Annotated in this window: 44 protein-coding genes and 1 pseudogene (2 of these 45 running past the window's edge); 6 read left to right on the top strand and 39 right to left on the bottom strand. The window is 59.5% G+C overall.

Features of this window, described 5'->3' with window-relative positions:
* From BJL95_RS11700 to BJL95_RS11680, 5 genes are all read right to left on the bottom strand, one after another.
* Positions 1-578 carry the 5' portion of an NADH:ubiquinone oxidoreductase gene (locus BJL95_RS11700; RefSeq protein WP_071158435.1) on the bottom strand. It extends 364 nt beyond the left edge of the window, so 578 of the gene's 942 nt are visible here — the first part of the coding sequence; the start codon lies at positions 576-578; the stop codon falls past the left edge of the window.
* Positions 579-816: 238 nt separating this feature from the next.
* A complete protein-coding gene (locus BJL95_RS11695) occupies positions 817-2,523 on the bottom strand; it encodes a PKD domain-containing protein (RefSeq protein ID WP_071158140.1) in 1,707 nt (568 codons plus the stop codon).
* 18 nt (positions 2,524-2,541) lie between these two features.
* Entirely contained in the window at positions 2,542-5,052 is a 2,511-nt protein-coding gene (locus BJL95_RS11690) for a TonB-dependent receptor (protein ID WP_071158138.1), read from the bottom strand.
* A gap of 68 nt (positions 5,053-5,120) precedes the next feature.
* Positions 5,121-5,957 carry a VPLPA-CTERM sorting domain-containing protein gene (locus BJL95_RS24635; RefSeq protein ID WP_071158136.1) on the bottom strand — a complete coding sequence of 279 codons (837 nt, stop codon included), beginning with the start codon at positions 5,955-5,957 and terminating at the stop codon, positions 5,121-5,123.
* A 105-nt stretch (positions 5,958-6,062) separates the two neighbouring features.
* Entirely contained in the window at positions 6,063-6,842 is a 780-nt protein-coding gene (locus tag BJL95_RS11680) for a VPLPA-CTERM sorting domain-containing protein (protein ID WP_071158134.1), read from the bottom strand.
* A gap of 487 nt (positions 6,843-7,329) precedes the next feature.
* On the opposite strand from BJL95_RS11680, the gene BJL95_RS11675 reads away from it, so the two are divergent.
* From BJL95_RS11675 to BJL95_RS11660, 4 genes and pseudogenes are all read left to right on the top strand, one after another.
* Positions 7,330-7,887 (top strand): hypothetical protein, encoded by a 558-nt coding sequence (locus tag BJL95_RS11675; RefSeq protein WP_071158132.1) that lies wholly within the window; start codon positions 7,330-7,332, stop codon positions 7,885-7,887.
* A 160-nt stretch (positions 7,888-8,047) separates the two neighbouring features.
* Positions 8,048-8,270, top strand: a pseudogene (locus BJL95_RS11670) (type II toxin-antitoxin system ParD family antitoxin).
* Between the two features lie 228 nt (positions 8,271-8,498).
* A complete protein-coding gene (locus tag BJL95_RS11665) occupies positions 8,499-9,014 on the top strand; it encodes a hypothetical protein (RefSeq protein ID WP_254786781.1) in 516 nt (171 codons plus the stop codon).
* A complete protein-coding gene (locus BJL95_RS11660; protein ID WP_071158128.1) occupies positions 9,007-10,344 on the top strand; it encodes an ImmA/IrrE family metallo-endopeptidase in 1,338 nt (445 codons plus the stop codon). The genes BJL95_RS11665 and BJL95_RS11660 overlap by 8 nt, the downstream gene beginning before the upstream one ends.
* Before the next feature lie 657 nt (positions 10,345-11,001).
* Here BJL95_RS11660 and BJL95_RS11655 read toward each other — a convergent pair.
* The 27 genes from BJL95_RS11655 to BJL95_RS11535 all read right to left on the bottom strand — a co-directional run bounded on the left by BJL95_RS11655 (position 11,002) and on the right by BJL95_RS11535 (position 41,812).
* On the bottom strand, positions 11,002-12,372 hold the full coding sequence (locus tag BJL95_RS11655; RefSeq protein WP_071158126.1) for a DUF6519 domain-containing protein: 1,371 nt from the start codon (positions 12,370-12,372) through the stop codon (positions 11,002-11,004).
* 26 nt (positions 12,373-12,398) lie between these two features.
* Positions 12,399-14,546, bottom strand: coding sequence for a hypothetical protein (locus tag BJL95_RS11650; protein WP_071158124.1), 2,148 nt, complete (start codon positions 14,544-14,546; stop codon positions 12,399-12,401).
* Between the two features lie 7 nt (positions 14,547-14,553).
* Complete coding sequence (locus BJL95_RS11645; protein ID WP_071158122.1) at positions 14,554-17,892, bottom strand: putative baseplate assembly protein; 3,339 nt, start codon at positions 17,890-17,892, stop codon at positions 14,554-14,556.
* The gene (locus tag BJL95_RS11640; protein WP_071158120.1) at positions 17,889-20,426 is read right to left on the bottom strand and encodes a putative baseplate assembly protein; all 2,538 of its coding nucleotides are present in this window, start codon (positions 20,424-20,426) and stop codon (positions 17,889-17,891) included. Before BJL95_RS11640 ends, BJL95_RS11645 begins: the two co-directional genes overlap by 4 nt.
* Positions 20,423-20,785, bottom strand: coding sequence for a GPW/gp25 family protein (locus BJL95_RS11635; RefSeq protein WP_071158118.1), 363 nt, complete (start codon positions 20,783-20,785; stop codon positions 20,423-20,425). Before BJL95_RS11635 ends, BJL95_RS11640 begins: the two co-directional genes overlap by 4 nt.
* A gap of 7 nt (positions 20,786-20,792) precedes the next feature.
* The gene (locus tag BJL95_RS11630; RefSeq protein WP_071158116.1) at positions 20,793-21,116 is read right to left on the bottom strand and encodes a hypothetical protein; all 324 of its coding nucleotides are present in this window, start codon (positions 21,114-21,116) and stop codon (positions 20,793-20,795) included.
* A 1-nt stretch (position 21,117) separates the two neighbouring features.
* Positions 21,118-21,675 (bottom strand): phage baseplate assembly protein V, encoded by a 558-nt coding sequence (locus BJL95_RS11625; protein ID WP_071158114.1) that lies wholly within the window; start codon positions 21,673-21,675, stop codon positions 21,118-21,120.
* A complete protein-coding gene (locus tag BJL95_RS11620) occupies positions 21,672-22,799 on the bottom strand; it encodes a hypothetical protein (RefSeq protein ID WP_071158112.1) in 1,128 nt (375 codons plus the stop codon). Before BJL95_RS11620 ends, BJL95_RS11625 begins: the two co-directional genes overlap by 4 nt.
* A complete protein-coding gene (locus BJL95_RS11615; RefSeq protein ID WP_071158110.1) occupies positions 22,792-23,157 on the bottom strand; it encodes a hypothetical protein in 366 nt (121 codons plus the stop codon). Before BJL95_RS11615 ends, BJL95_RS11620 begins: the two co-directional genes overlap by 8 nt.
* 9 nt (positions 23,158-23,166) lie before the next feature.
* Positions 23,167-23,817, bottom strand: a complete 651-nt coding sequence (locus BJL95_RS11610) for a hypothetical protein (RefSeq protein WP_071158108.1) — start codon at positions 23,815-23,817, stop codon at positions 23,167-23,169.
* Complete coding sequence (locus BJL95_RS24630) at positions 23,814-24,035, bottom strand: hypothetical protein (RefSeq protein WP_139306231.1); 222 nt, start codon at positions 24,033-24,035, stop codon at positions 23,814-23,816. Before BJL95_RS24630 ends, BJL95_RS11610 begins: the two co-directional genes overlap by 4 nt.
* Positions 24,036-24,109: 74 nt before the next feature.
* Positions 24,110-27,268 (bottom strand): DUF4157 domain-containing protein, encoded by a 3,159-nt coding sequence (locus BJL95_RS11605; protein WP_071158105.1) that lies wholly within the window; start codon positions 27,266-27,268, stop codon positions 24,110-24,112.
* Positions 27,261-29,150, bottom strand: a complete 1,890-nt coding sequence (locus BJL95_RS23890) for a DUF4157 domain-containing protein (protein WP_083385934.1) — start codon at positions 29,148-29,150, stop codon at positions 27,261-27,263. The genes BJL95_RS11605 and BJL95_RS23890 overlap by 8 nt, the downstream gene beginning before the upstream one ends.
* Positions 29,143-29,400: a hypothetical protein gene (locus BJL95_RS11595; RefSeq protein WP_071158104.1), complete on the bottom strand. Its 258-nt coding sequence runs from the start codon at positions 29,398-29,400 to the stop codon at positions 29,143-29,145. The genes BJL95_RS23890 and BJL95_RS11595 overlap by 8 nt, the downstream gene beginning before the upstream one ends.
* Positions 29,397-29,594, bottom strand: a complete 198-nt coding sequence (locus tag BJL95_RS25455; protein ID WP_217631683.1) for a hypothetical protein — start codon at positions 29,592-29,594, stop codon at positions 29,397-29,399. Before BJL95_RS25455 ends, BJL95_RS11595 begins: the two co-directional genes overlap by 4 nt.
* A 30-nt stretch (positions 29,595-29,624) precedes the next feature.
* Positions 29,625-31,451 (bottom strand): ATP-binding protein, encoded by a 1,827-nt coding sequence (locus BJL95_RS11590; RefSeq protein WP_217631682.1) that lies wholly within the window; start codon positions 31,449-31,451, stop codon positions 29,625-29,627.
* The gene (locus BJL95_RS11585; RefSeq protein WP_071158101.1) at positions 31,448-32,719 is read right to left on the bottom strand and encodes a DUF4255 domain-containing protein; all 1,272 of its coding nucleotides are present in this window, start codon (positions 32,717-32,719) and stop codon (positions 31,448-31,450) included. Before BJL95_RS11585 ends, BJL95_RS11590 begins: the two co-directional genes overlap by 4 nt.
* Positions 32,716-33,507: a hypothetical protein gene (locus tag BJL95_RS11580; protein ID WP_071158099.1), complete on the bottom strand. Its 792-nt coding sequence runs from the start codon at positions 33,505-33,507 to the stop codon at positions 32,716-32,718. Before BJL95_RS11580 ends, BJL95_RS11585 begins: the two co-directional genes overlap by 4 nt.
* Positions 33,504-34,232, bottom strand: coding sequence for a hypothetical protein (locus tag BJL95_RS11575; protein WP_071158097.1), 729 nt, complete (start codon positions 34,230-34,232; stop codon positions 33,504-33,506). The genes BJL95_RS11580 and BJL95_RS11575 overlap by 4 nt, the downstream gene beginning before the upstream one ends.
* A gap of 2 nt (positions 34,233-34,234) precedes the next feature.
* Positions 34,235-34,759: a phage tail protein gene (locus BJL95_RS11570; RefSeq protein WP_064027807.1), complete on the bottom strand. Its 525-nt coding sequence runs from the start codon at positions 34,757-34,759 to the stop codon at positions 34,235-34,237.
* Positions 34,760-34,771: 12 nt separating this feature from the next.
* A complete protein-coding gene (locus BJL95_RS11565; RefSeq protein WP_071158095.1) occupies positions 34,772-36,370 on the bottom strand; it encodes a phage tail sheath subtilisin-like domain-containing protein in 1,599 nt (532 codons plus the stop codon).
* Positions 36,371-36,630: 260 nt separating this feature from the next.
* Positions 36,631-36,822, bottom strand: a complete 192-nt coding sequence (locus BJL95_RS11560) for a YbdD/YjiX family protein (RefSeq protein WP_071158093.1) — start codon at positions 36,820-36,822, stop codon at positions 36,631-36,633.
* Positions 36,823-36,824: 2 nt separating this feature from the next.
* A complete protein-coding gene (locus BJL95_RS11555; protein ID WP_071158091.1) occupies positions 36,825-37,193 on the bottom strand; it encodes a PilZ domain-containing protein in 369 nt (122 codons plus the stop codon).
* Positions 37,194-37,252: 59 nt separating this feature from the next.
* Positions 37,253-39,550 (bottom strand): DNA internalization-related competence protein ComEC/Rec2, encoded by a 2,298-nt coding sequence (locus BJL95_RS11550; protein WP_071158089.1) that lies wholly within the window; start codon positions 39,548-39,550, stop codon positions 37,253-37,255.
* Positions 39,551-39,596: 46 nt separating this feature from the next.
* Complete coding sequence (locus BJL95_RS11545) at positions 39,597-39,962, bottom strand: YciI family protein (protein WP_071158087.1); 366 nt, start codon at positions 39,960-39,962, stop codon at positions 39,597-39,599.
* A gap of 157 nt (positions 39,963-40,119) precedes the next feature.
* Positions 40,120-40,494, bottom strand: coding sequence for a YciI family protein (locus BJL95_RS11540; RefSeq protein WP_071158085.1), 375 nt, complete (start codon positions 40,492-40,494; stop codon positions 40,120-40,122).
* A gap of 79 nt (positions 40,495-40,573) precedes the next feature.
* On the bottom strand, positions 40,574-41,812 hold the full coding sequence (locus tag BJL95_RS11535) for an RNA polymerase sigma factor (RefSeq protein ID WP_071158083.1): 1,239 nt from the start codon (positions 41,810-41,812) through the stop codon (positions 40,574-40,576).
* Between the two features lie 267 nt (positions 41,813-42,079).
* Between BJL95_RS11535 and BJL95_RS11530 the strand changes: the two genes are divergently transcribed.
* Positions 42,080-43,372: a PepSY domain-containing protein gene (locus BJL95_RS11530; RefSeq protein WP_071158081.1), complete on the top strand. Its 1,293-nt coding sequence runs from the start codon at positions 42,080-42,082 to the stop codon at positions 43,370-43,372.
* Between the two features lie 63 nt (positions 43,373-43,435).
* Here BJL95_RS11530 and BJL95_RS11525 read toward each other — a convergent pair whose 3' ends face one another.
* From BJL95_RS11525 to BJL95_RS11495, 7 genes are all read right to left on the bottom strand, one after another.
* The gene (locus BJL95_RS11525; RefSeq protein WP_071158079.1) at positions 43,436-44,281 is read right to left on the bottom strand and encodes an HDOD domain-containing protein; all 846 of its coding nucleotides are present in this window, start codon (positions 44,279-44,281) and stop codon (positions 43,436-43,438) included.
* The gene (locus BJL95_RS11520; RefSeq protein ID WP_071158077.1) at positions 44,271-49,337 is read right to left on the bottom strand and encodes an EAL domain-containing protein; all 5,067 of its coding nucleotides are present in this window, start codon (positions 49,335-49,337) and stop codon (positions 44,271-44,273) included. Before BJL95_RS11520 ends, BJL95_RS11525 begins: the two co-directional genes overlap by 11 nt.
* A gap of 13 nt (positions 49,338-49,350) precedes the next feature.
* The gene (locus BJL95_RS11515; RefSeq protein WP_139306230.1) at positions 49,351-49,890 is read right to left on the bottom strand and encodes a YfiR family protein; all 540 of its coding nucleotides are present in this window, start codon (positions 49,888-49,890) and stop codon (positions 49,351-49,353) included.
* A 74-nt stretch (positions 49,891-49,964) separates the two neighbouring features.
* Entirely contained in the window at positions 49,965-51,950 is a 1,986-nt protein-coding gene (locus BJL95_RS11510; RefSeq protein ID WP_071158075.1) for a TonB-dependent siderophore receptor, read from the bottom strand.
* 428 nt (positions 51,951-52,378) lie between these two features.
* Positions 52,379-53,419, bottom strand: a complete 1,041-nt coding sequence (locus tag BJL95_RS11505; RefSeq protein WP_071158072.1) for a hypothetical protein — start codon at positions 53,417-53,419, stop codon at positions 52,379-52,381.
* Positions 53,420-53,468: 49 nt separating this feature from the next.
* The gene (locus BJL95_RS11500; RefSeq protein ID WP_071158070.1) at positions 53,469-56,270 is read right to left on the bottom strand and encodes a class I adenylate cyclase; all 2,802 of its coding nucleotides are present in this window, start codon (positions 56,268-56,270) and stop codon (positions 53,469-53,471) included.
* A 41-nt stretch (positions 56,271-56,311) separates the two neighbouring features.
* Positions 56,312-56,911: a histidine phosphatase family protein gene (locus BJL95_RS11495; RefSeq protein WP_175463703.1), complete on the bottom strand. Its 600-nt coding sequence runs from the start codon at positions 56,909-56,911 to the stop codon at positions 56,312-56,314.
* Positions 56,912-57,231: 320 nt separating this feature from the next.
* On the opposite strand from BJL95_RS11495, the gene BJL95_RS11490 reads away from it, so the two are divergent.
* Positions 57,232-57,671, top strand: the beginning of a protein-coding gene (locus BJL95_RS11490) for a hydrogenase small subunit (RefSeq protein ID WP_269454754.1). Its footprint extends 646 nt past the window's final position; only the first 440 of its 1,086 coding nucleotides appear in the window; it begins with the start codon at positions 57,232-57,234; its stop codon lies beyond the right edge, outside the window.

Here is a 57,671-nt window from a genome sequence, read left to right as displayed (position 1 = left end):
AAGAAGGCGAGCGGCCGATTCAGCTCGTCCAGCGGCAACGGCATGCCGGCCGCCAGCCAGGCCAGGGTTTGCGTCATGGTATGCGGATGGGCCGGACAGCCGGCCAGATTGACGACCGGCCAGCCGCGCCGCGAGCGCCATTCCGCCGGTAGCAAACCGCTCGGCAAGTCGCGGTCGAATTGCAAGCCGATGCAGTCGCTGGGATTCGGCGCGGCGGCATGCACGCCGCCGAACGCCGCGCAAGTCCCCATCGCCACCACGACGCCGGCGCGCTGGGCCAGCTCGCGGACAATCTCCATCCGTGCCCGCCCGCGATAACTGTCGTACAAGCCGGTGCCGCGCGGCGCGGTGACAATGCTGCCTTCGACGCAAAGTATATCCAGCGTCCGCTCTCCGGCGCCTATGGCTTCGATCAGACGGTCGTGCTCGCGCATCGACGCGCTGGATAAGGATGGATGCCAGAGCAGCTCGACGCCGTGCGTCGCGAACAGTTGCTCGATGCTGGGCGATTGGGCACTGAGTATCGCCAGCGATTCGCCGCCGCATGCGCCGGTTTGTAACCAAAATAACGTCGCCACCACCACTCCCGAATACCGTTTGGGAGGCATTGTATTGAAATTGGCTCAGATCGGCCAATTTCGAGCAAACGGCTGATACATTGCCCGCACGTCGCTATCCCGCCGATACGGATTCAAGCGCCGCTCCGGCCGGGCCCGCGACTAAGCGTAACAAGACTGCCTCTCGGCGAGCATGGATTAACGCAGCCCACCCTGCCCCGCGCAAACTCGGACCAGCCGCCGGCGACCATCTTGACCGCTAGCGCCGGGTGGCGTCGTATTGCTGACCGTCGTCGGTCACCGCGCTGCCGCGCGTCGGCGGCACCATCACGCTGACCGCGCCCTGACAGGACAAACCGGCGTAGCTGGCGGTAAAAGCCACCCGATAGGCCCGGCCGTTGCCGCTGAAAGCCTGGTTTTTCGGCTGCTGGCCTTGGCGCTCCGCCCGCAACTGCAGTATATCGAGCGCCAGCGGCTTTTTCGCGCTGCGCTTGGTGCGGGTTATTTTGGCGTCGGGACTGGTTTTGTCTTTCAGCGCCGGGTTTTTCAGCGGTTCGTCCTGGCTTACCGCATCGATACGCAAATCGTAATTCGGTTTGGCGGTATCAATACCGGGACCGGTGATACCCTGAATCAGCACTTTTTGCATCGCGCCGTTCGGCGACCATAAGTAGGTTTTGCTGGGCCGGGCTTGCGAGCAATCCAGCAAACCGTCGTCGTTGTTGACGACCACATCAACCGTCGCTTCGGCCGAGGCCGGGCTAGCCGCATCGTCGGTCACGGTCAGTTTGAAGCTCAGGGTTTCCGAGCCGCTGGCCAGCCAGGGCGCGGTGAAGCTGGCCGTAGCGCTTTGCGGGTTATGCAAGCTGACGGCGGTACCGCCGGTCTGCTCCCATTGATAACTCAAACCGTCGCCGTCGGCATCGCTGGCGCTGCCGGCCAAGGTCACCAAACCGGCTTCGGCCACCGACTGGTCGGCGCCGGCATCGACGCTGGGCGCGCGATTGCTCGGCGGCGGATTGTTATTGCCGGCGTTGACAGTGATCGTCACGGTATCCGGATCGCTTTGCAGACTACCGTCGCTGACGGCCAACGCGAACACCAGCGTGCCGGCCGTGGCCGGCGCGGTAAAACTGGGCCGTTGCGCGGTGGCGCTGGACAGCATCACCGTCTCGCCGGATAGCTGCGTCCATTGATAAGCGGCGATCGCGTCGCTGTCCGGATCGCTGCTAGCGCTGCCGTCCAGTTGCACGGTGGCGCCGGTATCGACGGACGCATCCGCGCCGGCATCGGCGGTCGGCGCGTGATTGACGCTGGGCACGCCGGCCGCGATCACGACGGTCGGCACCGATTCTATCGTCTCGCCGCCGGTCAGATTGGGCAGACTGCGCACCTTGACCGCCGCCAGTACCGTCGGCGCGCCGGCATCGGCACCGCCGCCGCGTATCGCCGCGACCAGTTTGTCTACCGTCAAGGCATTGGGCAGGCTACCGTCGTTCTGAAACTGAATATGGCCGACTTCGCCGACCGCCAAGCGGGCACCGACACTGCTCGGCGTCTCCGAACGCGGGAAACCCAATTCGCTGGTAAAGGTAAAGCCATCGACGGTGGCCACGTCTTCCTGCGGTTCCCAACGATCGGACTGGGCGCTGTCGTCGCCGAATTGTTCGACCACGATGCCGGGCAATTCCGGCGCGGTGTAGTCGAACGCCAGCAACAGTCCCGAGATATAGCTGGTGGCGCCGACGCCCGGCACCAGATTGGACGCGACGTTGGTCAGGCGCAAATCGACGGCCGGCAAGCCGTTCGAGTCGATCACGTCCTCGAAATGGGCGGTGGCGACGGTCTGGCCGGCACCGGCGGCCGGCGTCAGCCGGTAATTGAATGCCAGGTCCAGTGTGGCGGCGTCGGCCGCGCCGCCAATCAGAGTCGCGGCGATGCAAAGCGCCGATAATGGTTTGTTCATGGCGTCTCCGCGCAAAGCTTAAAATTTCAACCGCACGCCGACCCAGCCGCCGAACGGCGCGCCCGGTCCCAGAAAGCGCGGGTTGCTGTAGTTTTGAAAGCCCGGCAACTCGTTGGCTTCGCCCAACATGCCGAAGGACTCGTAATCGGTGTCGAACACGTTTTCCATGATCAGGAAGGTCGCCAGATTCGGCGTCCACTGATAATTGGCGTGCAGATTCATGACGAAATAGGGATCGGTCGAACCCAGGAAATTGCCTTCGTCGCCGCGCAGAAACTGTCCGGAATTGAACATGCCGTCGCCGCCGACCGTCAGCGCCGTCGTGACCGGCACCGTCAAACCCAGTTTCAAACTGTGTTGCGGAATGCCGGGAATTCGGTCGCCTTTTTCCACCGGAATCACCGCGCTGTATTCGCCGTTGGCGCCGAAGGTTTCGATCCGGGCCGGATGGGTGGGACTGCTGACGAAGAAGTTGTTCTGGAAAGTGGCATCGACGAAGCTGTAGCGCAAATACCAGCGCCAATCTTCCCGAAATACGCCGGATAAACCCGCTTCCATGCCCACCCGGCGGGTATCGCCGACGTTCGAGAAAAACCCGACATTGGACGTCGCGCCGCCGGTGGATTGAAAAATGATGTCGTTTTTGTTGATGGTATGGAAAAAACCGACGTTCCAGGCCGTGTCCTTATCGAGCTGGCCGCGAAATCCGGCCTCGAAGCTTTCGGCGACGACCTGCTGCAAATGCGGATCGGCCAAAAAGGCGTTGGGCAGCCGGCATTCGGCGTTGGGATCGGAACAGGCCAGTTCGACGATGGTCGGCGCCCGCGCCGATTCGCTGTAACCGCCGTAAACGCCCAGTTTGTCGGTGACTTTCCAGGTTAAACCGGCCGACGGGTTGAAACGGCTGTAAGCGTGGTTGTCGTTCAATTCCGGACTGTTGCCCAAACTGTCCAGCAAACGGATCACGGTATCGTTAAAGCGACCGCCGAAGCTCAAGGTCACGCGGTCGGTCAAGTCCAGCGCATCGTTGAAAAACGCCGACCAGGTGGTGGTGCCGCCTTTCAGGCCGGTGGCATCGTCCGGAATGAAAATGCCGGAGCGGCTGGTACTGCGGTCGGCCAGCAAGCGGACGATTTCCACTTGAGAACCGTAGTTGACGATACCCCGGTTATAACCGAAGCCGGTAATCAACTGATTGTTCAGCCCGAACAATTTATGTTGAAACGTAGCCTGTCCGGTAGCGCCGAAGCTTTTTTGCTTGCGGGTACTGATGTTGTTGATCGCGTTCAACGGGTGATCGGGATCGTCGTAACCGACCGGATTGCCGTTCTGGTCGCGGACTATCCATTGCGACAGGATGTCGGAACCGGCCATGCCGGCGATGTCGTCGGGACAGTCGCCCGGCTCGGCGCGTTCGCGGGAAATCCCCTGGCTGGCCAGGAAGGACCAAAAGCTATCGCCGCTGAAACCGTCGCTGCCGGGAAACAGCGGATAGGCCGGCAAGCCGTCGAGATTGCGGTCGTACAGCGCGCCGGCTTCGGAACAATCGATGTAGGCGGTATCGTCGCCGTTGAAGGATCGCGTCACCGTATCGCGGTAAAACGCGTTACCGGCCAGTTGCACCTTGTCGTTCAGCCAGTGGGTACCTTCCAGCGTGAAAAACTTCATGTCGTTTTCGGTGCGGTCTGGCGAGGTAAATATCGCCGAGCGGTTGTCGCGCAACAATTCGGTGGGGACCGCGCCGTTGCCGATCAGGTCGCTGTTGCCGTACAAGGCGCTGAAATCCAGCGACGATTTGTCCGAACGCCAGCCCAGCGAACCGTAGACATTGATGGCCTCGGACGGCGAGGAATCCCGCCAGCCGTCTTCGGCGAAGCGCCGCACATTCACGAAATAGCCCAGAGTGCCGTCGTTGCCGCCGCTTTCGGCCGACACCACGTTGCGGCCCCAGGCGCCGCCGTAAGCCTCCAATTCGTGGCCCGGCGAATTGAAACCGTTCTTGGTTTGCAGCGATACCGCGCCGCCCAAGGTATTCAAGCCGAACAAGGGATTGGCGCCGCTGAACACGTTCATGCTCTTGATCATCGATTCCGGCAGCATGTCCCAGTTGACGGTATCGCCGAACGGATCGTTATAGCGCACGCCATTGACGTACACGCTCATCCCCATCGGTAAACCCAGCAACGGCGACGCGGTGAAGCCGCGAAAATTCAGGTCCGGTTGCAGCGGATTGTTTTGCGCGGCATTCAACGTCACACTGCCGGTGGTGCGATTCATGAACGAGGTCAGGTCGTTGGCTTCCGAGCGGTCTAAGTCCCGGTCGGTGGCGGTTTGCACGTTGGCGGGAATTTTGTCCTTGTCCAGGCCGACGCCGTGTACCGGCGTCACGTCGACGACTTCGACCGCTTCCAGGGTATCGTGACCGGCCGTCTCGGATTCGGCGGCTTCGGCGCCGAACGCGGCGCACAGAAAGGCAAAGGCCACCGGCTTGGCGGACTGCTGTAATGGCTTCATGAACTTGATAAACATGGGGGGCTGCAACCGATAGGGCCGCAACCCGGTTGAACCGACGCGCCGACCGGGCGCGCGACTAGCTTTCAGCGCGACCGACGTTTGCCGAGCAAACCGATGCCGGCCAGCGCCGATAAAAATAACGGCAGCGCGGCGGGCAACGGGACCGGCGCCATCGCCAGCACGTTCAAACGATTCTGCGCCGGATTGCCGCCGGTGGCCGAGTTGCCCCAGAAACCGCTGGCCGCGATACCGCGCAAGGCCGGATCGGCGTTGCCGGTGCCGCGCAATTTGATCCAGCCCAGCGCGTCCGCTTGCTCCGGATGCAAGGCATTTTCGACCGCGTTGGCCGGATTCAGCAAATTGGCCACGCTGATGCCGGAAAAGCCGGCGCTGTTGTAAAGGTCTATCGTACTGCTGGTGCCGGCCAACAAAGTCTCGGCCGTGAAGTTGTACTCTTGTTCGAAGGCTGGATCGCCGGCCGCCGAGCCCCAGCCGTCGATGGCGCCGTCTTCCTGCCATTCAATGCCGCCGCTCAAGCCGCCGGAAGTGACCGGCGCCAGATTGACGCCACTGACATAGCTCCAATGCTGGTTATTGAATTCGTAACCGTTGTCGGTGGAGGTGCCGGGAAAATTGAGTTCGAACGAAGAGATCCACACCTTGGTACCGGCAACGCCGCTGGAAAATTGCGCCAGGTCGCCGGCGGTCAATTGCACCCGCACGCCGCCGTAGCCCTCGCCGTTCAAGCCCAGATCGGCCAAATCGGTCACGGTAATGCTCGCGACGTTGGCAACCCCACTGCTGCCGTACAGATTGGTGGCGATGTAATTAAAGTTCAGGGTGGTGGTCGCTGCGGACGCGGCGGACAGGTTCAAAAGAGTTGCGCCGGCCACCAGCCAGGATTTCGTTGAAAGTTTCATCGTTATTATTGTTTGAATTGAAATGGAAAAAACAGCCAAGCATTAGCGGCCGCGCCGCCTCCCGGCGGGAGCAGAGCCTGGAGTCGGCGCGGCGCTAACAACGGTTTAAGCGCGGCGGCGGCGCAACACCCCGAAGCCGGCCAAGGCCGAGGCGAATAACGGCAACGCGCCGGGGACCGGCACCGGCGCGGCGGTCGGCTCGACGGCGCCGACCACCAAGGTCGCGACCGACTCGATATTTTCGCCGCCGGTAATCGCACCCAGGCTACGGACTTTGACGGCCGCCATGATGTCCGGAATGGAAGCGTCGGCCGACCCGCCGCGCAGCGCTTCAACCAACGAAGCGACGGTCAAGTCGCCTTGCTCGAGTCCGGTATCCCACCAAAACTGGATATGGGCGCTATCGCCGACCCGCAAACTGGCCAAGCTGGTCGAGGAAGACGGATTCGAGGTGCCTTTGGGGAAACCCAATTCGCTGGTAAAGGTAAAGCCGTCGACGGTCGCGACGTCTTCTTGCGGCTCCCAGCGGTCGGATTGGGCGTTGTCGTCATCGAATTGCTCGATAATGATGTTGGGCAATTCTTCGTCGGCAAAATCGAAAGCCAGCAACAACCCGGAGATATAGCTGGTGGAGCCAACGCCGGGTACCTGATCCGACGCGACGTTGGTCAGGGTCAAGTCGATGCCTTTAAACCCGGTGCTGGTAATCACGTCTTCGAAATGAGCCGTGGCGATCGTAGTGCCCAGCGCGCCGGCGCCCGGCGTCATGCGGTAGCTGAAATCCAGATCCAGCGTGGCCGCCGCCGCGCCTTGGCTCAAGGCCAGACCGATACCCAGAGCCAGCGAATTGACGGAACGGCTTAACGATTTTGGGAGGTAACTCATATTGCGTCCTTTTTTTCCGAGATTAAGAAAGAATTTTTCTCGGCTATTCTCGGGAAGCCGCGCGAAATGGCTTAGGGAATTTTTCCCGGTATCAGACTGAATGTTTCCCGATGTTAAATTTGGTTAATGATTGAACAGTTAGCCGGCAAAAAGCCTGCTACGCGGCCGGATCGATCGCCGCCCTCATTGACGCCGATGAAAACCACGGCGTACGGATTCACGCGGAGCCTTCAAAATCGGCGCTTGCCCGAGTTTTCAAAGGTCGCTAACGAACAATAAATTGAAGCCCGGTTTGTGGGAACACTCCGGCGTGACCGATAATAGAATCCAGCTGGAAGCCGAGAAAGCCGGGTATCGTTGCCGCTCCACCCGGTCCACCTCCGTGGTTTTCCGGCGACATAAGCCTCGCCGATTGCTACCACTCTCGCTATCGCGCCGGGCGCTTTTTAAGTCTTTCCGGCGGCGGCCGGCACTACGAGGACACAGCATGTACTACTCCAATATGTACGAATTCGGCGTACACAACACAACCGTCGGCGTCACCGGGTTTGTCACCTGCATCGGCGTCGTGTTCGTAACCAACCAACAGCTATACGCCATCCACATTCCTCAAACGCCGGCAAGATATGCCGACGCACACCGCGAATTTGGGATGTTCATCGCCCGTACCGAGGGACCTAGAATTCAGGGCGACATCCTGGTGTTCTGTAACAGTCCGCAGCGGGCGAACGTCGTCAATGAATTGCGGCCTTTAATCGGCGCCCTGAATGTCAATACCAGCACGCTCTACCGGCTGAATGGCCCCGGACTCAATAACGCGGCAAACGCCGCCGCGGTCCAGGTGGACCGGGTAGTTGCGGGCGTGGCCGGCTTTGGCGTGAGCGTGAAGTACGAAGTCAATAACAACATCGCCTGGGTTGCCGGGGGTACCGCGCCGAGCGGCCGATATGCGCCAGGCGGACTGGGTGGCGGCGTCGTCCCGAATGCACCGGTCAATTGGGTCAATGTCACCGCGCAGAATTGCCAAATATCCAACCCCTGGTGATTTTGCCCATCCCCAAGCGCCGAACTTGGGGATGCCTCGCCGGCAAGCTCCGCCCCTGCAAAGCCTGGGAACCGGTGGAATCGTCGGCACACTTGAGTCTGGCGCCAGCGGCGGTCTATATTAATAATTAATACATCGACACCTTATCGGGAGCGAGATCATGGCTGGAAATACTTCCGTCACTTTAGGCGACCACTTTGATAACTTCGTGCAGGAAAAAATACAGCAAGGCCGTTCGCGCCGGTTTGCGTAAACTGGAAGAAGAGGAACTTAAGCTGCAAACATTGAGAGCCAAGCTACAAGCCGGCGAAGACAGCCTGTTGCAGGAGGATTTCGACCAAGAGCAATTTCTGGCCTCGATGCGAAAAAAACATAGCCAATGAAGCCCAGCTATCGTATTAGGCTGAACGCGACGGTCGGCATGTTCGGCGATTTGCAGGAGATTGAAGGTTTGGAAATGCGGGCGCTTGGAATAGATGATGAGTTGGAGTGAGCTATCGACCTGACGGTCGATCTGGTTCCCAAACTGCAGCTGGGGAACAAGCGGAAAATCTGACCATGAAACCGGAATGGGTTGAACTCGTCTAATGAAAGATTTTTAAGTACTGCTGATGTTTGGTATATTTCATTTAAGTATCTATTTCTTAGAAGGAAAATATGAGCCGCTTGAAATCTACGTTAACTGCATAATAATGAAAAGAAGATACCAGCAGTTTAACAACAAGCGCGTAATCAAAGAGCTAACTGTTTCCGAACGCCAACAATGCAAAGAGCTTGCGAAACAAGTGAAATACGTCGGCAATCCGGAACATAAACAAAACCCCGGCGACTTTGGACTTACACCGCCTAGCGGAGCGCGTCCGGGGAAATCTCTGTGCGATGCGGTCAATATATTTTCCAAGCGTATAGCCCAATCGTTATTGAAATTGGGCTTGCAAAAAGGACTGGTCAGCGAGCGTTATCACGGCGACTGGCCGCAAAATATCTGGTCAGTTACAGAAAAGGGCGAAGCATTGGAAGCGCAACTCGATAACAAAGAACAAGGCACTTATCACGGCTACCCTATGCCGGAATCCGACCCAATGGCAAACGAAGTGATTAAACGATGGAAGCTGTCTAATGGCTGAACTTAAATTTAACTTCGACTGGGCGGCTGCCGGACATGATGTCCCGGAACTCGCCAATACTATGGCTGAATTGGCTTTGCATGTCGGCAATGTCAACCTGACCAGAAACGACAACATTTGGGCCAAATCGGTACGCGATTCGGTTTTAGTATCTGCTTACCCTTTGGCAATGTGGCTAGCCTCGTCATGGTGGCGGCTCAATTTCGAACCTTTACCCGCCCATGGAAAACCGCCCTCTGTTGATTGGCGAATGGCACACGAAATCGGTGCCGCCAACCACGGCTTCGTATGGCCAAAAGCCGTATTTGCATCGGATAGCGAGGTCATACAAATTTGGGCCGAACCGTCCTGCGCTACGATTCAACAATCCGTCAAATACTTGAACAAGTTAGATGCCCACGCTTCTGTCAAATTGGCTGATTTTCAGCGTAGTGTAACTGGGTTTGTCGAGTCCGTTATAAGTCGCCTGGAAGCCGTCGATTGCAAGAACAGTCACTTGTATAACCTCTGGCAGTTAATTCAAGAAGAAATTGCCGATCCTCAGAGTGCCGACTACCGAAAGCTGGAAGCCGAATTAGGCTACGATCCGGACGAATGCCCTGACGCAATAATGGCGCATGCTCAAAAACTTGAGCAACGCATGGGAGCAGAAGCGCTAACCGAATTGGCGCCGGTATATGGCAGAACAGCCGGCACCGAACCTCTGAAAGCCATTGACGAGATAATCGAAGGTCCCGGACTAACCGGAAAGCCGGAAATGCCGCAGTTGGCCGAATCTGAATCCTCGACCGGGCTGCCGTGGCAACGAGCCATAGCCGCCGCAAGAAAATTGCGCCAATGTTTAAGTAACGAAGAAGCTGCCATCGACAACAAACAGCTTTACGGCTTGCTGGGCCTAACGGAAGACAACGTCGAAGGTTGGGTGCCTCTAACACGTAGTAGTGCCACTGTTGCAATACCTACAAACGGCGAGCACTTCAAGTTTGTACCACGAAAAAAACATCCTCAAGCAAAACGTTTTGAATTGGCACGCCTATTAGGCGATTTCGTTTTGACAAGCAACGCCAATCACCATTGGCTTACAAGCACCGATTTATCCACGTCGAGGCAAAAATATCAACGCGCATTCGCCGCCGAATTTCTTTGTCCGATAGATGCGCTGAAAGGTTTCTTGGACGGAGATTATTCGGAATCCGCAATTGAAGAAGCCGCTGAGCATTTCCGTGTAAGCCAAGCAACGGTCGACAGTTTGTTAAAGAATAACGGCCTTGTCTACTCCATGTTGGCCGGATATACGGACACCGCCTTACCTTATCGCTTAGGCGCTTAAATTCCGTAATGGTGGGCACGGATGTTTGTGCTCACGCAAAATATGGTTCGGAACTGGTGATAGTGTCGACTCCCAAGCCGGAGCTTGGAAATCCCAACTCTCAGAAGCGCGAGTTTCCGTTCCAACTAACTCTCCTTAGCCCATGACCCGCAGCCGCTACCGAGTCCGGCAAAATCCAAGCCCGCACTTCCTGACTGCGACGATCAACCAGTGGCTGCCGCAGTTTACTCGCCCGGCGACGGTAAATATCGTGCTGGGTTCCTGACGAACTTTACCGTACGACAGCGGGTTTCAGCTTTACGGTTACGTGATCCTGGAAAGTCACCTGCTCCTGATCGCCGCGTCGGCGGATTTGAGCCGGGACATGCAACGGTTTAATTCTTATTGGTCGGATTCTCGGTCGTGTTCGTCATTTCGGCAGGGATTGCCGAAATCCGGACCCCACGGACGGATCGAAGCTTGCCAGCCATGGCACTGGATGCCGGCTTCCCGGCGGGCATGACGGCGTTGCTTAAGGGTAAAGGCTCACCGCCAAGCAAATCATCGGTCATTTGCAGCAACGCGGTTCGGCGCGGGTGCTGGAACTATTGGCGTTATCGAAGCGGCCGGGTAAGACCGAAAGCAAACCTCAGGTCCGGAAGAATTGCCACGACTCGACTAGCGATCCCGGTTGTCCTGGCATAACGCATCGATCCCGGCGCCATCGCCCAGCCGCCGGCCGAGGCTGTTTTTGCAGTTCGCGGACAGCGGCGAGAAATCGCAGCGCAAGTCTTCTGTGACGGCGACCGCGTCGCCTTCTCCGACCTCAATCAGCGCCAGCGGCGCGTAGTGGTGCTCGACGCCGGCCGGCCGCTTGGACAACGCGACGCGGTTGCCCTGACCGTCGTCCCGGCCCGGCCATTCGATGTCGCCGGTGGCGGTGCGCGCCGGTATCAGCCAGTAATCGCCGCCGCGCAATTCGCCGTTAATCGTGAAGCGTACTTCGATGCCCGCCTCGACCGGCAGCCATTCGTTAGGCTTGATCGCCAGACCGTCGGCATCGCCCTGCTGGTCCCAGCGCCGCAGCAGCGGGTGCCGGTCAGCCCGATACACCAGCGGACTGGTGCCGGCCAAGGTGACGATTTTATTGACTCGATCGATCGCCGTAACCTGACATAGCGGAGAAACGGTGTTCAGCAACACGCTGTCGTCGTCCTGCAATTCCACCCAATCCTTTTCGGTCAGGGTTAATTTGTCGTCGCGGCCCAAATGCTCCAGCGTCACGCTCAAGGTTGCGGCGGCGGTATCGGCGACGAGATTGGTCACCGGAAAGGCCACCGCGCCATTTTCCCGCGACCATTTGAAGGTCGCCGGGCTTTCGTCGCCGCCTGGGCTGTGAATCTCGATCCGGTACAACTGATTTTCCTGGCCCCGATAGCGGGCGTCCGACGGCTGGCAACAAGCATCGGTCGGCGCGTCCGCCGGTTTGACTTGCGCGGCCAGACAGGCTTGACTGACGATTAATTGGCTATCCAAGGCCTCCCGCCAGTCGCGGCCATCCTGCAGCTCCAAGGTTTTGACCTGCCAAATCAATTGCGAGCGGCTGGCGGTATCGGCTCCGTTCAGGGCTTTTTCGCGGATATCGTCGTCTTCCAGATAGCTGATATGCCGTTCCCAAACATCCAGATACGCCAAATAGCGGCCCGACGGCAGCGGACCGGTTTTTTCGTCCAGACGATAGTTGGGTTGGCTCAGATAGGTCAGCCGCGCCGGGTTTTCGCACAGCAGTCCGTCCACGTAATAGCGGCCCGGACCGATGTTGAAGTCGCCGGCCTTGAGTTTGGGCTTGGTAAAAATCTCGAAGCCGAACGCCGCCGCCGGCCCGCCGTAGGGGCCGATCAAATCGGTGGCCAGCGTCTGCAAATAGTGCAGCAGGATCGCGCTTTGCTCGTTCCAGTCGGCATCGAGTTGCACCCGGCCTTGTTGCATCAATACCCGCAGGAATTGCTTGTCCGGGGTAAACGTCATTCTCGAAAAATCGCCTTTCATATCGTTGTCCTCAATTATGCGGCGGCTTAGCTCGCCAAAATGATGTCGGCATCGGTGCCGGCCGGCGTGTATTCCTGGAGCCGCGTCTGTAAGTTGGCCAAACGTTGCGGTTGAAACAAATCGTGAAACGCGCCCATTTCCGATTCGTCTTCGGCGCCACGCACGATTTCCGCCGCGCAATCGCAGGCCAATTGCGCATAGCTTGGCGTCCCGTAACGGCTGCTGCTGAAGTGCGGCACGACTCGCCGTTGTTCGAGCAATTTGGCGTCGCCGCTCAACTCGGCGGTCGCCAAGTCCGGCTGGCAGTGGTAACGGCGCGGGGTTCGCGAGGTCGGCGGCGCGTAGCAAAACCGCATGCAGCCCCGTTGGCGGCGGGCCACGCAGACCGTGCCCATGAAAATACTGTCTTCCGCTAAAACCAGCGCATGCACGTTGACGCAACCGAACACGGTGGTTCGGGCGACAGTCGTGTTGGCATGGGCAAAGCCGGCACCCGGCGCGCCGATAGCTTCGCTTTCCGGGCCGTCGCCGTCCCAGCCAGTGGCATCGACGATGCTATCGCTGATGTGCAGCTCCAACGGCTCGGCGTCGACTTCGTCGTTGCCGATTTGTAGCGATCCGACGATGCTGTGTTCTATGCGGATACAAACCAGGCTGTTGAGCACGGTCAGGCTGGGTTCGGCCGGCCGGCATGGTTCGCAGGCGCAGTCCAAGGACCAGCCCGGCACCAGCGTGCAATGACGGATCACCAAACTACCCAGCGGACCTTCGACCAGCACGCCGCGCCCGGCGATCAGCAAGCCGTCCAATACAAGATGGCTGTCGGCGCCGCCGCGGATGCTGAAGCTGTCGGGCTGGTCGGTCTGCCAATCCAGCAAGCGGATGATGGGCCGAGTGGCGTCGGCGGCGCGAATTTGCAGCACGCGGCCGGGCGCCAGCTCCAGATTGACCGGCAGCACATAGACCCCGCTGTCGGCAATCTCGACCACGGCGCGCGCTGGCTGCTGCCCGGCGGCTTGGCCGGATTGCCAGGGCAGCAGGGCTTTTTGCAACTCGTCCTGCCCACACACCCGGATCAACTGGCTGGCGGCGGCCTGCCTGAGTTCGCGCGGATATTCGCCGCCGCCCAGCGGCGCGCTGAAGCCGTAGTAATACGACACCCAAACTTTTTTGGGTAACTGCTTGCTCGGAAACGCCAGCCGGCCACGTTCGGTATCGATGGCCAATTGGCCCTTGGCCGGCACGAAGCGCCAATCGCTCAAATCGGCGCCGACCAGCAAATCCCTGGGCAAAGGCTGCGGCGTGTCTTTCTTCGGCCAACCCGGCGCCCAGATCGCAAAACTGCGGCCTTCGCCGTAATCGACCGGCGCGGCGGCGGTCTCGGCATGAAACAAGCGGCAGCGAATCGGTAGCGGCAACGCGGTTTCTTCGGCTATCGTATCGGCAACATCGGCCTGGGGCCGGTGATAGAGCGGACTGTCGTTGCCCAGCGCGCTAAACGTAAAACAATGCGGCGCCACCTCTTCGACGCAACAGGCCGAAGTCTTGCTGACCGAGTAAGCTTGAATACGCCAGACGAACAAGCCCACCGCCGCCGGATTGTAACGGCCCGGCGAATGAATGGACGCGATACGCCGCACGTCCACGCCGTGAGCAATGGCGTCGAACGGTCCGTCCAGCAAGTCCAGCGCCGTGCCTTGCCGGACATCGACGCTACGGCCCTGCGCTAACCGCTGGTAATTCAGATGCTGAGTGCGGCTGAGCAGTGGTAAAAATTCCACAGCCCGCGCCGGCCAGCCGGCCACGTCGGCGGCCAGGCCTTCCAGCAAGGCCAGACTGCCCTTGCGGCGCCGATAGCGCAGGGTGTTGGCGATTTCCCGGCGCGGCGTCAAGGCCCGATTCAGCAGCCGGCCTTGCGGCGTGGCGGCATCGCCGGGCCGGCCGGCCTCGGCGACCGGCCGGTAGCCGATCAAATCGCCCAAGTACGGCACCACCCAGTCGTCGCAGGTTTCGATGAACCAGTTTTCGTAGAGTTGGGCGATGTCGGCCTCCAGCAGATCGGCCTGTTCGGTTATCACCCGCAGCAGCGCCTTTAGCGGTTCGCCCTGTTCGGCATCGCGAATGCGGTGTATCGCCGGCAGTAATTCGTAGAGTCTATCGAGTGTCGCGTTCATGCCAGCCTCACAGTATCGGATTCAAGCTCAGGGTTTCCGGAATCTCGGCCGCCAACACCGCGATTTGCGCCGGCCGGATCGCGCCGTTCTCGAATTTGGCCAAATTGACGGCCAAATGCTGGGCCGGTTGGGTTTGCGCGGCGATGGCTTGCACCGCCTCGGCGATTTCGGCGGGCGTTTGCAAACGCCGACCCGCCGCCGCGTCGGGGATTTTTTCCGGCACGCCGCCGAAGGCGTCCACATCGACATACACCACTCCGGCCACGCCTTGCATCGCGCTAATGATTTCCGACAGACAAACGCTCTGCCCTAATTCGCGACGCTCGAAACCAAAGGCTTCCAGCAAGGCGGCACGCAGGGCCGGCTCGACATTTTCCCAGCGATAATCGGGCGCGATACGAACCGTGGCGCTGACGACGATCAACAACAACTCCCGCACCGCCAATTGCAGAGGCTGAAACGGATCGCCATAGTCGTGTAACGCTTGCCGCAAGTTCAAAAACAAGTCAGAAGTTTCATCGATGGGAATGTCTTCGGCGCCGGCTACCGTCACATGAACGATTTGGCGGCGACCGGACAACTCGACCGCGTAGGCCTTGCCGATGCCGGCATAGGTCCGGGAAAAATCCTGGTAATCGCGTACCGACACCAACCGGTCCAACGCCGCCAGGGTCAGCGGCGCATTGATCCTGGCTTGGTCGCGGCTTTCCGGATCGGCGCCGCCAGAGGCCCGCAATGGATTGATCACATCCCGGACGCCCAACGGCCGGCTCAGCAACAGGTTGATTTGCTCGGCCTTGACATTGCCGCCCTTGCCGATGCCGCTACGGTAAACCGCTTGAATATTTTCGACACCGCTCGGCAAGCGCGCACCGTGCGCGCCGTCGCCAAAAATTACCGAGGTTTTGCCGTCATCATCGGTTTGGGTCACGAAACCGCGGCCGGTCGAACTCAGACCGTTTAAAGCCGCGACTTCCCGCCATTGCACGCCATTGACCGACACCGTCAAGGTGCTGTCGATGCCGGCCGGATTGTTGGCGGCGACGAAGGTCAACGGCGATTGCTTTAACGTAAACCGTTGCAGGGCCTGGGCGCCGTTGCCGCTGCCCAGCACTTCCTTGCGGGTCTCGCCGTGGCTGGCCTTGACCACGTTGGCGTAGATCTTCACCGTGTCGCGTTTGAAGCAATAGGCCAGCGGTTTGGCTAGCTTGACGAAACTGTGGATGCGGTCGCCGGGCAAGCTGTACTCCAGTTTATCGACGCCGCCGTCTCGGCCGGCCAAACTGTAATAGGTCTGCCGATACAAATCCTGGCGCACCGAAGACAGCATCGCCAATTCGCTGAAACGCACGCCGGAAGTACCCGGCAGATCGGCGCGCTCGCCGCTGACGATGACCCAGCGACCGGCTTGCAAATCCTCGTGGTAGCGGTCCAACTCCAGCAACTCGCTATCGCCGCCGCACACCGGCGTGCTGATCGGCTCCTCGGCCAGGGCCAGGGCTTCGCTTTGAATGTGAACCGTCGTGGTACGCACCGTGGCGAACGGCTCCGGGTTGTTGCCGGTCGGTTCGCCGATCCAGGCCTTATCGCTCGGCAGGCTGACAGCCAGACTTTTACCGCTCAGCCCGTAAGCGGCCAGCGAGCGGTGTTGCAGGGTGTCCTTATCCAGGCGCACCACGATCTCGCTGCCGTTGGCTTTGGCAATGACGATCCAGCCGCCGGTGGTCAATGGATAATCGGCGTCCAGATATAGCGTGGTCGGCTGGTGGAATACCGCGCCGGTAACCGAACCGGTATTAGACGTGGTTGGCGTGTTATACGGGTTGGCTATTTGCCATTCTCGTAGCGTGTAATTACCGTTCGCGAAATCCGTCTGCCGCAACTGCGCGTTATGCCCGAACGGCGATGCCTTGCCGCGCAGCGCATACACCGTCACCGGCCCATCCAGCGTGATCCGGGTATTGGCGGTCGCGGCGGCCAGATGCGTGCGTAAGGCCGGACTGAAGCGCTTGGCGATGGCGTTGTTGGCGTCGGCCACCGCATTCAAGCCCTGGGTCGCGTAGCGAGCAGCGACATCGACCGTTAACGGTCGGGCACGGAAGCGAAGTTCGCCCCCATTTCCGCCGGTATCCCCGCCGCCCGCGCCGCCGCCGGCACTGGGATCCAATAGCGGTGCGGCAAAGAACTGACCGGCCAAATTGCGCGTCAAGGTCGCCTGGTTGCGGGGCTGAAGCGACGGAGACTGCGTCAAGCCGGCGATGATTTGCCGGTAATCCTGCAAGCCTTCCAGGGAAATACGCAGATAGCTCAGTCCAGTCGCGCCGATACCGTCCACCGACTTGACCGCATAGCCCAGTTGCCGGCTGTTCCGGCTTAACACGATTTGGTGACCTTCGGCGCCGATCTGCAGCAACCAGGCCCCGCCGTCGGCCAGCGAATACAGCGTCAAGCCGTCAGCCTCCACCTGTTCGATGTCCACGTCGAAACGAAAATCGAAAAACCCCGGCTGGCCGCTGCCGTCGTCGAGCAGCAACAAGGCGTATTGATCGTTCAGTACATCTTGCCAATTTAAGACGGCGGCAATCGGCGTCACGCCAATCTGCAAACGCACCAGGGTGCGGTCGTGCTCGGGTTCCGGCAGGACTTCGCCGACCCGTAGCAGCGCTGGCTCGTTGCCGCCGATCTGGATCAGCAGCGGATCGTCGACGTTCAGCTTGGTACTGATGCCTTTCAGATAGACGCGCGGACCGCCGGGATCGAAGAACATCGACAGCGACGTTTGCGGGCGGCTCAGGCGCGGCTTCAGCGTATTCCAGGCGGCGCGCGCCTCCAGGTCGTCGCTGGTTTCAAAGGTTTGCGGCGACTCGCCGGGCGCCGGCAGACTCTGTACTTTCGCGCCTTTGGCTATCAGGCTGGGACCTTCGAATTTATCGTCCAAACCATAGGCCAAAAACACGCTGGCCGCGACGCCGGGCCGGGGCTGATAACCGATCAACCGGGCCAGTTCCAACACCGAGCGGCGCTCGGTGGCAGTGCGCAAATAGCCTTCGTTGGCGATGCGTTCCTGATAAAAGCTCAACACTTCGGCGAGGCTAGCCCAAGCTTGCAGCAGCGCAATCGAAAAGTCATCGGGCTGGCGACTGGTCAAGGCCTGCAAGGGATAACGGCCCGCTTCGCCCGGCTCGGCCAGATTCAGCGTGGACAGGCGCGCCAGCGCCGATTCCAGAAACCCGTGGTAATCGCCAATCCGGTAGTGTAAGGCCGGCAAGCCGGGCCGGTTCTCGATGGCCGCCGGCACCGAGACAGAGATGCCCGAGCAACAGCCGCAAGATGAGATGGTATTCATCGTCCGCCCTCCATATTCAGCGTCAATAAGCCGTGTTCCGGAAAACCTTTATCGTTATCCAGACGGGCGATTTCCAGCGGCGCCAGCGTCAACACGCCGGTGGCGATTGCATCGTCGGCGGCTTCGAACAAGCGCCGCAATTCGCTGACTTCGACGCCGGCGACGCCGGCCACCTTTTGTGCCGCCGCGACGATGCGACTCAAATACACGCCGTCGCCGAAACTCAGATTGTCCGGATGAAAAAAGCCGCGCTGGCCATCGGCCAAAACGCGGTTGCTGAACATGGTTTGCAGGCTCGCTTTAATCTGGCTTTGCAAAAAGCCGGGCCGAACGCAGACTTTCAAGATCAAGGCCAGCGGCACTTGCAGCGCGGCAACCACTTCCAGGTCGTGACCGATGCGCCGGTAGCGCCGCAAATGCCGGTCGATGCGGCACAGCAAGCTTCGGCAGTCGGCACTGGCCGCGTAGGTATCGACCACCACCAACACCCTGTAGCCGCTGCCGGTCCAGCGCAGCGTTGCGGCGGCTTTTTGTACCTCGGCAGCGAAATCGCGCATTACAATTTGCGCGTAATCGTCACAAGTGACGGCGCGTTGCAACACCTGCCGAAACGCGTGCGGCGCCAGCAATCGCGCCTGCGCCACCGGCTCCGCCGCCACGCCACCCTGGGTAGGCAAGGGATTGCGCGCCAAGATGGTCGCGCCGCTGGGTAAGCGGTCGCGGAACACGACGCGTTTGATCGCCTCGGCGCCGACCAGACCAGCCGGGCCGTTGCCTGTCCGGTAGCGAGCCGCGATGCGCGTACCGGGTTTGGGCATCCGGCCCTGTTGGCCGTCGCCGAAACGCAGCCAGGCAACCGCATCGTCGTCAATTTCGACGGTAAAGTGGCGGTCACCGGCGTTGCTGTTCAACAAATCGGCTTGCGCCGACCAAGTGGCCGGCGTATCGCAAGCGCCGAGATCGGTTTCGGTCAATTCCAGCCAGGGCAATGCCAGGTGTACATCCTGATCCGCTAAACCGGTGGCCGCGACGACTAGGTCGTGTGCGCCGCACGGGTCGGGCTGACGACAGCCAGGTAGCGGCTGGACGTGGGTCAATTCGGGCTTGCTCAAACGTGGCCGAAAACGCAGCGGCAACGCCGTCGGTTCGCGCACGCCGCAATCGTCGCAATCCGGCCAATGCCAACTGCCGGGCACCGCTTCCAGCGTTTCGGTCACGGTTTCGCCGTGATCGACCAGCACCACGTTACCGCGCGCCACGCTGACGCCGGTCAGCGGCGAACAATCTTCGTCCTTGACCGCCGACAAACACAGCGCAAAAGGCAAAGCATCGGCCCGGCTCCAGCGAATATCAACGATGAAGCGCCCGGTCAACGGATCGACGCCTTCCTCCACCGCAATCAACCGCACCGGATGCCGGTGCTTGGGATCGGCATCGGCGCGGTTGCCGGTGTGCGGCCCCAGCACTTCCTCGAAAATCAACACGTCGCAGACTTGCAAACGCAATTGCCGGCTTTCGATACCGGGGTCCAGCAAGGTCGCTGAGGTCGCGCCCTTGGCCAGACAGCATTGCGCGTCGCCCCAGGTATAAAAATCGATGGTATTGTGCGCCGCGTACCAGTGCAGGGTTTGCTTGGCCGGCGCCAGCAAGGGCTCGTAGACCAGATAGGGTTGCGGCAAGGTTCGCGGCAAATCCTCGGCCTTGAGCAAAGCCGTGTCGTCGCCGGAATCGAACGCGGTGATAAAAAACACATCGGCGCTTTCGACGGCCAAATCTTGCGACACGTCCAGACACACCCAGGCCCTGGTATTGCAACCTTCGTGCAAGCGGTAATCCACCAAGCGGGCGTGGCGCCGGACCGAAATCCGCCGCCGCGCGGTGTCCAGATACGCTTCAGTGGCAACGGCGTCCTGGTAATAACTGAGATGGTCGCCGACGTAAGCCAGCAATTCGACCAGCGTCACGCCCAAATCCGGCACGTGGCGTTCCCGCCAATCCGGCAATGTCAGTGCCAGCCGGTCGTAAATCAATTGCCGGAAGCTGGCGTAATCCTTGGCCAGATAATTGATTTCCGGCAATTCCGCCGCCGGCGCCGAACAATCCTGCGCCGGCTTGCAGTCGATTTCACCGCCGCATGCGACCTTGAAATTGAATTCCAGACTAGCGTAACGTGGATCGAAGCCGGGCATGCTGCGCTCGGTGGGCCGGCCCTGTTCGTCCAGCGCCACTGCGCACAAGCGATAGTTGGAAAAATCGCCGTAACGGTCCAGGCCGACCAGCATGTAGTCGTCGCGCTCCGGGTCTTCGTCTCTAACGATTTCGACCGACACCACCCGGATGCCGGTAATCCGCTCGCCGCCGACGATGTGCAGATTCGCGGCGTCGAGGTGATCGGGGGCCTTGCGCAGAAAAAATACCGTCACGCTCAGTTGGTCGTCGCCGACTTCCAAGTAATCGAAGCCGTTCAAACTCTCGCTGGCCCGGACCAGGGCGCGGCGGCTATCATCGCGGCACAGCAAGGCCGAGGCGCTCATGTCGGACTCCTGAGGAATTCCGCGCTGCGAACCTCGCCGCTGCGCTTGACCCGGTATTGCACCTGTACCCGCAAGGTCGAGTCCTGGCTGGTCACTTCCAGGCCCAGTACATCCAGCACGTCGCCCAGCCAGCGCTGTAAGCCGGCCTGAATCGTGAATTGCAAGGTCGCGGCCAATTCGGCGCTGTTCGGCGCGAAAACCAGTTGCAGCAAACCGCTACCGAAGTCCGGCCGGTTGACGCGTTCGCCGTTGTTGGTGAACAGAAATTGCTCGATCATCTCGCGGATATGTTCATCCTCATTGGTGACGGCGGTGCGCCCGCGCTGATCGAAATGCAACGGAAAATCGACGGCTAGCATGGCATCCTCACAGCGCGCTGACGCGGGTTTGGGTGAATAAAATCAAAAGCGGTGTCGCGGTCGGCGCGCATATCGCCTGACTGCTTTGCACCACCAGCGGTTGGCCGTTGGACGTAACACGCGTGGTCCCCATCAGCCATTGCCCGGTCACGCAGGGGCCGTTGGCGGCGGGCGGCGGCGGCAACGCGCAACCGGCCACGATATAGGGCGCGGTCATCAGTACGGTCGGCTGACCGCTGACCGTGACGCGCGGATTGGGCACCGTCGGCGTCGCCTGACCGCCATGGGCGCACAGCACCTGCGCGCCGACATGCACTAAGAAGCCGGCCATCTCAAGTCACCACCAGCGCCAGTTTGTTGATCATCACCGCCGGGCCCAGCATTTCCAGGCTGGCGCCCTTGCCGTTGCTGATGAAGATGCCGGCATCGTTGACGACGATGTAAGCACCGGTGGTGCTGCGTAAAATCACCCCGCCGGTGGTCGGGATCGGCGGCATCACCGGCGGCGGCGGCGCCGGCGGCAGGTCGCTGACGATAATGCCTTGCTGTAACAAGGACTGAATCACGATATTGGGATCGGCGGGATTGCCGGCCAGCGCCGCCAGCGGTATGTCGGATTGCAAGCCCCAGCGGCAGCCGACCCAGATCGGTTTGTCCAGATCGCCGTGCTCGAACTCTATCCACACCCCGGCGCCTATCGGCGGCACCATGTAGACGCCCATCGGCGGCCCGGTCGGTCCGGCCAGCGGCACGCAAGGTTCGGCGAATGTGATCGGGATCAACGAATTGACGTCCGGCACCAGCGCCTGAATCCGGCCACGCTGCTCCGGATCGACGTTATTGACTACGGTGCCGCGATATTTGCCCCAATATTTGTTTTCTTCGTTCATACCGGCAGCCTCGGCGTGTTGGAAATCAGCCCGTCGCGCGACAGCGTGAAGTTTTGTTTGTATTCGCCGTGTTTCAGGTTATGGGTGACGCTATCCACGTAATACAAGCCGTCATAAGCCAGACCGGCGCCGCGCACCCCCACCACCATCCGCGCCCGCAAGGCCCGACCATAGCGCAGCACATCCATCGAACCGCTACCGGTAATCGCGTTCGCCGAGCCTTTCAGCATTTGCCCTATCATCAGATTGACCACCCCCGGAGGGTCTTCGCCGGCCACTTCCTTGGCGAATCTAACCTTGGCCGGCGGCGTCGGCCGCGCGCCCAGCGGCGGTTGAAAGATGCTGATATTGGGTATCGGCACCGGGATCGGAATTTTGTGGGTAATTGGGTCCATTACCGTGACGATCAGTACTTCCTTGGCCAGACCGTTCAACGAAAAACTCAGGCTATCGACATTGCTGTGCGCGTCCATGTTGATGGTCAGCGCCGGCTGCGGAATCGGCAAGCGGATGTTGGGACCAAAATATGCCAGATTTTGGCCCGGCAACGGCCCGGATTCGACGTAAAACACGTAGCCGTTGCGCGCCGCCAATTTTTTGATATGCGCCAGATCGGTGGAGTCCTGGGATTTGTAACCCTTGGTGGGTGACATGAAACTCAAAAACAGCGGCGGCGTCACCAGCGGAATCACCCCGAAGGCGGCGTAAGGTGCCAGTATTGTCAGCATTTGCAAGGTGTCGTCCATGCCCGGAAATGGCCGTTTCAGCTCGACGATGTCCATCAGCACGCTCAAATCCTCGCCGGTAATGGTCAGCTTGGCCTGACCCGGTTCGCTGCTCGGCGACATTTCCTGGCGGGTGACGATTCCGTCTATCAACACGTTGGGGATGCCGTTCAGCGTGACGATGACCATCACCCGCGTCGTGATCGGGTCGAAATAACCGGCCGGCAACAGAGTGGTGGTCAGCAACGACCGGGAGCTGACTGCAAACACCAGTTGAAACCCGCTGCGTTCGCCGCCGCTGTTGACCTGGACGCTGGTCAAGGCCTCGATCACCGCGGTCGGCGCCGGTATCGGTAGCGCCGGGCCGATCAGCAAGGTCAGATTGATGCCGTTAAGCATTACCTGGCCCCGGTATACCTTCCGGCAAGGTGATACGCAGTTTGCGACCGGCCTGCTCCAACTCGCGAGGCTGCAAGGCGCGGTTGGCGTCGCACAGCCGCCAGAACTGTTCAGGGTCGCCCAGATAGTGCGCGGTGATATTGTCCAGCCGCTCGTTCTGACTGACGCTATGTTCCTGCAACAGCTCGAAACGCTCCGGCGCCGGCACGAAGCGGCGGCGCAGATAGGCGGTCTTGCGACCGTCGGCGCTTTCCAGAATCGCGGTCGGAATGCCGTAATAACGACTGCCGGGCGGAAACGGGCCGGCAGTGCCGCCGGGTTGCAGAAGTTGTTGCAAAGCCAGATTCGGATCGGTCATCGTCGTCTCCTAAATACCGCTGATGCCCAGCGCCGCAAACGCGCCGCCGGCAAATTTTTGCGCCAACCGCTCCTTGTTTTGCAGGTAACTGATAAACAGGCTGCCACCCTTGTGATCGAAGCCGATGTCGTTGACGCTCAACACCCGCAGGCCCAGACTGAGTTTGGCGCGAATCGGATTCAAGGCCGTGTCGAAGGCTTCCTCGGTGATGCTGAACTCGGTCAGCCGTACCGGCACGATGCGCTGCTTGCTCCAGATAAACAGCATCAACGCCGCTTCGGCGGGGGCGATTTCCAGGGTGCCGGCGCGGGCCAGACTATTGGCGGCCTGAAGCTGAGAGCTGCTTGGATAGACGATCAACTCCAGCGCGGCCAATTGCGGATGCAAACCGACTTGGGTCGCCAGACCGTCGGCGATTTCCAACTGCTCGGCGGCATCGATTTCGGCCTCCAGCTTGATGGTTTCCACCGGCGGACCTTTCAGGCGCAGCGCTTCGGAACGGTCGCCGCTATCGGCGCCGATACCTTGCACTTGCAAGGAGCGGGTAATCGTGTCCGGGTTGTACTGCAAGGCGATGATGCGCCGCACCGCGCCGCTGCCGGGATCGATCAGCACCACCCCACCCTTGATCAGTTTCGGAGAGCCGGGGAAACCGCTCATGAGAAAGCTCCTGGCGGTGGCGTCGCGCCAATCGGTATGACCGACGCATCTGCCGTATTAAGGAAGTTATGCTTAAGTGCTTCGACAGGTTCGGGATTAACGGCATTAGCTTGATTCGGTTCGCGGAGAGTTTGTCGAACCATGAGCGGAATCAGCTTGTTCAGAACATCCTTAAGATCATCGCCGAAATCTTTTAACTTGGAGGTAGCTGAGCGCATCTTTATTTCTCGTTAAATGTTGCGTTACTCAATAGTGGGTCGGCTAGTCGCTAGCCTTTCGCCGCAGTTCGTGGTCATCGCGGAAAGTTGCTCTGGAGGAAAGCGAATACGTGCGGACGCAAGCGTTGCAAGCCATCCGGATCAACCATGTATAAAGCGTAGGATTCGGCAAAGTGTTCCTGCCAACTGGTATCCGAATAGTGCGTGATTCTTAGGCCGCCATCCTGCTGTGCGGCTTGCCGGAAAGCCACGTTGTCCGCGCCTTCCACAATCGTCAAGTCTGTGCTGCCGGGTTGCGCGTGCCATTGCGAACCTGATAATGAGCGAGCCGCGTCGCGCGTCCGTTGCGCAGCGGCAATTTGTGCTTTCAGCCGATTCCAGCGAGTTTGCATGGCGGGCGGAACCACGTAACGGTTGGAACCCGGCTGAGTTTCGTAACGGCGAAAGGCGTTGCGTTGCGCGTTAACCGCTTGATTCACGGGATCGATGACTTGCGACAATATCCTTAAATCGAGTGCGTGCCCCAACTCGTGCAATACGTCTTGCCGCGCGACGTTCGCCAATCCTTGTCCGGGAACGCCGGTCCGGGTCAGCGACGCGGTAAAGGCACAGTCGAACAAAGTGATGACGCGGGTCCCGGATTGATGTTCGCCACACCATTCGGGATGGGTCTGGTGTACGGTGCCGCGATTGAAGGTATAACCGGCAAGCAGATTTAAGGTAGTGTCGGGCACTTGCTCCAACGCGGCCAGCACTTCCTGAAACTGAGGGTCGCTCCAACCTGCACCACGGCGAAAATTGTAGCGGTCGAAACGTTGTTGCGCTCTCTTGGCCTGATCCGGATGCAGGGTTTCCATGCCTATGCCGCCTAAATGTTCGACCAATATTTCACCGTTGGCCGCGCCGCCTTGTACTTGACGTCTGACATAGGTAAAGCGAAAGGCCGAATAACCGCCCCCGACATTTTCCAAGTGGAGGGCCAGCGTCAGCATCGAATTCGGTTCGAGCGGCGGCGGGCCGCTGGTCCAGCTGGCGGGATTCGTCAACGTGCCGGCGATATTTTCCAAGCCCCTACGCAGCACTTGCATAACGCCGCTGGAGAAGCGCACGACTACGTTCGCCGGTAACGGGATCATCGTCGCCCGTGGCTGAAAATAGGCGTCCAGATTAGACAAAGTGACGCTCAGCGTAATCACGCGCAGTTGTTGACGCTCCGCTTCCGGAAGCGCGTTAGTGAGTTCCGCGCCGGTGGGGTCGGCTCTGCCGCGCGGCCAAGCCACCTCGTCTATCGCGCCGACGAGCTGCTGGTACAAATCCTGTTCGGTTCTGCGTAGCAAGGAAGCGGCTTTCGTAATCAACGACGCGACAGCCGCCTGATAGGCTCCGACAAGAAGGCTTGCTAACGCGGCATCGTTATTCAGCATCTGCTGAATAATCCTCAGATTACTGGTATATGCCGTTCGCCAACCTTGTAAAATCGTTGCCAGCCGCGTCTGATCGATTCGCGTCACATCTCGATAAAAATCCGCAGCCTCCCGCAAAAAGCGTATAGCACCCTCGACGAACTCGCGCTGTTCCGCCGGAGTAGCTGGCTGCGCCGCCGGCATCAATAAACCGCCGTATTTGATTTGGGCGTCCGACGGACCCACTTGATGTCCGTATTCGTCCTCACCGCTCGGAGGAAATCCGTTTTCGCGGCGGAATCGCTCTATCAGCGGTTTATGTATCGGATCATCATCACCCATGACCTTTTTACGCAACCCTCTCGATTCACCGCGTTGCTGAACCACGTGAGCCAGTTCGTGAGCCAGCAAATGCCGACCTTCACGCGTCTCGGGCTGGAACTGGTTGTCGCCGAACACGACATCATGACCGACCGTATAGGCTTTGGCTTGAATCTCGCGCGCCGATTGTTCGGCCGCGCCGCCGATATGGATGCGCACCCGAGAAAAATCCTGTCCGAAACGCGCCTCCATATCCTGCTGCAATGGAGCATCCAACGGCCTACCCGAACTCGCCAGCACCTGATCGACGCTGTCCGGCACCGCTTCCGCGGCGGCCGAACCGTTGCCGCTTACGCGTTGAATGCTGGGCGTGGCCGACTTGAGCGGCGGGTTTGACGAATTTGTTAGCACTTGTTCGGCGACGCGATCCGCTTCCATTTCCAGGGGATCACCGCTGGCGCCGATACGAAGTTTTTTCTGCAAGGCCGGACGTTCGTCCTGCTCTTCTTCGCCGGGAATTCTCAATTTGAATTGATCGCCAAACAACGAAGGCCTTTCCTTACCCGGCGACCAATTGGGCTGCGTCAGCTGTAAACCGTTTTTCGGTTGCGGTGCCGCCAGCCACGGATATTTTTTTAGAGTCTCTGAAATATCCGGACCGCCACGATACTTCAGAGCGGCCTGTCTGAGTGCCTGATCTTCCGCCCTTTGCCTTAAGTCTTCCGGGGAACCGGGCGTAAAACGCATATTGGCGCGGAACTTGGCCTGATCCGCCGCCATTTTGGCGGTCTCCGCCCGATACTTGTCGGCCGCGCTGAGCGGTGTTTTCCCAGCGTCGTTTTTGGCCGCTTGCTCGCGGTAGCTAAAGGTAATCATCGCATCGGTCGGCTTATCCACCGGGCCTTTGTAGGTCAGCTTCACACTCAAGCCGGGCGTGATAATGTCCAACGGGATTTCGGGTATCTGAACCGGCAAGGCCTTGTGGTTCGCCGCCAGTGTCGCCACGGTTATTACGGCGGCTTCGCCGGTGTAAATTCTGCCCGGCCAAGTCGCGAGAATATCCTTGCCAAACTGGGTAGCGCCTTTCACCAAGGCATCTTGTTTCAGCTTCTCGACCAAGGTTTTGCCGAGCGGGGTTTGTAAAAACGCTTCGCCGAGTTTTTCCAGGCCTTCCTGATATTTTTCCGCGTCGGTTTTTTCCTTGGGCGCTTCCTGGCGGCGAATGGTCTCGGCGCCGGCGGCGGATAAGGTCGGTAACGCGCCATGGCTAGCCAATACCTGATCGGCAACCCGATCGGCCTCGCGTTCCATCGGATCGTTGCTAGTGCCAATCGCTAATTGACGTTGTATCGGCTTATTCTTGCGCGCGCAGGCCGCGCATTCTCCACCAGCGGGCGAGTGATTGCCGCAAGCGCAACGACGCTGCAATAGGCCGACGGCGGGTCGAGTTTGCGTGGCTAACGCCACTTTATTGCCGGACGCGGCCGGCGTTTTGGTTAGGCTAGACATCGCCTGCCCTCATTTCGTCGATCACCGGTTGGTAGTCGCTGGTGACCGGGGTGATGCCGCCGGCGGTAGTTTGGCTGTATAGCGAGTAGTAGTAATCGGCGGCAATATCGGCCTGTTGCTCGCGATTGAATTCGCGGAAGTGTTTGCCGAGCATATTCGGCGCCGGGTTGGTGGCCGGCCGCCACAACGCGTCCGGACCTTTGTAATCGTAGCCGGCGGTAGCCTGGGCATGGACCGCTTCGCCCAGATATTGCGATCCCACGCGTTCGTATTGGAAGACATGGGTCAGCTCGTGCGTCAGCCAGTGCATGTCGCTACTGCCCGGACTGGCGCTGATCTTTTGATTGAAATTGATGGTGTGGAAGGTGGTCACGCCCATCCCGCCGCCGCCCTTGAACAAGGCGCCGATGGCGGAGATCAGCGAATATTCGTCTATGCGTACTTGCCAGTACGCGATGTTGTCCTGAAAAGTTTTTTGCGCCTCGCTTTTCTCGGTCGAATTCAGCGTGCGGGTGTTGAATTTGATGATTTGAAACAGCAAGTCCCAAACTTCGCCGATGCCGGCGATGTCCACCAATTTGCCAATCAAGCGGCCGACCCAGGCGGCGCCGGACAAAATGCCGTCCAGAAACCAATTGCCCAGGCCCTTGAAATCCAGGTGCCAGGCCAGTTTCAAGCCGTCCCACAACCAACCGGCCGCGCCGGCGATGCCGCTGCCCAAATGCTTGATCAGCCGCCAAACCCGGCTCGGGAAATTGACGACTTGCCGCCAGGCCAAGGCCGCTCCCGCCTTCAACACATTCCACCCCCAACCGGCGAAGGCTTTGATGCCACCCCAAACCTTGCCCGCCACCCACTTGGTACCGTCCCACACCTTGCCGGCGGCTTTTTTGACGCCTCGCCACGCCGCGCTGGCGCCTTTTTTAATGCCGTTCCACAATTTGCCGAAAAAACCGCCCTGCACCTGCGGTTCGCTGGTTTCGCGCACTCGAATCGGCGCCAGCGGCATACGCGCCAAACCGCTTTGCTGCTGCAAGACGTGAGTCAGTTCGTGCGCCAACAACCAGCGCCCGCCTGCGCTAGCGGGTTGATACTGACCGGCCCCGAACACTACATCGCGACCGACGGTAAACGCACGGGCGCTGACCGAGTCGGCCAATTTGCCGGCTTCGACGCCGGTGTGAACCCGGACCTGACTAAGGTCGTGACCCAGGCGCGGCTCGAAAAAACGTCTGACCGGGCTCGCCAACGGTTGGCCGCCACCCCGCAAGGCCTGGATGCGCGATTCCTGACGCGGCGAAACGCTGGGCGTTCGGCCGGCTTGCGGACTGGTCCGCATTGGCTCCGTTTCACCAGCTTGATCCGCGTCGTCAGACTCGGCTTGCTCGCCGTCGCTGGGCTGCTGCTCGCCCTGCAGATCGTCGCTTTCCAGCAATAGCAACGCCACTTGGGCCGGATCGCCCTCCTCGGCCTGCTTATCCACACTTTCCGGCTTGGCGGTTTCGGCTTGGGGCGCCATTTCGGATTCGGCGGCGTGCCCGTCCATGTTATCGCTGGCCGGTTGCGGAGCCCGTCTCAAGGTATTGCCATCCTGACCGACCGACGCCAGCGCTCGATCACGACCGCCGCCAGTCACCTTATCGGCAACCGCGTCGGCCTCGCGCTCAAACACATCGCCGGGCTGGCCTAACACCAGCTTGGCCTGCCAGCTGCCCGGCCGGGCCGGGCTGAGCGGAATCGCGCCAAATTCATGTGCGCCGCGTTCGCTATTGGCCGGCAAACTGGCCGGCTGCTCGGAAAATTTGCCGCGCTCGGGTTTAATGGATCCGACCAATGGCGTTGCGGAAAGCGGCGGACGTTCTACCGACCAGGATTTATTCATGGCCTAGGCCTCGGTAAACCGTTTGCGCGATCTGCTCGCCCAAATGCGTCGGCTGTTGTCCAACCAATTGCAAGTCGGACAATTGCAATCGCGGCACGGCCGACCCGTTACTCCATTGGCCGGCCAAACCGCCCTCGCTCAGCAAGCGGGTCAATTCCGCCGTCAGACCTGCTTGCAGTTCGCCGCGACTATGACCGGCCAGATCGACGCCGTCCAGCACCAGCCGCTCGATATGCAATTGAATGTTCACGGCGCGCTTCCAACCACGCCCAACAGCCGAAACTCGGCTTCGTTGACCGGCTTATCCAGCTTGCGGAATTCGGCGCGTAGCGCTTCGAAAATCAACGCCATCGTCACCTGCCGGGCATCGCTGGCGGCCGCCAGAAATGCCGCGTTCAAGGCTACGTTGTGGATGCTGCCGCCGGTCAGATTGAAACGGGCCAAATGCTGGTAATCCAGCTGGGCTAGCGGGGTTTACGGCGGGAACACCTTACGCCACATGTCGGCGCGCTCGGCGGCGCCGGGAAACGGAAAATTGACGATAAAGCGCAAGCGTCGCATGAAAGCCTGATCCAGGGCGCTTTTCATATTGGTGGCCAGAATCGCCAGACCGCGATAGGCTTCCATGCGTTGCAGCAAGTAATTGATTTCGATATTGGCGTAGCGGTCGTGGCTATCCTTGACTTCGCTACGCTTGCCGAACAAGGCGTCGGCTTCGTCGAAGAACAAAATCGCCCCGCCGTCCTCGGCGGCATCGAACAAGCGCCGCAGGTTTTTTTCGGTTTCGCCAATGTATTTGCTGACTACCGCCGACAAGTCGATCCGGTACAGATGCAGTTGCAAGGCGTTGGCGATCACTTCCGCCGCCATGGTTTTGCCGGTGCCGCTTTCGCCGGCGAACAGCACGCTCAGCCCCAGACCGCGATTCATTTTATCGACGAAGCCCCAGTCGTTATAAACCAGGCCGCGCCGCTCGATCTGGCCGGCGATATGCTTGAGCAATACCTGCGGCTCCTTGGGCAACACGATGTCGGGCCAAGTGGCCTTGACGTCGATACGCCGCGCCAATTGATCCAGCTTGGGGCTGGTTTTACGCAAGCAGGCTTGCCAGAGCCGGTCGCGGCGTTCGCCAGCCGCCGGCTCGCCGGCCACCGAATCGGCAATTTCGCGGATCGCGGGCAATTCCAGGCTGAACTGGCCGGCCAGTTGCGCGGCCAACACAGTGGCATCGTCGCCGAGCGCCTCGCGCCAGACGTTTTGTTGTTCTTCGGCATCGGGCTTGGCGATTTCGACGATCAAGCCGTCGAATTCCGGTTGCGGGTCGCGGACACCCAAAATCAATACGCCGTTGCAGGCGCCCAGCAAACGTCTCAGTAACGCGGCATGGGTGTGCTCGTCGACATGGCCGGCGTCCAGATACAAAGCCACCGGCAGCAACAAGCGCTCGCGCTCCCACAACCGCAACAAGTTTTCCAGGTCGGCGGTCTGAGTCGGCAGACTCTCCAGACTCATCGCCATACCGCCGAGTCCCAGTTCCGCCAAGGCCAGCCTGATCACTTCCGTTTTCGCACGGGCCGACGGGCCGGCCAATTGCACCAACACGCGCTGACTAAGGCCGTTGGCCCGGCTTTGCAAGTAAGCGGCAATCTCCGCGACGACCCGCCGTTGCGACGGCGCCAGCGCGGCGGCATCGCTGGCACCGAGCAGCGGAGCCATGTATGGCAACAAGCGGTCGTCGATATTGTGTTTGGGCTCGACCAGAAAATTGACAATGCGCTCGTCGGCCCGCAACGCGCTGGTGGTCAGCGGCTCGGCGCCCGGTTGGTTGATTTCCAGCAAACGCCAGTAACGCAGAGGCCGGTCGGCGGACAAGGCTTGCCAGTTGGGTTGCTCGAACAGACGCAGTGCCAACGCGAAGGTCGGATACGGTTTATACGGATTGTCTTGGGCCTTCGCGCACAAGGCGGCGGTTTTGCCGTCCAGCTCGATCGCCGCGCACAGCAGCAAAATTTGTTGCTCGAAGCGATCCAGGCCAAGCTGGCGGCTCAGGATAATCAAAGCCGGCGGCGGATCGGCGCTTTCGGCGGCCGCCAGTTTTTTACCAAGCATACGGATCGCGGTGTCGGCGTCGTCGAAGCCTTGCTCCGTTTCAGGCTCCCGGCATTTGAACCAGCCGCGCTTGGCCGCCGGCGCGGCATGCGTCAGTTCCGCGATTTGCCGCTCCAAAAGTTGGTGCAACCAGGCGATCGCATCGGCCAGATAATCGTTATTGGCTTGCAGCCAGCGTTGATGCTCGTTCATACGATGGTCACCCGTTGGCTGTCGGCGAAGGCATAGCGCGGCGGATGATCCAAAAACGCGAACGGCAAGCTGTCGACACCGTCGACGCGGATATACACCGGTTGCAAACTGAGCGGCGCGGCGTTTTCGATGACGAACACCAGCGGATCGCTGGGATTGATGCGCGCTTGCGCGGCGACTTCGCGGTCGCCCAACAGCAACAACGGCGCTTGGTCGGTCAAGACTTGCGGCGTCGCGGCCATCGTCAGCGTGGCGTCGCCGACCATGCGAGCCACCGGATTGGCCGGCAAGATGCTGTCGACGCGGATCGCCAGCGGCAGACTCAAGCGGTTGGTGATGCGTTCCGTGCCGTCGCGGCTGACGATGGCGGCGACTTCGTAAAGGCCTGCCGCCCAGTCGGTTTGCGCCGCCGCATCGTCGGGCAAGATAAAGCGTAGACTGGTGGCATCGCGGTCCGCTTCCGGGATCGCCACGTCGCGGCTGCCCAGACGCGGATGCTGAAAGCGCAGCGTTACGCTGTCGCCTTGCAAGTCCTGCCCGCCGAAGGTCAAAACCAGGCCAGGCCAGGCATTAGGCAAGGACGGCAGCGGCACATCGCGGTTGTCGGCGAAGCCAATCCGGATTGTTTCCAAGCGCGGAAACCGGCCCAGCAGCGTCTCGACACCACGGTCATCCCGGCCGCGTTGCAACACCGGCGGCGCCGGATTGACCGCGTCGTCCGATTCGATCAGCACGACGCTGGCCCGGTAGGCAATAGACAAGGCGTAGGGCGTTTGGAAGAACACCGACCATAACTTGGACAATTCGTCGAGGTTCAACGGCAACGGTGTCAGCCGAACCAATTCCGGCGCCTGGTCCAGGTTGGAGTCGTTCAGCGGGGCATGACTGAGAGCGGCATTGTGGACGGCTTGGCGGGTCAAGACCGGATGCGCATGCAGGTCGCGGGCCACCGCGCCCAGCATGCGCTGCGCTTCGAAGGCGGTTTCGTCGCCGTAAAACGCCAATAAATAATGTAAATCCAGGGCGATTTGCGGGCGCTGGCTAATCCGTCCGCTAGGATCGCGGGTCGGTAGATCGGCGTTACGCAAAGCCGGATTCGGCGTGACCTGATACAAACACAGTTGCACCCAGCGCAAGGCATTGGCCGGCGGCGCGGTTTGCGGCCTGCCAAGCACCACTTCGGCGCCGCTGACGGCCTGTTGCGCGGCATTTTGAATCAGCGTCGCCAACGCGGCCGTTACCGTGGCGACAGCCAGTGAATTGCTCATCGCCGGCCTCCGTCGCGCTGCTTCAGATAATCGTCCAGACTCATCGTCGCCTGAGCCGGGCGCGGCTTGGCGGCGGATTTTTCGCTGGTTTGGGTAGCGCGGATTTCGATGCGGCCTATCGTAACCTGTATCGTCGGCATTGGCGTGGGCTCCGGCCGGACATCGACGGGTTGCCGCGCTACGGCGTCCTTGAAACCGGTCAATGCCGGGACGATGGGTTTAAGCTCGGCCACGAGCGGATTCATCGGTTTAAGCGGTTCGGATTCCGGCTGGCGTTGCCGGTTGGCGGTTGCGATGACCGGTATTGCATCCGGACCGAACACACGCTCGCGCTCGGTCAGCATCGTGACGCGTTCCTCGACACGAGTCATCTCCCGCTCGACCGCCGGTGCGACCGCCTCGGAGCTGATAGGTGTCCGAGGCTCGACCGGTATTTCGCGGCGGCTGGACAAGGGCGGAATTGCCGGCGGAACGGGCGTCAACAACGGCTGCAGCGCTGGCTGTTCGGCAGGCGTTTGCGCCTGCTGGGCGAACGGTGGATCGAGATTCGTCACCCCTTGTCCGGCTGCGTCATCGCGCATGACGGTAGTCTTTGGGGAGGTTGGTATAGGCTCGCGGATAGCCGGTCCCAGGGTTGGGGTGGGCGGCAAGGGTTCGGTCGGCGGATCGAACGGGTCCGCTGCGAACGGTTCGCTTGAATCTGCCTCGAAACGTCCCGGCAGACGCGGTGGCAAGGCTTCTATTCGATGCAGCGTCAGCGCCGCGAGTTGTCCCAGAAAACCGTTCATTGCCGCACCCGTTCCAGATAGCATTGCCTGCGCAACGGACTCATCGCCAGGATGTCCGCTTCGCTCCACCCGTAAGCGCGGGCCAGCAAATGCACGTCGTTGAATAAGCGTTGCGCCCAGGCCTGAATTTCCCGCCACAGAAATCCGGCAATATCGAAAGTCGCCAGCCAGACATGCCGGCAACTCGGGCAATTTAAATCCAGGCGGATGTCGGCTTGCGGATCGGCGGCGGCCAGTAAAGCTTCAGCCGAAGCGATCAAGGCTTCCGGGACGGTTTCCGGGGCAACCGGCTCGCCACTGGCTAACACTTCAACGCAGCAGCGGGCGAACAAAGTCCGTCGGGCGGCATCGACGTCAGCCAATGTTTGAATATGCAATAAATCGCGGCTATCCGGTAAACGCAATTGGATGCGGAAACCGTCTTGCACCAGCAGCAACGGCGCCTCGGCCGGCGGCGGCAATTGCAGATCGGCGACATTCAAATTCAGTTCCAGCGTCTCCGCGCAGTTAGGGCAGGCCGCCAAGCTGGCCATTCGCGGGCCGAACAAGCGTTCGCGCAAGGCCAACAGCCGGCCGTTGCGTTGCCCGAGCGGCAGGCTTCTCAACGTGGTTTCGCTGAGTTCGGTATCCAACATGACCAGCAATGTCAGTGCGCGTTCGGTATCGGTCTGCAGCAGACAGCGCTCCCAGGCGGCCAGCAAGGTCGAGGCGATGCCCGCGCTCATGGCTATTGCGGCTCGGTAAAGGTTTCCTCGGCCGGCTCGGCAACTTCGTAATCGCGTTCCCAGCCTTCGTTTTCCAGCTTGATGTGCTGGATCGCCACGGCGTTGGCGTTGGCATCCAAATCCGGCAGGGCCTGAAATTCGGACACCCAGCAGCGAAACAATTTGTAAGCCACCGCGAGCTGGCCCGACTCGTTGTAGAGTTCGATGATGATGTCCTTGCGAAAGTCTTTTAACGACACTTCCGCGCCCAGCCCGGAACCGAAATTCCACACCTTGTTGGCCCATTGCTCGAATTCCTTGTCGTGGGTGACGCCGCGCTCCAGGCTGATGGCCTCGTATTCGGTGCGGCCCGGCGATTTGCGGCTGCTGCTGGGGTCGCCGCCCTCGCGGTGCTTGACCACTTCGGTGGTGCGTTTGAGCGCGCCGACCTTGCTAACGCCGGCGACGTATTTGCCGTCCCATTTGACCCGGAATTTGAAATTTTTATAGGGATCGAACCGTTGTGCGTTGACGCTGAACTGAGCCATGGCGGATTCTCCTTAGACTTCGATTTGACCAGCCATCTGCTGGAGTTTGATGACCACAAATTCGGCGGGTTTTAACGGCGCGAAGCCAACCACGATATTGACGATGCCGGAGTTGATGTCGGTTTGCGTCGTGGTTTCCCGATCGCACTTGACGAAGTAGGCCTCTCTGGGGGTACTGCCCTGAAAAGCGCCCTGGCGAAACAGGTTGTGCATGAAGGCGCCGACGTTCAAACGAATCTGCGCCCACAGCGGCTCGTCGTTGGGCTCGAACACCACCCATTGCGTGCCGCGATACAGGCTTTCCTCGATGAACAACGCGGTGCGGCGCACCGGCAGGTATTTCCATTCGTCGGCCAACTGGTCGGCACCGCGCAAGGTACGCGCGCCCCAGACCACCCGGCCGTTGACCGGAAACGCCCTCAAACAATTGATGCCCAACGGGTTGAGCATGCCGTTTTCGGCGTCATTCAAATTTACTTGCAAACCTTGGATACCGCTCAGCGAGGCATCCAGCCCGGCCGGCGCCTTCCAAACGCCGCGCGCGGTGTCGGTGCGCGCCATGATGCCGGCAATCATGCCACTGGGCGCGAACACGTCGAGCTGGCCTTCGCGCAAGGGATCGCTTTGAATCACGCGCGGAAAGTACAGCGCTGCGTTACGAGCTTCGACACCGGACAGACCCAAGCCGCTCAATCCGTCGCGAGCCGTTGCAGCGGCGGTATCCTTATTCGCGCCCCACGCCGCCGGCGGATCGACGATCAGCACGGCGCGCCGGTCGGCGCAGTATTTCATCCCCTTTTGATAGACTTCCTTCAAGGTATCGCCCTCGCGGGTGTCGGGCGGTATGCACAGCAAATTGAACAAATCGGCCTTATCCAGCGCGTACAGGCCGGTTTTGTTGTTTTTGTCGCCGACCACGTCGGCTTCGGCGGTCAACAACGCACTATCGCCGCCGCCGGTAAATTTTTTAAAGCTGGCCGGCACCGCCGCCGAGTTGGCCGGATCTTCGGCGGCGGTCGAGTCGGTGGGCCGGCCGGCCACCAGATCGGCGCTGCCGTCGGCTTTCTTCTGCACGCGGATCAAATTGGATTCCGCGGCTAACACTCGATCCAGGCGGCGGGCGCCAGCGCCGACAGTGACAGCCAAATTCAGGAAGCGTTCGACGCGGCCCTTGCCGGGTTCTTCGTACACCGTCATATTGAATAAATCCGCCTGCGCAATGCCGTAACGGCCGGCGACTTCGGCGGTAATGCCCTTGGCGTCTATCGTGTAAGTGAGCTTGTCGCCGCGCAAACCAACGCTGGCGGCTTCCAGTTTCAGATCGGCGTTTTTCGACTGCGTGGCGTTTTTCGCCAGGCGGACGATCAGCGCCTGTTGGCCGCCGTTCAAATAAAAGTCGCGCACGGCGTAGGACAGCGGAAAATCCGGCGACAAATCGCCAAACACCCGGATGAAATCGCCGAAGCTGTTGACGGTGATCGGCTCATCGGTCGGTCCGCGCAAGGCCCGGCCAAGAAACGCGGTAATCGAGGTGGCGACGCCGGTAATCGTGCGAACGCCGCTGGGGACCTCTTCGATGTAAACGCCGGGATAAGAAAGTGCTACAGGCATGACGTGCTCCTTTAAAACGCTACTGGAACCGGATTACCACCCCGTGGATGCTTAATCTAGTGCGACGATGCGGCGCGGGCGGACTAGGCGGCCGCGGACCGAAAAAGGCTGCGAAGCCGCCCTAAGCTGGCGGCTTTTGTTGAACATCATGTTGAGCGTATTTCCGGCAACAAACAATGACGCATTTGTGCCAGTACAAATGTACTGCATCGCTTCTATTGTCGTCTCCGCCTGTAAAGGCGATTGCCAAAAATAGCTTACTAGCAGCAGCGCTTGACGCCGTTCCATTTACGGCGGGTTTCGGCGGCGAAGAAAGCCTTGCGGCTCAGCGGCGCGGATTCGCGATCGGCATGGTGGGTTTGCCAGTGTTGCAAGTAGCGGCGGTAGGCGGTTTCGCCGTTCAACGCTTCCCAGATTCGCCGGAGCATGCCGGCCGAGGTGGTCCCCGCCATCCTCAATCTTCGTCGGCCGGCGGCGCGAATTTCACGCACTCGAACATCAAGTCGTCCAGATCGTGTTCGGCATGCCGCTCGCAGTCGTATTGCAAGCCGCATTCCTGATGTTCGTCGCGTAAATGCTTGATCATGCCGTGTATCGACACCGGCACTTTCGACTCGGGCAACACGATGGAAATCCTCAGCTCGGCTTCCTCGACAGTTTGAGCCAACGGTTCTTTCAAACGGATTTTGATGCCGCTGTAACTCATGTCCACGACTAAGCCGTCGATGACGATTTCGCCGCCGGGCGGCGGCGGGTCGATGATGATGTGCGCCGCCAAGCCCTCGGGGCAAAACCGCCGATGACTGCGTTTTTCAATTTCCATGCATAAGCTCCCACGAATAATTTCGAGAGTATAGGCAGAAATTCCGGCGCCGTTAAGTGTTATCGGCCGGCATCCGCCGCCGGACAGGCGTCGTCCGCCATCCAATAACGACGATGCCGGCAACGTTCGCCGTGGATCGCGACCGGCATCTCGGCGGTGTCGACGATGATCGCGCCTTGTTCGGCGGTATTCGCCCAGTTTGCGCCCATCCGGCGATAGCGTTCCAATACTTGCGGATGCGGAAAGCCGAAGCGGTTCGAATACCCGGCCGGAATCAGCACCCAAGCGGGCGCGACTTGTTCCAGAAACGCCGGAGTCGACGAGGTCTTGCTGCCGTGATGCGGCGCGATCAAAAAGGTGCTGGCCAGTTGATCGCCGTATTGCTCAACCAGGCGGCGTTCGCCGGCTTGTTCGATGTCGGCGGTCAATAGCAAACCGGCACCGGCGGCACGGACTTGTAGCACGCAGGAATTGTCGTTGTCGCCCGGCAAGCTGGGGTCGGACGGCGCCAACATCCGGAATTCGACGCCGTCCCAATTCCAAGTCTGGCCGGCCCGGCAATATCGGCCTTCCGGCCGCTCGGCCCAGGCCGGCACGCTGCTGAATACTTGGTCCGCCGCAACCTCGGCCAGTACCGATTCCGCGCCGCCGCTGTGGTCGATATCGTCGTGACTGACGATCAAGCCGTCCAGCCGGCGTATACCCCGCGAACGCAAATAAGGCAAAATCACCGAGTCGCCCATGTCGGAGTCTTCGGAATAACGGGCACCGGTGTCGAACAGCAAGCGATGCTCGGCGGTTTCGACGACCGCCGCCAAACCCTGACCGACATCCAACAGCGCCAGCCGGGCCTCGCCGGGCGGCGGTCTGGCCACGTCCGCGACCAACACCGGCAACAACAGCCAGACGCCCAAATAACGACCGGGAAACCCGCGCGGTGCCAGCAACAGGACGCTGCCGATGCCGGCCGCCAATAAGGCCGGCCAAGCCGGTTCCGGTAAAGTCGCGTTAGACAGCGGCAATTCCGCCAGGGCTTGCAAGGTCCACCATAGGCTTTGCAGTATCCAATCCGCCAGTTGCAACAAAAATTGCGCGAACATTGGCCAAACGAACAGCAAGGCCACAGCAGCCAAGGCCAACGGCACCACGACGATGCCGATCGCCGGCACCGCCAGCCAGTTGGCCAGCGGCGAAATCAGCGATACTTGCTGAAAAAACAGTATCAGCAGCGGCGCCAACCCGGCCGCGGTCGCCCATTGCGCCAACGCCGCCTCGCGCCAATAGCCCGGCCGGCCGAGCCGGCCGGCGGAAACGTAAATCAACAGTCCGACCGCCGCGAACGACAACCAAAAGCCGACCGCTTGCACCGCCAGCGGATCGACGATCAACACCGCCAGCAAGGCCAGCAACAGGATGCGCCAGGCCCCGACGTGACGCTGCCAACTCAAGGCCGCGAACGCCACGGCCAGCATCACGACCGCACGCAGCGTCGGAACCGAATAGCCGGCCAATCCGGCATAAAAAGCCGCCGCCAGCCAGGCCGTCAGCGCGGCCACCCGTTGCGGCGACCAACGCGGATTGCCGGTCCAGGCCCAGGCTCGCCGTACGACGAGAAATACCAAGCCCGCCACCAAACTGATGTGCGACCCGGAAATCACGATCAAATGCACGGTGCCGGTTTTACGAAACACCTGCCACTGCGCCTGACTGATGCCATCCTGGCTGCCTATCGTTAGCGCCTTGATCAAACCGAGGTTAGCACTGCCAGGCAAGGCCAAATCCAATCTTGCCGAAATACTTTGTCTGGCGCGCGCCAAGACCGCGCCCACGCGCCCATCGTCGGCCAAGCGCGACGGCGCCGGCTCGTCGCGCACATAGCCGGTGGCACCGATGCGATTGGCAAACAACCAAGCTTCGTAATCGAAACCGCCCGGATTCAAGCGGCCGTGCGGCTGGCGCAACTTGACGGTCAAACGCCAGCTCTGCCCCGCCGCCACATCCGCCGTGGTTCGATACCAGTTCAATCGCAGTTTGCTTGGAAAATCGCCGGCCGGACGGGTGACCGCGAAGTCGAAGCCGATACGGTTGTCCATGTGCTTGGGCATGCCGGCGATGTAACCTTCGACTTCAACCGCTTGATTCTGCAACTCCTCGGGCAATTGCTGCGCCAACCGCCAGGCCCCGAAACCGGCCGCCCACAGCGCGCCGGCCAATAGCGCGGCCAAGCCGATCTGACGGCGACACGCGCACAGCAATAATAAAGCCGTCAGCGCCGGCCATTCCCAGCCCTGCGGCAGCCGCTGCCATTGTTGCACCCAAACGATGCCGGCCAGCGCCACCAATACCGCAGCCGCCATCGGCTACGCCCACGCATTCGCGGTAGCGGTGCGAGGTCTCGTCACGCTAGGCCCGATCGTCCGCCGGCAGTCCCGGCAATTCGATCAAGGGTCTGACTTCGACCGTGCCCTTGCGCGCCATCGGGATACGCGCGGCGATGGCGATCGCCTGATCCAGATCGGCGGTCTCCACCAAGTAGTAGCCGCCCAGTTGCTCGCGGGTTTCGGCAAACGGGCCGTCGGTCACCAAACACTGCCCGTCGCGCACCCGCACGCTGGTCGCCAACACGGTGGGTTGCAGCGGACTGGCCGCCAGATATTGGCCGCGCTCGGCCAAATCGCGCGCCAATTGCAAGGATTCCCGGTAACAGGCCTGACGATCGTCCTCGGCCAGCGTCTGCTCGGCAAAATAGATCAATAGCAAGTATTTCATAAGGTCTCCAAATAACAAGGCTCCGCCTTTCCGGGGGCTCACCGCAAAACCATGAGTTCGAAAGATAACGGACGGCGCGTTGCCTGACGATGGCTGCGTCCCGCCGGCGCCGTCCGGCATTCTCGCCAAACCATAAAAACCCTCGAATACCGTGGATTTAACGCAAGCCCAACGCGGTTAAGGTTTGACTATCCTCGGCGACCGGCCGGACTTCGACGCAACCGAAGCGCGCGCCGGGAATTCCGGCGGCGATCCTGATCGCCTCGTTGAAATCGGTGGCCTCGATTAAATAATAGCCGCCCAGTTGCTCCTTGGTTTCGGCAAACGGTCCATCCGTCGTGGTCACTTTGGCGTCGCGGACCCGCACCGTTACCGCCGCGCTGGCCGGCAACAATCGGTTGCAAGCCAAGTAATGGCCGCTGGCGCGAATGGCTTCGGTAAACTCGGCATACTCTTCAAAATGGCGGTCGGCGGCGGTCGGCTCCATGTCCTCCATGACCTTTTCGGCACAAATCAGGCAAAGGTATTTCATCGGTTTCTCCCTGCATTGGGTTTCGGATGTTGGCTAGTCGATTGACGACAGTCCGATTCGACATCGCCGCCAAAAATTTTCAGCCCGCCAATTCGGCTAACCGCCGCTGTAAAAACCGGCGCTCGGGCTCCTGTTTGGCCAGATCAAGCGCGCGCCGGTAGGCGGCAACCGCGTCGGCGGCGTCCCCCAGGCGCCGGTATAAGTCGCCGCGGGCGGCGTGGATTAAATGGTAGTCCGCCAATTCGCCGCGCGCCAAGATGGCGTCGATCACGGCCAGACCGGCGGCCGGACCGTCGCGCATCGCCAGCGCGACGGCGAAATTCAATTCGACCACCGGCGACGGCTGCACCCGCAGCAACAGCACGTACAACGCGACGATTTGCGGCCAATCGGTGGCTTCCGCGTGCTCGGCTTCGGCGTGCAACGCGGCGATCGCCGCTTGCAGAGCGTAGGCGCCGGGCCGTCCACCGCGCAAGGCAGCCTCCACCCAACGTCGGCCTTCGGCAATTTGCTCCCGATGCCACAACGAGCGGTCCTGATCGGCCAGTAATATCAGCTCCCCGTCGGCCGAGGTTCTGGACATGCGCCGCGCCTCGTGCAACAGCATCAGCGCCAACAGGCCGTACACTTCCGGCTCCGGCAACAGCTCAGCCAGTAGCCGACCCAAGCGCAAGGCTTCGCCGGCCAAGTCTGGCCGGGTCAGGCTGGCACCCGACGACGCCGAATAACCTTCGTTGAAGACCAGATAGACCACCCGCAACACCGAGGCCAAACGATCCGGCAACTCTTCGGCGGGCGGCACCCGATACGGAATCTTGGCCTCGCGAATCTTGGCCTTGGCGCGAACGATCCGTTGCGCCAACGTCGGAACCGGCGTCAAGAATGCCGCCGCGATCGCTTCGGTCGTCAAACCGCAAACTTCCCGCAAAGTCAGGGCCAGATGCGCTTCCGGCGCCAGCGCCGGATGGCAGCAGGTAAAAATCAGCTTCAAACTGTCGTCCGGCCAATCTTCGGTATCGTCCGGCGTGACCTCCCCCAGCGGATCGGCCAACGCTTCGACATCCTCCCTTTGCTCGAAGCGGGATTGCCTGCGCAACCGGTCTATGGCCTTGAATCGACCGGCCGACACCAACCAAGCCTTGGGATTGGCCGGCACGCCATCGCCGGGCCATTGTTCCAACGCGGCGCGAAACGCATCGTGCAAGGCTTCCTCGGCGAGGTCGAAGTCGCCAAGCAGCCGGATCAAGGTCGCCAAAATCCGGCGCGATTCGTCGCGGTATAAGGTCTGTACCGCGCGGTGTACGGCAGTGTCGTTCATCGAGTGTCCATTAATAACCAATTCGAAGGTGGAAATCGCGCCATGAGTTCAAAACCGGGCCCAAGCGCCAAGGCTTCCGCGGCGCGGCTGATATCCAACACAAGCGACCGCGCTTGAAATGAGCGCATGCCCGGAACGCGGTCTTGGTATCGCCTGCATATTACCTCTGGCGCCCGAGTCTAGCTAAAAATTCGCGGCAAGGGTCGGACTGGCCCCGGTCCGGCGATTCCGGCAAAATAGCAGGTTACCTTTTTTGCTCTCGTCGCCATGTCCGAATTGCAATACCCGATCATCGTTCGTCCCCGTTTCCGATTCGCCGCACGCCGGATTTGGGTCAACTGCCACGTCTGGCTGGCGCTGACGGCCGGACTACTGTTCGCGCTGCTGGGCTTGACCGGCAGTCTCAGCGTATATCGAGAGGAACTCGACGGCCTACTGAACCCGCAACTGCGCGTCACGGTAGCCGAAGGCGCGGAAGTACTGCCTATCGATAAACTGTACGCCATGCTACGCGCCGCCGAACCCAATCGCCACGGCGCCTGGACCCTGGAAATGCCGCGCGCGGCGGATGGTCCGATCACCGCTTGGTTCGAGAAACCTAAGGAAAGTTACGAGCAATTCTACGCTCCGTTGATGGTCTCGCTGGACCCTTACACCGGCCAAGTTCTGGACCGACGCTTCTGGGGACAAACCCTGACCACCTGGATCATGGACTTGCACACCGATCTGCGCTTGGCCGCCACCGGTCGCACTGTTGTCGCGTGGCTGGGCGGACTATTGATGCTGTCGGTCATCAGTGGCTTGGGTTTATGGTGGCCTGGCCGCGACCGACTCGGCGAGGTATTCCGATTGCGCCACGCCAGTCTGGTCAAACTGGCCTTCGATTTACACCGCTGGCTGGGACTGATCAGTGCCTGCGGCTTGCTGATACTGGCGTTTACCGGTTTTCACCTCGCCTACCCTCGTCTGCTGGAAACCATTACCGCCGCCGACGGCATGGGCCACGGCGACGACGGTCCGGCGGTACGCAGCACCGGCGTACCGAACAACAGGCCGGTTAACTTAGCCGAAGCCGTGCTGGTGGCGCGCGGACCGTTTCCAAAATCCGAAGTGCGGCGGGTGACGACCCCGGTCGGCGAACTAGGCACCTACCGGATCAATCTGCGCCAGCGCGACGAAATCAACCAACATCATCCGTTCACGACGGTCTGGGTAGACCGTTGGAGCGGGCAGATCCGCGACGTGCGCAACCCGCACCGGTTCTCGGCGGGCCAGCGTTTCACGACTTGGCTGTGGCCGCTGCATACCGGGGAAGCGTTCGGCGCGACCGGCCGGTTTCTATGGTTCCTGACCGGCCTGACCCCCGCCCTGCTCTACATCAGCGGCCTATTGCATTGGTCGTACCGGCGCGGCTGGTTGGCGGACCGCGCGATCGATTGGCCGGGTTTGGCCGAACGCTACAGAAACGCCTGCCGCGCCGGCGCCAGCCGTATGCGCGGCTGGCTGGCGAACCGCTTACTACCGATGTTACGCGACTTCAGCGCCAAATGGCGACGCTGACCGGGGGGTGTCGGGCCGCCAAGGAACCCAATGCCGCCGCCATCCGGAACGCCTCGATGGCGGTTAATGAAACAAGGTTGCCGCCAACTCCCGAACCGTCGGCGCCTGCTCGCCCAAACGCCGATACACTTCCGCCTGCCGTTCGGCACTAATACCGATCTCGCTCAAGCCGCTCGCCGGCGGCCATTCCTCGTCCTTGCCGGCCCGGCAAGCCATGCGGGCGGCGGCGTGTACCGTTTGGGCCGACTGCCAGTGACAGCCACGATATTCGGGCTCGCCGTGTTGGGCGATAGTCGCGACCAATTCCGGAGCCAATCCCCAATGCTCGGCCAAATAGCCGCCTACTTCGCAATAATCGCAATCCAAGGCTTGCCGCAGCAATCGACTCAATGCGATTTCCGGATGGCGCCGCTTATATTCCAACACGGCTTGGGTTTGCTCGGGCATCGTATCGGCCAGGCATAAGATACCGATGTTGTGCAAAATCCCCGCTGTTCTGACGGTTTGCGCCAGCCGGCCGCCCAGCGGTTCTGCCAATTGCGCGGCCGCCTGGCCGGTCAACATGCCGCTCACCCAATAGCGGCGCAGATCGAATTCCCGACATTTGCCGGGATAAAACGGCTTCATTACCGCCAAGCCGATACCGACCGCCCTGACCACATTCATGCCCAATTTCAGACAACAGCGCTCTATCGAGGTCACCGCTTCGCCGTGACCGTTGGCCCAAGCGGAGTTCGCCAAGGCCAGCAGACGGGCGCAGATCGTCGGATGATATGCCAATACCTTGGCCAGCGCCGGGTAGTCCAAATCGTCGTCGACCAATGCCCTCAACAAATGATGGACATCATGCGGCAACACCAACACCCTTTCCAAGCCGCTCCGCCACAGCGGCGGCGCATCAGTGACCATCGCCGGGCACTCCAGAAGCCAGCCGGTTTTCCGCCTGTTCCAGCCGAAAGTCCTTCTCGAACAACGCCGGCAAGTCGTTAGCCGGCAACGGCTGGCTGAAATAAAACCCCTGGATGATCTGGCAACCCAAACCGCTCATCACCATGGCTTGTTCGATGGTTTCGACCCCTTCCGCGACCATTTTGAACGCCATCGCGTTGGCCATGCCGATGATGGTGCCCAACAAAATTGGGGTTTGCGGATTGCTCAGTACATCCTGAACGAACACCCGATCGATCTTCAAACAATCGACCGGCATATGCTTGAGCGACGCCAGCGACGAGTAGCCGGTGCCGAAATCGTCGATGGCAATCTTGCAGTTCATCGCCTTCAATTGACGGAAAATCGCCATATCCGCTTCGGTTTGCATCACGCTTTCGGTGACTTCCAGCGTCAGCGCTTCGGCCGGCAAATCCGAGGCTTTCAACGCGGCATTCAGAATCTCCAGCAATTGCGGATCGCGAAACTGGCTGGCCGAGACGTTGACCGCGACGGTGAGCGGTGTCAAGCCCAGATCGTGCCAAGCCTTGAGCTGGCGGCACGCCGCGCCGATCACCCAACCACCGAGTTTATGAATCAAACCCAGCGTTTCCGATAGCCCGATAAATTCGGCCGGCCCGAGCAAGCCGCGCTGCGGATGTCGCCAGCGCAACAAGGCTTCGACCCCGATCATCCGGCCGGTCACCATACTAACCTGAGGTTGGTAATACAATTCAAACTCCTCGTTTTCCAGCGCTTCCCGCAGCATTTGTTCGTCTTGCAGGCGTTTGATCGCCAACCCGGTCATTTCCGGCCGGTAATAGGCGTAGCGCTGTTTACCTGCGCTTTTCGCGGAATACATCGCCGTGTCGGCGGCCTTCATCAAATCGTGCTCGTTGTCGCCGTCCTTCGGATAGATAGCTATACCGATACTGACGCGCGGATTTAAGTGATGGCTACCCAGGATCAGCGGCAAATTGATTTCCTCTAGGCAGCGTTCGGCAATCTCCATCGCTTGAAACTCGTCGGTAATATGGTTGGCGATCACGCAAAATTCGTCGCCCCCAAGGCGAGCGACAAAATCCTCATCGCGCATCACCCGCTGGATACGCTGCGCGATCGCCGTCAAAAACTGGTCGCCGACGTTGTGACCGAAGCTGTCGTTAACGTATTTGAATTCGTCCAAATCCAGAAACAGAAACGCAAACTGTTGTTGGCTGCGCTGGGCGGCCTTGATGGTTTGCTGGATACGTTTTTGATAATGCACGCGGCTCGCCAAACCGGTCAAGGCGTCGAAATAAGCCAATTGGTGAATCAGTTGCTCGGAAGCCTTCTGCTTACTGATGTCCTGCACGGTGCCTGTAACGTAGGCATTCGGTCCGCCCTCGACCAACGCGGTATGCTGGCGCACCGTGATCGGCTCTTCCAAATCGACGCGTAAGCGGTATTCGATGTCGTCGACCACTTCGCCAACCGCCGCCGCATCGATCAGCGCCCTCACCGTCGGCCGTTTATCGGTCTCGATCAAATCGATGTAGCGATCGAGATTGCCCTGAAAATAGTCGGGCTCCAATCGGCACAACTCGGCGAGATAAGAGGAGGTCCCGAACCGCCGCAGCCTGGGTTCCCAAGTCCAGTAACCCAAGCCTGCGACGCGTTGCGCGGCGGACAGTTGCTGTTTGTTATGCCTCAGCTCGGCTGTCGTCCGGCTGGCGCGCAACAAAAATTTGATGTGATGTATCAGCACCACGTGATTGATCGGTTTAACGATGAAATCGGCGGCGCCGGCTCTGAACGCACGATTGATCGATTCGATGTCGTCCAAGCCGGTGGACATAATGATCGGGACGCCGGCCATCGCCGGCACGGCATGCATGGCCAGACAAGTTCCGAAACCGTCGATGCCCGGCATGATGGCATCCAGTATCACCAAATCGGGCGTTTCCCGGTCCAACCATGCCAAAGCCGCCTCGCCGCTATCGGCCTCGGCCACTCGATAGCCGGCGGTCCGCAGTTTGGCGCCGGTCACCATCCGAAAACCCGGATCGTCGTCCACCAACAAGATGCGAGCGACCTCGCCGTCCGTCGCTACGTCGGCAAAATCCGACTCCGACGACCGAGCTTCGCCGACCGATTCCGCTCCCAGCGCCAGCCTTAAACTGTCAATCGCCGCAGTCCAACACTCGGTAACCGTCGCCGCCAACGCCTGCAGATCGGCGGCATCCGACTGCCGGGCCGCGCGCTCCAATGCGGCGCAAGCGGCCACCAGCTCGGCCGCGCCGATGTTGGCGCTCGCCGACTTCAAGCTGTGCGCGGTATCCGCGAGTGCATCGAAATCCCGAGTCTCGGCAAGCGGCGTAAGCCGTTCGGCCAATTTGGGCGTGGTGTCCAAATAAACTCGCGCCACTTTGCTCGATAAATCGTTACCGTCGGGGTCGGTCAAGCCTTGCAACGCGCTCAAATCGATAACCGCCGGCGAATTTACCGGCCTAGTCGCGGCGGCGGTCTCTGGCGGCATCCGCGCCTCGCCAAGCCAAGCAGCCAACGCGGCGCGCAATTGATCGCGGCGGAACGGTTTGCTGAGATAGGCATCCATGCCGGCGGCCTGACATTGTTCGGGCACGCCTTTTTGGACGTCGGCGGTTAATGCAACGATCGGCGTACGCGCGCGTCCCGCCGCGCATTCTTCGGCGCGAATCACGACAGCCGCCGCAAAACCGTCCATCACCGGCATATGGCAATCCATCAAAATCAGGTCGTAACGTTTGTCGCGCGCGGCCTGAACCGCCGCCGCGCCGTCGGCGACGACATCGGCAGCGCAGCCCATGCCCACCAAGAAACTTTTGACGACTTCCTGATTGACCGGATTATCTTCCGCCACCAGCACCGTGCCGGACAGTTTTTCGGCCTCCGCTGCGGCAGACGGCATGGCCGCGACAGGTTTGTTGGCCAGAATTTCCAACAGACACTGGTGCAACTTGCGTTGAAATACCGGCTTGTTCAAATAAAAACTGATGCCGTAATCCTGAAGTTTGTCGGCTTGCAACGATATGCTTTCCGAGCTCAGCATCACCAACGCGGGTTTGACAATTCGAGTGTCGTTTTGAATCGTTTTCGCCAAGCTTAAACCGTCCATGATCGGTAAATGCCAATCCAGCAACACAATCCGGAAAGCCTGATGGGGATTGGCCGAGACATCGGTCAACAGCTTCAAGGCCCTGGGTCCGCTATCGACGGTCGTGACGTTGGCGCCCCACAGCGTCAATTGGTCCAACAAAATCTCCCGATTGGTCGGATTGTCGTCGACCACCAAAATGTTGACGCCGGACAGTTCATGGCTTTCGGCGCGATCGATGCCGGACTGTATCCCCAAACCCAAGCGCAACGAAAAATAAAATCGGGACCCGCGCTCGACCCGGCTGTCCACGGCCAACTTGCCGCCCATTAATTCCACCAGTTGCTTGGATATCGTCAAGCCCAAGCCCGTACCGCCGTAGCGACGGGTGATGCTGCCGTCGGATTGGGTGAAGCTGTCGAAGATTTTGGCTTGGCGGTCGTCCGGGATACCGATCCCGGTATCGACGACCTCGAACAACAATTCGATCGTATCGGTTCCGGCGACCACCGCCAGCGTCGAGACTTTCAGTTGCACCTCGCCGCGCTCGGTAAATTTGATCGCATTGCCCAGCAAGTTGATCAGGACTTGGCGCAAGCGCTCGGCATCGGCCTGAATCACGTAGTTAAAATCGTGCGGAATGTTCAGGATCAACTCGATGCCCTTGCGATGCGCCGGTTCGGCCAACAATTCCAGGGTATCTTCCAACAAGCGCCGCAAATCGAACTCCTGAACGATCAATTGCATCTTACCGGCTTCGATTTTGGAAAAATCCAATATGTTATTGATGATACCGAGTAGCGAGTTGGCCGAACGGTAAGCGGTTTCCGCGAATCGGACTTGCCTGGCGTCCAGTCCGGAAGACTGCAACAGTTCCATCATCCCCAACACGCCGTTCATCGGCGTCCGGATCTCGTGACTCATCGTCGCCAGAAATTGCGACTTGGCTAGACTCGCCTGCTCCGCCAGTTCCTTGGAGGCGACGGTTTCAACCACGGTTCGTTCCAGTTCCTCGTTTTTTTCGGCGAGCTGGGCGGTGCGCTCGGCGACCTGACGTTCCAATTCATTCCGGTGCCTTTCCAGACGCTGGTCGCGTACCTGAATTTCGCTCAGCATCGCGTTGTACACCTCGGCTAAATCGCCGAATTCGTCGGTACTGGTTTTTTCTATGCGATGGTAAAAGGCTTTTTCGCTGCCCACCGATTTCATCGCTTGCATCAAATTCAATAACGGCGCCAAGAAAATATGTTGCAGCTTGGACGTCAGCATGGCGATCCACAACATCGTGAACACCACGATCAGCCCAATAATCAAATAAAAACTTTTCAATATGGCGTAAAACCCGCTCTGATCGTCCACCAGATGCAATACGCCTATCATGTCGCCGTCCAAATAAATTGGCCTGACAAAATGCAGATTATTCTCCGCGTCATATTCGACGACATATTTTCCGCCAACATCGGCGACACTAAAATAATGAAACAGACTGTCGTACCACTCGGAAAAAAGCGTCATCAAGATTTTGAACGGATGAACGGATTTATCGGCGGGTCCGGCTTCTCGCAAAACCGCGTAAGCCTGGTCGAAATTCCAATGGCTGGCTGGATTTTTCTCGGAGTGATAATCGGCAAATAATTTGCCGCTTCTATTATATAACTCGGCATTTAGAATACTGTCGCGGGTTTTCAAGCTCTTGAGCATTTCGTTGGCGGTCACGGCATCGTCGAACACCAAGGACGCGGAAATATTCGAAGCGACAATATTGGCGATTAATACCAATTGCTGTTCCGTTTCAATTTTTCTGGCAAAATATTCGTTAATTACGATGACCGATGTCGCTAAAAATAAGGTCATCATAGCGATCGCCGTCAAGATCGACACTAATTTCAGTTTGATCGGCGCATTGTTAAACCATTTGAACATGCTGTCGCCCTGTTTAATTTTCGCCGACTATCTTCGCCAAGCGCAGCAGATTGGAGCTGATCGCCAGTCCGGCGGCCTTGACGGCGTGATTATTGACGTACAATTGTATTTTACCGTCGACGTTCAGCATCGCCACCATTCCGCCGGCATTGACGAAATCCAGGCTCTCTCCAATCGTCAGAATCCGCCTGTTTTGAATATCCAAAAATACTTGAGAAAGTAGACTGTTGGAAATCTCGCTAATAAACAAAATATGACACTGGTTTAGATTCCTCAATTTCTCGGAATTTAACGTCTTAATCGCTTTATTCCCGACCGCTTTACCGTTTATGGAATCGAAAGATTGCAATAACACATTATCGCCAACCAGGCAGACTTTCAATTGATTATCGGAATCCGTGAAGGCCTGATCGGGCCATTGCGTAAAACGAGCGAAATTCAATGTCAATGCCGCCAACACCGCATATTGTTCGAACGCAACCGGCTCCCCGGACGCGATACGCAGATAGCCCAGCATCACGGCGATTGCACAAGTTCTAGTGATATTCGACATATCGCGCTTAAAATCGGCGTCCAAAAATCGGTTTAAAATATTCAAACGCGGGGATATTGGCCACGTGACGCATTTTAAAAACTCCAACTGATTTTGCCGTACATACCGCGATCGATCAGCGTCGGGACCACCAAATTCTCCTGTACATATTCCAAATGACTGCTCGTTAACAAGTTTTGTCCGACCAGCGAAACTTCCAATCCGGCCGCCGGCCGCCAAGCCAACCGGGCGTCCATGGTCACGTAGTCGCGAATATAGCGGTCGCCGCCGGACGTCGCGGAGGCATTGGTATCGACGTAGCGAAACCAGACATCGAAGTCCAGCTCCGGGATAACGTTGATTGCGCTGCGCAGATTGACCCGCTGTTGCGGACTCACACCGATCACCGCCGTTGCCGCCGACGGCAATTCGGTTTTCAACACACTGTAATTGGCGTCCCAGCGCCACCAATCCAACATTTGCCAGACCATCGCCAACTCGACACCGTAAGTCTTGGCTTTTATATTGTTGCTGAACAGCAAGGGTTGGACTACGACGCCGCGCAACGGATCGAAATAAGGCATGCCTTGCACGGCGTCGCGTAAATGGGCGTAGTCGTTATAAAACGCCGTCACATCCACCGACAACGACTTAATCATCGTCGTTCGGTAGCCAATCTCGTAGGCGAGTACATCCTCGCTAAGCTGATTTCGGTTACCTTGCAGCGTCAAGTCCACCGGCACGAAGAAAGGTGCGGTCGGCGGTGCCACGGTAGTCGTCAAGCGCATATTCGCTTCGCCCCGAGAGGGCGTACGCACCGCTCGCGACATGGCCGCCCAAAACCGATGATTCAAGTCGGGCGCCCACATCAGGCGCGCGGTCGGCTGACCTTCGAAGCCGGTAAAATCATTGTGCTCGAATTTGCAACCCAGCGTAAACCACAGGGTTTGATCGATCAGTTCCATCTCGTCCTGGACGAAAGCGCTATAGAGTTGATTTTTTCGGTGGGCCGGCGACATATTGAAAATTACGCTGGAACCGAGCCTGTCGGCGGTGAGTTGATAACCCAAGCCCCAGATCAACTCATGCTTGTCGAAGACGTTGAGGCGGTGCTGGAAATCCAAATCCAGCGTATCGCGGCCTTCGGACATCCAACTTTCGTTACGCCGGTAGTAATCGTAAAACAACTGCAACGACAGATCGGACTGGGTGGAAAACGTGTGCTGCCAGCGGCCCAAAACGTTACCGCCGTAGGCTTCGGCCTTGTCGCGACCCAGGTCGCCATAGGGAGGAACGACACTGGGCACCAGCAGGGTTTGATTCAGATGGCTGTGATAGAGATCGCCCTGCAATTTAAAATCGTCGGCCAGCGTCAGCCGGGAATCGATACGAAACCCGCCCTGGACTCGGTCCCAATCGTCGCCGGCGCCATTGCCGCGCGCATCGGTGTTTTGGTCGCGCTTGAAGCCCTTGGCGAAGACTCGACCGGTGGTGTTCTCGCCCAACGCCGCGCCGTAACGAAACGCACCGAAACCCTGCTCCTCGGTACCGCCGCCCGCCGCAACCAAACCGCCCTGGGTTTTAGAACTGTGCTTGGTGATGACGTTGATCACGCCGTTGACCGCGTTCGCCCCCCACAGAGTCGCGCCGGGTCCGCGTATCACTTCGATACGCTCGACATCCTCCATCATCACATCCTGATTTTCCCAGTAGGTACCGGAAAACAGCCGGCTGTAGGTGTTGCGCCCGTCGATCAATACCAACAGCTTATTGGCAAAGCGGGCGTTGAAGCCGCGCGCGCTGACCGCCCATTTGTTCGCATCGATCCGCGCCACGTCCAGACCCGGCGCCATCCGCAAAGCCTCCGGTATGCTGGTGGCGCCGGACCGTTTAATGTCTTCGTTGCTGATCACGAAAATCGCGGCGGCGGCATCGTTCAGCGCTTGAGCTTTTTTCGATACCGATGTCACTTCGACATTGAGCAAATCCTCGACATTCAATTCCAGCGCATCTTTACCATCTGTTGCGGCTTCAACCGCCAGCCCCCCTGCCAACAGAAAACCGGCGATTATTTTTCTCATAGCCATTACTTTACCAGCGAGATTGACAAATGCTTGGTCCGTCCACGTCCGCAAAAACTTAGAAAATCCCTAACAACATAGCAAGCATAGTGAAAAAAATGCGAATTAGTTAGCGCTTACAGGCCGGTTTGAGACTGGATGCCTTGATCCGCAGCGATGCGGTGTGCGTCGGTTGGGGGGTACCTTGTTGCGGATCAATTCAAACGACGTACAGCGGCGCGTTGGAGAACAGTACGAGAAAGAATGCGGCCTCATCGACGGCCGCTCGGTCGGAAAACGGGAGACCCAGGAAAACCTCTTAGACCAACCTTTTGTCCGTTGGCGAGAAGTTCTGTTATGTCGATAAGCCGGTTGGAAGCCTCTTCAAGCGGTTGTTTTACCCGAATCGGCGTGAATCGCTCCCGACGGCGGCCGGGAGCGACAGCCCGTCAAACTAGGAAATTCAATTGTTGCACGCTACCCGCTTGGCCCTGCTCGGTTAAATAGAAACCGCTGCTGGCAACTTCGGCGCGCGACTGATTGTTGTCGTCCTTCAGTTGGAACGGCGTGGTCAGATGCCCCAGGTAAATCGCCCCGACATTCTTCGCCCCCAAGGCCAGCAATTGCTGACTGCCGTCGGCGTTGCGCTGCCAGATTCTGAGCTTTTGATAGATAGCATCGGCGGCATCGATAAACTGGTTACCGTCCTGATCGTAATTAGCCAATTCGGCGAAGCCGTTGCCGGTCAACGCGCCGAACAATTCGGAACCGTCGTTGACGCTGCCGTCGTTGTTTTTGTCAAGCGCCAACAATCCGCTGCCGGATTTAAGCCCGGCAATCTGATCCGGCGTGCCATCGGCGTCGATATCGAATTGGAACGACGTGTTGCTCAGCTCAGCGGCCGTGCCGTCGAAGTTAATGACCAAGGGGTCTTTTTTTTGCGCGTCGCCGACCTGTATCGTGTTGCTGACTTCCGCGTAAAAGCTCCGACTCATGTTTAGGGACAGCGAAAAACTCAGGGATCGGCCATCCTGGGTGTTAATCGTGCCCTCGGCACTGAACGAAGTGGTTTCGCTTTCGAAATAACTCAGCGTCTGTTGATAGGTCAGACCGCCGTTATCCGCTTGCGCGGCCGGCGCGGGTTGTTGATCTTGGTAGGTCGGCTGGTCGGTGCCGGCGGTCAATTGGTCGGGACTAAAGGTTTTCAGATCGCGGCCGGTGATTTCCTTGACCATGCGCCGGATGATTTGCATCATCAAACTGTCTTTCGACTCGACCGGTGTCTCGGTATCCAGCGCCTTGGTCGCGCTAGCCTGTTTGGCTTGTTTAGCTTGACCGGCTCGGCTGAGACTCAAGCGATCGTCGGCCGGGCGGCGCGCTTCGTCCGAGCGTCGGTCCGGATGGCGGATGTTCAACACTTCCCGGCGATTGCTGACTTGCTGCTGCTGATGCCGGCCTTGCATTTTGATGGCGGAGTTGTCAATGATCATAAAGCCCCCTACTTCAAAAATGGTGTGATCCAGTTATCGGCGAGCCGGCCTATATGTTTAATTTATCCTCGATTTTTTGTTTGAAGTTCAGAAAGTGCACGGTTTGCAATCGATCCGGCGTTTCGGCGCCCATCGCTTGACAGGGCACCTCGATCTCGGTGATGTGGAAGGGATAATTCTCGCTGGCCTTCCGGTAGCCGAGTATGTGCTGACGAACCGCGCCATAGCCGCTCGGATCGTCGAGCGGAAACCAGCGCTCGTTGCAATACACCCCCAACCGGCTAGGCGTCTCGCCGGCGATGCGCACGCTCAGTTCCATCGCGCTGGCTTTTAATTTGGGCTGGGCCGGATGGCACGAAATCACGCCGGCCGAGTTCCGGTATATCTCGTAGTATTTCAGGAGTGGGACCTGGGGTAAGCGATCCTGGGCAATCAAGGTCGAGAAAAATACCGAATAATGGGCCAGCACGTGCTCCGCGCCGGCGTTGGCATGCTGACGCAAATACAGCGCCCCGTGCTCGTCGACGATATAAACGCCAACATGCTTGCTGGTGACGTGGTAGAACAATTGGACCGTATCCGGCTGATTATATTGATAGAGGAACGGGATATAGGTCTGCTCCAGTACGTAATCGTCGAAAAACACCGGCGCGTAGCCGCCGTGCGACTTGGCCAACTCTTGTAACAGCTGCTGCTGAGTGTCCAGCAAGTAATAACTCAAACGCTCGCCGCTCATAGCAAACATCGCGTACCCCCCCCCGGCCGCCGTGACGTAACGCTGGTAGGGCGCGACCGGCCGATCGGCGATGGCCGTCAGTCTGGCGAAAAGCGCTTCGAGGCGGCCGACGATACTGCGGCCGCGCACCGGGGTATAGCACAATACCTGCAGTTGATCGGCCGCCGGCGGTTTGACGCCGTCGTTGAATAACTCGGTCAAGCAGGTGAAGACGCCCTCCAAGCCGCTGTAACGGTGTAAGGTTGCCTCGCCCCACACGCTGATCGACAGGCGTTGCATCCCCAGCACGAAACACAAACGGTTGTCGCCGTAACTGAGCGGATCGGCGCGTTCGCTCATCACCAGCTGTTTGGCATGACTGCTGTCGACCGGCAATTTTTCCCGCCAATTGACCAGCAGCAAGGTGGCTTGCACGCGGTTCGGGCGGTTATAGATCGCCAGATCGGCTTCCCGGCTCAACAAGTGCCGGGTCAGAAACTGGTTTAACTCATTGAGCAACTGTTGAGCTTCGCCGCCGGCTTGCGCACTACCGCTCTCCAATACGTGCAGGTTGATGCTCTTTTTATACAGCCCGTTGATCACGGCCCAGCACAGCAATTCAAGCAGACTGTCGCCCTGTTTGATCGCCCGACCCAGCGCTAATTGCTTGGCGGACGGCCGTTCGGTAAACAAATACCAGACGGGCGCGTCGGAACCCGCCGTGACTTCCGCCGCAACCAGCAAATCCGGTTTGTTCTGCACCGCCTGGCGGGTGGACAGCACTTCGATCTTGTCGGGACGCAAATCCAACTCGACTTTCAACTTACGGCCGACCAATTTCAAATCTTGATTTTCGCGCTGCGCCTGATCCAAGGGCATACCGACGAATTGCAGAATCATTTTTAGGCATTGCTGCAACTGCTGACGGATCACCGCGTGCTCGGCGCCGGCCTTGGCGATATCCCAAAAACGCACGGTCGCCAAATTGTCCAGCAAATCGTCGGGCCACTGCCATTGCTCGGCCACCTCCCGCAAGAAGTCCTGCTGCATCTGGCGCGCTCGGTTTTCGATCGGCGCAGCGCCGGTGCCGACGATTTTCAGGTAAAAACATTCGCGGGCCAATTCCAGGCGCCGTCCGCCGTCGATGCCGCGCAGATAGGCGTCGACCTTGCTATAGATCATCAGATAGGGATCGAGGCTATCGACGCTAAACTCGCCTTGATAAATCGCGCGCTTCATAGCCAGACACAACCACTGCGGCGTCGGAAATTCGCTGGCGTAACTTTCCATCAAAAACAGTTTCAACAGCGATTTGTGCGGGGAAGTCAGGGACTTGAAGATATGCCACAGCGTCGCGCTGGCGAACTCCGCAACCGGCACTTGATGCATGCCGCCGAAATCGATCACTTCAGGCTCGGAGACGAAACGGTTTTCGAGCAAATGCTTTACATATTGCGGATATTGATGATCCTGTTCCGGCGGCACCAGCCACCACAGCGGAATTCGGCCGGCAATATAAATAGATGTACGATAGAACTCTTCCAGCAGCAGATAGTGTTGAGTTTCCCCGCTGCTTTCCTTCGAAATCGGGGTATTTTCGCCGCGCGCGAATTGGCCGGCGTCCATCAGAAAAAAGTGGGTTTCCAGCTTTAGCGAAGCTGCCCACTTTTCGATGTCGCGGGCCTTTTGTTCCAGTTCGGCCAGTTGGTCGGCCGCCAAACCCGGCGCGTGGCACAACCAGATATCGATGTCGCTGTCCCTGGAAAAGGCCATGCTGCCAACGCTGCCCATCAGATAGATCGCATCGATCGGATGTTGGCGCAAGGCCTTGCGCTTGAACGCAAAGCCCTTGCTGAACTGCTTCGCCGCGTCCAGCGTTTGTTTGGACGGCGCGTAGTCGGGAATCCCGGCCGGCGTATCCAGCGCGATGAAACCGGGCAACAAGGGGTGATTTTGATGAAACAACAACGGCAACAATTTCAAAAACTCTTGTTGCCGCGGCTGCAGCAAACTCTGCACCCGTTGCAAGCGCTGCTGATTGAAATGCTTGAAACGTTGGACGACGGCTTGCAAATCCTTGCGGCTGATGTCTTCGCCGGGAGCGCCCAATTGAATAGCGGGAAGTCGATTGATCACGGATGCCGAACTCGCTGAGTTTGCCGTCTAGTATAGAGTCTTCAGGCCAGATGCGCTTCCAGTCTAACGAATTCGCCGCCGCCGTCCCGGTAACAAGTAAAACGGGTCAATCCGGCGTGCGGTACCGAAATCGCGAAGCCGCGCTCCACCGGCAAACCCAGCAAAACGCTGAACAAACAGCGAATCACGCCGGCATGGCAAACCGCCAACACCCGCTGACCGGCGTGGTCGTCGATCACGCGCCGCCATCCCGCGCCGACCCGCGCCGCGAAATCGGCATAGGCTTCGCCGCCGGGTGGCGGGCAGGCGTGCGGGCGTTCGCAAAATGCCGCCCAGCGCGCGGGGTCGGACGCTTGAATTTCGGTGGCGGACCGTCCCTCCCATGCGCCGAAATCGATCTCCCGCCACTCCAGCAAAGTATGAAACGGCAAGGCTCGACGGGCGGCATAGACTTCGCCGAACCCCCGACACCGTAGTAACGGCGAGCTTACCACGCTATCCCAGTCGCCGCCCGCGCAGCGCGCTTCCATGGCTTGCCAACCAAGCGCGGTCAATTCGTCGTCGCGACTACCCCGGTAGACCGCGCCGCCGCGCGCCTCGCCGTGCCGGAGTAAATCGACGGTGGTGATCTCGACGGTCAACTCTCGCTTCCTCGCAAAAATTCGAGATTCTACCCTAAGCGGTCAACCTTAACTTCGCCAGCCAGCTTGTCGCATACACATCATTTAGCGCTATCGATTGTCTATTTTGTCGTAATCTCGACAAGCTCATCGGTATTTCCCACGGGAACTTCAAGGTAATCTCGCCAAAAATCGACCGGCATGGATGTTGCGTAAGCTCTGCGGGCTTCAACCGGCCGGCCGCAGCGCCGCCGGAAAAAACAATAACCGCGAATTCGAGCCGGGACGGCCGAATCCGCCGATCCGCGCGCGGATCGCGTATGGCAACGCCAGGAGTGTCCATGATCGAAACCTTTTACGATGTGATGCGCCGGCAGGGCATCACCCGCCGCAGCTTCTTGAAGTTTTGCAGCCTGACCGCCGCCTCGCTGGGTTTGAGTCCGGCGTTCGCGCCGAAAATCGCCCATGCGATGGAAACCAAACCGCGGATTCCGGTGTTGTGGCTGCACGGTCTGGAATGCACCTGTTGTTCGGAATCCTTCATCCGTTCCGGCCACCCGCTGGCGAAAGACGTGATCCTGTCCATGCTATCGCTGGACTATGACGACACCATCATGGCGGCCGCCGGTCATAACGCCGAAGCCATCATTGATGAAATCGTCGAAAAATACAAAGGCAATTACATCCTGGCCGTGGAAGGCAATCCGCCGCTGGCCGAGGACGGCATGTATTGCATCATCGGCGGCAAACCGTTTGTTGAGCAACTCAAATACGCCGCCGA

Source organism: Methylomonas sp. LWB (assembly GCF_001856095.1).
Lineage (GTDB): Bacteria > Pseudomonadota > Gammaproteobacteria > Methylococcales > Methylomonadaceae > Methylomonas > Methylomonas koyamae_A.
Note: the sequence above shows the minus strand (reverse complement) of the source record. Positions and strands in the feature narration are given on the sequence as shown.

Excerpts from the sequence above, each read along its gene's own strand:
- BJL95_RS11695 (WP_071158140.1), bottom strand. The coding sequence starts at position 2,523 with ATGAACAAACCATTATCGGCGCTTTGCATCGCCGCGACTCTGATTGGC.
- BJL95_RS11690 (WP_071158138.1), bottom strand. The coding sequence starts at position 5,052 with ATGTTTATCAAGTTCATGAAGCCATTACAGCAGTCCGCCAAGCCGGTG.
- BJL95_RS24635 (WP_071158136.1), bottom strand. The coding sequence starts at position 5,957 with ATGAAACTTTCAACGAAATCCTGGCTGGTGGCCGGCGCAACTCTTTTG.
- BJL95_RS11680 (WP_071158134.1), bottom strand. The coding sequence starts at position 6,842 with ATGAGTTACCTCCCAAAATCGTTAAGCCGTTCCGTCAATTCGCTGGCT.
- BJL95_RS11675 (WP_071158132.1), top strand. The coding sequence starts at position 7,330 with ATGTACTACTCCAATATGTACGAATTCGGCGTACACAACACAACCGTC.
- BJL95_RS11665 (WP_254786781.1), top strand. The coding sequence starts at position 8,499 with ATGTTTGGTATATTTCATTTAAGTATCTATTTCTTAGAAGGAAAATAT.
- BJL95_RS11660 (WP_071158128.1), top strand. The coding sequence starts at position 9,007 with ATGGCTGAACTTAAATTTAACTTCGACTGGGCGGCTGCCGGACATGAT.
- BJL95_RS11655 (WP_071158126.1), bottom strand. The coding sequence starts at position 12,372 with ATGAAAGGCGATTTTTCGAGAATGACGTTTACCCCGGACAAGCAATTC.
- BJL95_RS11650 (WP_071158124.1), bottom strand. The coding sequence starts at position 14,546 with ATGAACGCGACACTCGATAGACTCTACGAATTACTGCCGGCGATACAC.
- BJL95_RS11645 (WP_071158122.1), bottom strand. The coding sequence starts at position 17,892 with ATGAATACCATCTCATCTTGCGGCTGTTGCTCGGGCATCTCTGTCTCG.
- BJL95_RS11640 (WP_071158120.1), bottom strand. The coding sequence starts at position 20,426 with ATGAGCGCCTCGGCCTTGCTGTGCCGCGATGATAGCCGCCGCGCCCTG.
- BJL95_RS11635 (WP_071158118.1), bottom strand. The coding sequence starts at position 20,785 with ATGCTAGCCGTCGATTTTCCGTTGCATTTCGATCAGCGCGGGCGCACC.
- BJL95_RS11630 (WP_071158116.1), bottom strand. The coding sequence starts at position 21,116 with ATGGCCGGCTTCTTAGTGCATGTCGGCGCGCAGGTGCTGTGCGCCCAT.
- BJL95_RS11625 (WP_071158114.1), bottom strand. The coding sequence starts at position 21,675 with ATGAACGAAGAAAACAAATATTGGGGCAAATATCGCGGCACCGTAGTC.
- BJL95_RS11620 (WP_071158112.1), bottom strand. The coding sequence starts at position 22,799 with ATGCTTAACGGCATCAATCTGACCTTGCTGATCGGCCCGGCGCTACCG.
- BJL95_RS11615 (WP_071158110.1), bottom strand. The coding sequence starts at position 23,157 with ATGACCGATCCGAATCTGGCTTTGCAACAACTTCTGCAACCCGGCGGC.
- BJL95_RS11610 (WP_071158108.1), bottom strand. The coding sequence starts at position 23,817 with ATGAGCGGTTTCCCCGGCTCTCCGAAACTGATCAAGGGTGGGGTGGTG.
- BJL95_RS24630 (WP_139306231.1), bottom strand. The coding sequence starts at position 24,035 with ATGCGCTCAGCTACCTCCAAGTTAAAAGATTTCGGCGATGATCTTAAG.
- BJL95_RS11605 (WP_071158105.1), bottom strand. The coding sequence starts at position 27,268 with ATGTCTAGCCTAACCAAAACGCCGGCCGCGTCCGGCAATAAAGTGGCG.
- BJL95_RS23890 (WP_083385934.1), bottom strand. The coding sequence starts at position 29,150 with ATGAATAAATCCTGGTCGGTAGAACGTCCGCCGCTTTCCGCAACGCCA.
- BJL95_RS11590 (WP_217631682.1), bottom strand. The coding sequence starts at position 31,451 with ATGAACGAGCATCAACGCTGGCTGCAAGCCAATAACGATTATCTGGCC.
- BJL95_RS11585 (WP_071158101.1), bottom strand. The coding sequence starts at position 32,719 with ATGAGCAATTCACTGGCTGTCGCCACGGTAACGGCCGCGTTGGCGACG.
- BJL95_RS11580 (WP_071158099.1), bottom strand. The coding sequence starts at position 33,507 with ATGAACGGTTTTCTGGGACAACTCGCGGCGCTGACGCTGCATCGAATA.
- BJL95_RS11575 (WP_071158097.1), bottom strand. The coding sequence starts at position 34,232 with ATGAGCGCGGGCATCGCCTCGACCTTGCTGGCCGCCTGGGAGCGCTGT.
- BJL95_RS11570 (WP_064027807.1), bottom strand. The coding sequence starts at position 34,759 with ATGGCTCAGTTCAGCGTCAACGCACAACGGTTCGATCCCTATAAAAAT.
- BJL95_RS11565 (WP_071158095.1), bottom strand. The coding sequence starts at position 36,370 with ATGCCTGTAGCACTTTCTTATCCCGGCGTTTACATCGAAGAGGTCCCC.
- BJL95_RS11560 (WP_071158093.1), bottom strand. The coding sequence starts at position 36,822 with ATGGCGGGGACCACCTCGGCCGGCATGCTCCGGCGAATCTGGGAAGCG.
- BJL95_RS11555 (WP_071158091.1), bottom strand. The coding sequence starts at position 37,193 with ATGGAAATTGAAAAACGCAGTCATCGGCGGTTTTGCCCCGAGGGCTTG.
- BJL95_RS11550 (WP_071158089.1), bottom strand. The coding sequence starts at position 39,550 with ATGGCGGCTGCGGTATTGGTGGCGCTGGCCGGCATCGTTTGGGTGCAA.
- BJL95_RS11545 (WP_071158087.1), bottom strand. The coding sequence starts at position 39,962 with ATGAAATACTTGCTATTGATCTATTTTGCCGAGCAGACGCTGGCCGAG.
- BJL95_RS11540 (WP_071158085.1), bottom strand. The coding sequence starts at position 40,494 with ATGAAATACCTTTGCCTGATTTGTGCCGAAAAGGTCATGGAGGACATG.
- BJL95_RS11535 (WP_071158083.1), bottom strand. The coding sequence starts at position 41,812 with ATGAACGACACTGCCGTACACCGCGCGGTACAGACCTTATACCGCGAC.
- BJL95_RS11530 (WP_071158081.1), top strand. The coding sequence starts at position 42,080 with ATGTCCGAATTGCAATACCCGATCATCGTTCGTCCCCGTTTCCGATTC.
- BJL95_RS11525 (WP_071158079.1), bottom strand. The coding sequence starts at position 44,281 with ATGGTCACTGATGCGCCGCCGCTGTGGCGGAGCGGCTTGGAAAGGGTG.
- BJL95_RS11520 (WP_071158077.1), bottom strand. The coding sequence starts at position 49,337 with ATGTTCAAATGGTTTAACAATGCGCCGATCAAACTGAAATTAGTGTCG.
- BJL95_RS11515 (WP_139306230.1), bottom strand. The coding sequence starts at position 49,890 with ATGTCGAATATCACTAGAACTTGTGCAATCGCCGTGATGCTGGGCTAT.
- BJL95_RS11510 (WP_071158075.1), bottom strand. The coding sequence starts at position 51,950 with ATGAGAAAAATAATCGCCGGTTTTCTGTTGGCAGGGGGGCTGGCGGTT.
- BJL95_RS11505 (WP_071158072.1), bottom strand. The coding sequence starts at position 53,419 with ATGATCATTGACAACTCCGCCATCAAAATGCAAGGCCGGCATCAGCAG.